Below are 57,671 nucleotides of genomic sequence, written 5' to 3' on the forward strand. Positions count from 1 at the left end.
TGGCGTTAAACGTAATCGCAAATTGGGGAAATTGACCACATTGCAATGGAAGCGAACGGTACTAAATTCAGTCACTCCGGCTAAACCAACCTGGAATGGGCACAATGCTTCTGGCTGGCGCGACGATATTTTTGCCGTCAATGGATTTGATGAGAGAATGCAGTACGGTGGGCAAGACAGGGAGTTAGGCGAGCGCTTGTTTAACCGTGGTGTGCGAGGCATCCAAATTCGCTATTCTGCAGCCTGCCTGCATTTGGAGCATGATCATCGCTATGTTACACCTGAGATGATTGCTAAAAATAAAGCTATTCGAGCGACCACAAAATCAAATAAATTAACCCGTACCGCTTATGGCATAATAAAAGACTAGGGTTTTTATCAGTTAATCGTTGAATTAAATAGCTGTTTGCTGTATAAAATGCGCCCTCTTGTTGATAGCTAAAGCTGGCACGCGTATTTGCATGCTTGTCAGAGCTAAATATTTTTAGAATTGTTTGGAGACAAATACGATGTCCAAAGTATGTATAGTGACAGGCAAGCGTCCAGCGGTAGGTAACAACCGTTCACACGCTAAAAACTCGACTCGTCGTCGTTTTTTGCCAAATCTACAAACCCACCGTTTTTGGGTTGAAAGCGAAAACCGTTTCGTTAAATTGCGTTTATCTGCTAAAGGTATGCGTATTATTGATAAGAAAGGTATTGATTCAGTATTAACTGATATCCGTGCCAATGGCGTAAAAATTTAAGGAACACAGATTATGCGTGATAAAATCAAGTTAGTGTCTTCTGCTGGTACCGGTTTTTACTACACCACAGATAAAAACAAACGTAACATGCCTGGCAAAATGGAGATCAAAAAGTTTGATCCTAAAGTACGTCAGCACGTTTTGTTTAAAGAAGCCAAAATTAAGTAATTAATACTTGTTTTGTCTCCCGAAAAACCCGGCTCATGTCGGGTTTTTTGCGTTTTACTTTCTCTCGTAAACCTGCCAAATAGACTGTTTTCTGTTGTGCATTACATGGCATAATCAGTCAATGCATTCGTTATTTTACTCTACTTCACGATGATCCGATTGACGTCCCGCGCATGGAATAATGTATTAATTATTTCGATGTTGCTGCTGATTTTGATGTTTAACCTAACTGGAAATCTGTTTTCCGGCAGTAGCGTTAAAGATGAAACTATTGATAAGCTTGTCCCCACTGACGCTATGCTCACGAGCATTGTCACCCATGACTATACTCTCGAGCGAGTAGGCAGAGGATGGCGCTTTTTAATGGCTACCAAAGAGAGTAATAACAACGACCTTGTAGCAAATAAGAACAAAGAAACGAGCGACAACGAAATAGACAATCAGATACTCACAGACAACGTCATGGCATGGCAAGAGGCCTTGCTTGAGCCTATCGGTGAGGCGACGCTGGCGGGCGCGACTCAGGTCAATGTTTGGCTAGCGGGAGAAAGCGCCCCCCGTCACTATCTGTTTTTTCAAGTCGGTGCTGACATGCTGGTGCAATACCCAACGCAAGGCGCTCAACTTTATAAAGTGACCAACAAAACATGGTCTGAGCTCTTTTTTGATAATCGCTTTTAACAAGTGCTTTTTAACCAATACCTTTTAACGGACACACCCTATGCCTGAATTACCCGAAGTTGAAGTGAGCCGCTTAGGCATTAGCCCACACTTAATTGGTCAGCATATTGAGCAGATTATTGTGCGTCATAAACAATTACGTTGGTGGGTGCCTGATGACGTGCATTTAGCTGAGGGGCACATGGTGAATGACGTGCGTCGTCGCGCTAAGTACCTATTTATTGATACCGATGCAGGTAGCATTATTTTGCATTTGGGTATGTCGGGTAAATTACGGATTGTGAACAGTGAAACACCGGTGATTAAACATGATCATGTCGATATCGTATTGACCAATGGTGTGTGTTTACGTTTCAACGACGCTCGCCGCTTTGGCGCTTGTTTATGGCAACGTGTCGGCGACCCTGAAATTGGTATGATAGCCGCTCTTGGGCCTGAGCCATTAACATCTGACTTTGATGGACAACGCTTATATGATCTTTCTCGCACCAAGAGTGTGCCAGTGAAGAACTTTATCATGGACAACAAAGTCGTGGTCGGCGTGGGGAATATCTACGCCAATGAGTCGTTATTCATTGCTGGTATAGACCCACGCAAAGCAGCTAAAAAAGTCAGCAAAAAAAGTTATTTAGCGTTAGGTGACATTATTAAGCAAGTACTCGCAAAAGCGATAGAGCAGGGCGGTACAACGTTAAAAGACTTTACCCAAGCAGATGGCAATCCAGGCTATTTTGCACAGCACCTGCGCGTATATGGGCGTAAAGGCCAAGCGTGCGAAGTCTGCGAGAGCGAAATTCAGTCAGTGACCCTAGGGCAGCGTAATACGTTTTTTTGTGAGCAGTGCCAAAAATAGATACACGATTGTGAATAAAGATTTATAGCACTAACAGGCTCAAAGCATCATTGCCACGACGTTATTGCTAGCGGGCGTCACACGCCTTTACCACCTCCAGTAACCTAGTTTTTTACGCATTTTGATACTTCGGATTAGATTGAATGGCTTATTTTTCAACTTAGGGGGATTATCCAGCATGTCTTGTGTGGCATCTACTATGCGAGCACTTGACTGACCATCAGTGTAAGGGTGAGTTTGCGCTGCGTAGTCGTCTAATTTATCCATCAACTCAGGCGGCCTAGTTAATGCGTATTCTATGCTTTCTTCAATTTTTTCAGCATCGGTAACATTAATAAAATACGGCTTAGGATGCTCATTTTTCATGGTCACCACAGGTTTGTTCAACATTAAAAACTCAACCAGCATAGATGAATTATCCCCAAGCATTAAGTCGGCCTCGAGCATTAATGGCATGGCATTATCGGTTTCGATAAAGGTTAAATTCTCATGTTGAGCGGCTTTATAGGCATCCACCGTACTTTGTGCCATTTTAGGATGAAAGGTCACTAACCAACGCCATTTAGTATCTTGAGATAAGCGCTCAATGGTTGGCAAAAGCGCTTCGGCTTGAGACATTCGAGGAGAAAAGGTGGATGAAAATAACACCACTGGGCGCTCGTCCCTTTGTGCTGTTGTGTTAGCGGCAGCGTCCTTCTTAGCAACCATTGAACGATCAAAAAACGGGTCCATTTTACAAAACCCTGTTTCGACTACTTTGAAGAACTGATGCTTTTGCTCAAGTAATTTGAATGTGCCGGTCATTGATGGCCCATGCGTACAATACAAATCAAAACAATCTCGAATAATAAACGAATAGTTCAAACCGTCTTTTTTACGAGTTTTAAAACCAATGAAGCCATGGCGGACACAGACTTTCAAGCCAGGGATAAATGACGGGATCATATTACCAGGAACAAATACGGCAATGGGGTGAAAATCAATGACGGCCTGAACATCAGGTAATTGCGTTTCATGGGGCTGAAAATAAGCTCTGTTGACGTTGTTACCTTCTACAAACCAAGCGACGGTATCGCCTCTTCTTTGAATTTCGTCCTGCAAGGGGCGCAGTATTTGAAATGCATAATTTTCGGAGATGTAAAAAAGGTAATGTTTTGCCATGGTTTCTCAATTGTATTGTTAATGACGCGCTTAGAGGATAAGCGCGCGATGGTATATTACTTTGCTGTTCTCGCTCTGTTTGATGCAACAAAAGCGAGTATAGGTTATTGCTGAAGCTTTTCTTTTAACGCCGCTTGAACCGCTGGATGGCAGAATTGATCGACTTTGCCACGGTGCAGCGCGACCTCTTTGACCAGCGTCGATGATATAAACGAGTTCTCTTCGGCAGGGGTTAAGAAAATACTTTCCAAATTGGGATTTAATCGACGGTTCATGTTGGCTAACTGAAATTCATACTCAAAATCTGATACCGCACGCAAACCGCGGATCAATACGGTAGCACCTTGGCTATCAGCAAAATCTGCGAGCAAACCTTCAAAGCCGATGACCTCAACGTTAGGCAGGTGCTCTGTCACTTCTTTAATCAGGTCAACACGCTCCTGTAAGCTGAACAAAGGTTTTTTACTGGGGTTTGCGGCAATGCCGACAATGACGTGTGCAAACATGTTGGCTGCGCGCTCAATTAAATCTGCATGGCCATTTGTGATGGGATCAAATGTGCCCGGATAGACAGCTTTTGTGTGCATGTTGTTATACCTTATCAATGTGGCCGCGTATGCCGCCTTGTTAAATGCTTACCAGCGGTAAAATGCACTTACTCGTTTAAATTGTTCGCCAAAACGATCTTCACCTACATCAAGATCAATACCCCAGAAACCGTACTGTGTCGCGTAACTATAACGCACCGTTAATTCCTTGAATGCTTGTTCCGTGTTTGAGTTCATGTCGCTATCTGCACTTCTGAATGTGATATCAATAACCTGATCAGACGCAAATTTCCAATTCATATTGACCGAATGCGTTGTCTTTTGAACCTGATCTTGGGAAGCAAAAAGATCGCCCGCCCAATGACCAAGTGATAAGCCTTCGTTGGTGTAACCTGTGGTGTAGAAGCCGGATTGGTAGAAAAGCTCGTCTAAGCGAGTGAATTCATATCGCAAAGACAGGTTGTTGGTTACCATAGGGAAATAGACCCCAAAAGCAAGGGCTTTGTCATCTGCTTCTTGCTCCTTGCTTTCAGGAGCGTGGTCAAAGGCAATCTCGCCATAAAGAGATACAGGGAAAGCGAAGGGTAAATTAATCTTACTGGAAATTGCCGTTTTCTGATCGCTTGCTAACGCTTGAGGATAAAGTTCAGGTGCTTTATCTTCACTTGAGGGGCTGAATAAATCTTGGAAAGCATCACCGACACTCAAGTTGTTATTCGCTCCAGCATATTTTAGGGTGCGGCTGTAGCCTATGGTCCACGCTTCAACAGGGGATACACTCAAGTGAAAGCCTAATAAATTGGGTTCACCACTGAACAATTCACCTTGCTGGCTAACGCCCAGCGTATCTTCAAGCTTCGAATAAAACAGCTCATATCGGATACCCCAATCTGTGATAGGGGTGGCGTTACTCACAGTAACAGACAGGCTTGGCTCGGCGTTGGTACTACTTAATAAAGCTGAATCTTGCATTGGCGATAACCAGTGTTCTCGGTAACCCGCTTCGATTTGTGCGTACTCATAACCAAAGGCGACATGGGTGTTATACAACACGGCATCTTCGCCATCAGCATACAAGGCTCCGCCTGCCACATAGGCATAAGGTGAGATAAAAGCCACGCCAGAAGCCGAGATTTGGTAGCTGGAGTCGCGTTTAATACCTCTTTGATTCGGCACAGGGCTGCTTTCATCGTCACCTGCCGATATTGATGCGCTCACATGGGTTAACGCTAACGTATCTTTAAACCGGGCTAAATAAGCGTCAACCGAGCGGTGAAGCTCAGGAAATCGTGTGGCAATAAGTTTGTTGCGGCGCATAACATCAACCGCTTTGTACGGCTTGGTAAGGGGTGCCCCAGGGGTCAGTGCCATGACTTTTTCTATCTGAGATTCAATTTCAGGTGAAATTTGTAGCGGAAGGTAGGGGGAAAGTCCTTTCGCCCATCCTTGTGACGCGACTAGCAAAAAGCCGATTATCCAATAACGTGACATGTATTATTTCATTCCAAAACGGCAGGTGACAAAAAATCGAGTGTAACAATTCAAGATTAAATTGTATTGTGCTTTGTAATGAGTATTCACCAGATCAATCAGTGATGTCGTCACAGGTTGCCTTCATTAAGCTGGCTCACCGTAGGCGGACAGCAAAACTTGCCAATTTTGCTCATTGAAATGGAAGGTTTGTTGTTTGGCTTGCTCTTTATGCAATGAGCGTAAGAGTCGGTCTAAATTAGCTTTTTTCCAATTATTGCTAGCATGTATGGCACATTTATCAAAATCGATAAGCCAAATTTTACCTGCACCATCGAGCATAACATTGTGAATGTTTAAGTCGTGATGATATACATTGTGATCATGAAATTGGCGAATGCAGGTGCCAATGGCTTGCCAAGTGGTTTGTGGTTGCGGCGCTTCACACAAATGGCTAAACATATCTTGGCTATTGGGAATACGCTTTATAATGATGTCGCCTCGGTACATCACATTGTGTCGTGTTACTTGTGCTGCGACAGGCTCAGGTACGGGCAAACCAAGACTGTGCATCTGTTCTAGAAGAGTAAACTCGCGCCATGCTCTCGTGCGTGACAGACCTCTAAAAAGATAGCTGTCTTCAATTAACTTGCCGATTAAGCCACCGCGTCGATAATGGCGCAAAACATATTCGTTATTTTTATGCCTAAAAAAATACGTTGTGCCGCGACCGGTAGCACTGCCGGTTAATTGCTGTTTCGATTGCCAGTAGTGACCATCAAAAATATGCAAATCAGGGGCTGCGAATATTTCAGCATCAAATATAATGGTGCTGCGCTCTTTAGATGTTTGCTGAATGTTTGGCATTTAACACGAGGTGGTTGCAAAATTTGGCTTAGTGTATACCTGTATCGCTGATGAATGCGAGCTTCTACACCCATGGCTCGCGCCAAATGTGTAACGATTGATTCTGAATAAATGCATAACAATTAATTTTAAATAAGTGAGTACCCATTAACTATGGAAAATGATGTGACGAAAACCAGTAAGCAAGATGAAGTTGAGTTGATTCTGGGAAATTCGAATTCCAATTTTTCGGGTGTGACTTCAACCATGTTGCAGGTCATGTCTTATCAACAAAAGTTGATTAACTTGCGTGTTATGGGTAAGCATTTTTTACCTGATCAGAGTCAAGCTATGACATTCTGGCAGGTGGTGAAGATGTGTCGTAAGCCGCTGAGAAATGGTAAGTACCGTGTTTTTCATGCTCGCCGTGTAGATGAAATGATCCAAGCTGTGCTGTTGAAATATGTATTCGGTGCCAAAATAAAAATGGTCTTCAGTTCTGCTGCTCAGCGCTTTCGTTCAGGCTCTACCTTATGGTTGACCCGCAAAATGGACGCTGTGGTGGCCATCAGTCAATCATCAGCAAAGTATCTGGCTGAGCCACCCGATGCGATTATTCCTCACGGTATTCAAATTGAAAACTTCGCCCCAGCCCCGAACAAAGAGCAAGCGTGGCAGGATTTAGGCTATGGTGGAAAATACGGTATCGGTATTTTAGGCCGTGTGCGCAAACAAAAAGGTGTTCATCTGTTCGTCGATGCGTGCATCCAAGTGCTGCCGAAATACCCGGACTACACAGCGGTTGTAGTGGGGGCTATCTCATCTAGTCATCAAGAGTTTGTTGATGAATTAAAAGCGAAAATCGATAAAGCAGGTTTGAGCGAGCGTATCATCTTTACTGGTGAACTGCCGTTTGAGCGCATACCGCCCATTTTTAGTGCTTTATCTATGGTATCTGCGTTGAGCGACAATGAAGGCTTTGGTTTAACTGTACTTGAAGCTATGAGTTGCAGCGCTGCGGTGTTAGCGACGCAAGCAGGCGCGTGGGAAGAGATCATTCGCGAAGACATAGATGGCCACGTAGTGCCTGTGAATGATTTACCCGCGGTGACAGCAAAAATGGATTCACTACTATCAGATCCAGAAAAATTGAAACAAAAAGGCTTAGCTGGCCGTGAACGGGTATTGGCTCATTACACGGTAGAGCGGGAAGCGAAAGCCTTGGTTGATTTGTTTAAAGGGTTGCAATAGCACTCGTTAATGATTGCTCATAGCAAATCCTAACGCCTGCAACGTGGCGCTAACAGCGCCACTGTTTTCCTGTAAAACTTGTTTTCCTGCTTTGCCTGCATGTTTACGTAGTGTCTCATTCCCTAACCACAGCATGACTTTTTGGCTTATTTGTTCTGGGGTATTAGCTTCGAATAACGCGCCATTGTCACTGAGCACTTGGCATATTGCTGGGTTGTTATACCGGTGCACTCCCATCAATATGGGGACTTCAAAGGCCGCAGGTTCAAGGGCGTTATGCCCGCCTCTATCTGCAATACTGCCCCCTACAAAGGCAATTGTAGCCAGAGCATACAAGGCTTGCAGTTTGCCCATTTCATCAACTAGCAAGACTTGGGTGTCTGTATCACAAGGCTTTTCGTCAGAGCTTCTCAGGCTGCATAAGCCACTTGATTTACATATCTGATAGACATCGTCAAAACGCTGGGGGTGGCGAGGTACTATGATAAGCAGTGCGTCAGGAATGTGTTGCAGAATTAATTTGTGAGCATCAAGGAGTACATCTTCTTCTGGAGCATGAGAGCTACCAGCGACAATAATCGGCCGACTTGCAATATTGAACATCTGAGAAAATTCTTTGGCCTGCTGGTGAGCTTCGGGACGAGCAGGCTGCTCAAACTTAATATTATTGGTCAGTACCAACGTTTGCTCAGGAGCATGGAGTTGCTGGTAGTTGTGGTAGTCGCGCTCTCCTTGGGCGCAAACTTTATGTAATTTATGCAGCATGGGGCTAAAAAGAGCCGATATTTTGGCATATGTGCGCATAGAGCTGTCAGTCATACGTGCATTAATCACCGACACGGGAATATTTAGACGCCAGCATTGGTCGATCATATTCGGCCAAAGCTCCACTTCAGTAATGATGACGTGAGTGGGCGCTGCTTGCTTAAGGATGCGGCGCATCATCCATGGAATATCGATTGGCAAATAGCAATGAGTGATTGAGTCGTTGAATAAGTCGGTCGCTTGCTTTGCCCCAGTCGCCGTTGTAGTAGTAATAGTGACAGGTATCTCAGGTTGAAATTGGCGAATTCTTTTAATGACATTGGCAGCGGCAACCACCTCACCTACTGACACACAATGAAAGAGCAACCCACCTGTTTTTGCCGTGCATATATTCACACCAAAGCGTTGAATTCGAGCCCAAGGCGCGGTAGGTTTTTTCGTCAAGTATTGATAACAAAAATGTAAAAACACAAAGGGTAACAAAATACACAACAGCAAGGTGTATCCCCACAGGCTGTAATTTTCTTTTGCTTTAGGAGTGAAAGTGGACTTCATCATACCGCCATCAATTAGATTCAGCGGGTATTTTAACAGTATTTCGTTGATTTTCGACTAAGCTTGAGACCATCAGAGCCCTCGCAATACATTGAATAGGATAAAAAATTTCCTGTAATAAAATACAATAACAAGTAATACTTACCCCATACCGTATCAAGAAGACAAGGAGTTGTGCTCCCAGTTGTTTTTTGTCGCACAAAAAATGGTATTTAATTAGGAGTGTTTTTTGCTGAATATCCACCGCATAGGTTTGCGCCTTATGCTCGCTCTAGTGATGCTATTTGGCGTAAATTATGCCTACGCTGAGCAATCCCAATTGCGTGTTATCGTGAATGATAACGTCAAGGTGAATTCCTTGAGCGAGAGTAGTGTGCGTTGGATTTTTTCGATGCGTCAAACTACTTGGGAAGACGGAAGTGCGATAAAAGTCTATGTTCTTCATCAGCAAGACCCTGCCCACCAAAATTTTTGCAAAGATGTCCTCAGCATGTTTCCTTATCAACTTGAACGAACGTGGAATAAGTTGGCTTATTCAGGCTTAGGAGAAAAACCCACTTTGGTCAGAGATAGCCAAGAGATGATTGATATGGTGAGTCAAGAGCCCGGCGCAATAGGATACGTGCTTTCACCATCGCTACCGCCCAACCTGCATGAATTGCACATTAGCAAGGAGGGTTAATATGAACAAATCGCGCGTAATGTATCTTCTTTGTACTTTTAGCTTTTTTCTGACGAACGTAAGTCACGCAGGGGATTTCGTTTGGCACGGATTCGGCGCCCAAGGCGTCATTCAATCCAGCGATAGTAACTATATAAATGAAAGCGGTGACGTGTCGTTTAGTCTGACCGAGGTGGGACTTAATACGTCGTATCGGATCAATCAAAAACTACGGGTCTCTGCGCAGGGCATTTATATTAACGATGGCAATCGTTTTAATGAAGGGCTGCGCTTGGATTACTTATTTTTGGATTATCAATTGCTGAGCACGCAAAGTTGGAAGGTTAATGCTCATTTAGGGCGATATAAGAACTATCACTGGTTATATTCTGCCACCCGTGATGTGCCCCATACCATGCCAACCATTGTATTGCCCCAGTCCTCTTATTTTGATGCATTTCGTGACGCATCACTTGGCAGTGATGGCATTTCACTTATCGCTCAACATCACAACAATTTAGGTGAGTGGGACATGCGTTGGAGTTACGGCAATACGTCAGTAGACCAAGAGCAAACTGAAAATTTAATGTCCGAATTTGCCACCGGTGAGTTAGAGCATGATTTTGATACGCAATTCAGTCTCTCATTTAGCCCATTTAGTTCGGGTATCGCAATGGGCGTCAGCTTGCTAAGAACAGATTTTAGCTACGACGCCGGTAGCAATGACGTATTCATTGATGGTAAAGCGAAGTTGTTTCGCCTGATGCTAAATTTAACCTACAGTGCTGAGTTTTGGGATATTAACGCCGAAGCGATGCGAGAGCGAACAGACTTTATAGGGCTGTTACCTAACGGCGGCATCAAGGATACTGCCGCTGAAGGGATATATGTACAAGGACGTCTATTTCTTACCCCTCAAGTCACCTTGCTGGCAAGAATTGACATGTTTGATGCAGATAAAGACGATCGCTCTGGTCGGCTTTTACAGCAGAATTCAGGGGGGGCGGTGCCGAATTATTTTGCCTATCGAGATCAAATTACGTTTGGCGCTTCATGGGATTTCCATGCTAACTGGCGAGTACGCGCTGAATTTCACAAAGTAAAAGGTCGTGCACGCTTAGCACCTGTGTTTATTCCCGATACGGTGACAAATGATTCTGAATATTGGGACATTTGGGCGCTGCAAGTGATTTACTGGTTTTAAGCATGCGAATCTTCGTCAGTTTACCGTGGAAAATCATGGGTCTATTGATTGGTTTTTTACTGATTGCCAGCGTGTTGTTGACCTTCATTTGGATTGATAAAAATAACCAGGATTATCTAAGTCAGCATCAGGCGCTACATGATGAAGATCTAAGTCAAATGCACCTGATCCGCGACATGTTGAGTAATCGTCTCGAGTTATGGTTTGAGTCGTTTATTCACCTGCATGAAGACATCACTGATAATCCGCAAGCGACTGCCGATTTTATTAACGAAGAATTTGATTACTTACAGTTGAATTGGCAAGTTAAGGATCTTTGGTTGCTCGACAGCGAGTACAAAGTCATATTCGCTAATCATCAACATGTGCCAGAATATGTAACGGCGAGTGCACAGCAAACACTGCAAAATCAATCATCTACGTCCAATATTTTATGTGCACAGTCATGTTTTCAGCTTATAAGCATGCCAATTTTGGCTGCCAACGGTGAGCTTCTGGTATTGACCGCTACCACCTCTTTGCTGGAAATGATGGCTGCCTTGAATCGTTCAACGCTGGCTGAACTTGCCTTAGTAGCAAATATACATTCCCTCGAGCTAGCTTCTCTTCGAGACGCACAGATACAGCCGCCCATCTCAAATATTAGACGCCAAGAACTTAGCGCATTACTCAAGCTAATTCCTGGGGGTATTACATTCGATATGGTGCTGGATAAAGGCTACCGATTGGTGGTCAATGAGCAGGCATATTTGATTAATTTACTGCCCGTTGATGAAAAGGTGACTGACCCTGCATATCTGCTTGCCGTGCACGATATCAGCGACGAGTGGGCAAGGCATGATAGTTATCAATTCGGTGTCATTATCATCTCAGCTATTACAGTGGCACTTTGTATTCTGACTTTCTTTTTAATGGCCGAGCGGCTGCGTAGACGCCTACTTATCGTTGCAAAGCGTTTACCGCTTTTAGCACAGAAGGAATACGACGAATTTAACGCCATGCAATTTCCACATAGTAGACTGTTTTTAGATGAAATAGATGAGGTCCAACGCTCTTCAAATTTATTGGGTGAACAGCTTGAGTCGATGGATGTCAAGATAGAACAAAACACCCGAGAACTTGAAAATATAGCCATGTACGACCGGCTTACGGGGCTTCCAAATCGAAATATGCTGAATTTTGTGCTGCGCAAAAAAATAGCGTCTTTAGCGCGTAACCCTGAACCTTTGGTCGTTATTCTATTGGATTTCGATAATTTTAGGAAAATTAATGACAGTTATGGTCACGGCATTGGTGATGAGTTCTTGATTATCGTCGCCCAGCGATTGCGCAGCAATCTGCGCGAATCAGACGTGATCAGCCGCTTCGGTGGTGATGAATTCGTCATTGTGCTGCAAGAGGTTGATGAGGTCAGTAATGCCATGACCTTAGCCGAAAAGCTGGTGACTAAGTTTAGAGAGCCTATTGAGATCGGCGCTCAACGTTTTTATACCTCTGTGAGTTTGGGGATCACCTCTTGTGACGAACAACATCTCACTGTGGATGACTTGGTGCGCCAAGCGGATATTGCTATGTATGCTTCAAAAGATGCTGGCGGAGACCGCTTTACACTTTTCAATGAAGGCATGAGCACGCGGGTCATGCGCCATATTGAAATTGAGCATGATATTCGAGACGCACTGCAGCAAGAACAGTTCAAGTTCGCGCTACAAGCACAAATAGACATTGGTACCGGCAAGCTGGTGGGATTCGAGGCGCTGATCCGTTGGCTGCATCCGAAAAATGGTTACATCATGCCTGATGAATTTATTCCTATTATGGAAAACTCTGAAAGCATGATCACCTTGGGTTATTGGGGTATAAAGCGTGCGTTTGCTATTTTGGCGCATCTTGAAAGCATGGGACTGAGTGGGTTTAGAGTCGCAGTAAACTTATCTGCGAGTCAGTTTTTAGATCCTAATTTAATCAATTTTATGCGCGAACAATTAGCAAAAAGCGAGCAAGGTGCAGAGCAAATTGAATTGGAGTTGACTGAGCGCACAGTGGTTGCTGACATCAGTCATACGCTGCGGATCATGTATCAGCTCAAGGAATTAGGGTTTAGTTTTTCCATTGACGATTTTGGCACAGGGTATTCGTCTCTCGCATATCTATCTCAGTTACCGGTAGATATTATTAAAATCGACCGCAGCTTTATATCCGGTATGAGTGTAAATAGCGCAGACAAGCAGATCGTGAAATCAACCATCGCTATGGTCAGAAAACTAGGTATGAAGGTTGTCGCTGAAGGAGTAGAGACAGCGGAGCAATTGAATACATTAGGCGATATGCATTGTGACATTGCCCAAGGTTATTATATTTCAAAACCCCTTTTAGAGGATGATTTGTACCAAAAGCTCCCTTCAAAAATAAAGGAAGGTGTCTGGAAGAGCTTCGATTTGTCATTTTAACGCTCATTTGCGTTTATACAGTATCAATGTAAAAAAACGATGACGTTCCCGGCAATCCTAAATCACAGGAATTGCCTTGATTATTCGCGTCAAGGCTAGATTATCCTTTATCATTCGCGCATCTTACTATTCTTTGAGGACAACTCATGAAACAAGCCTTTTATGATCGCTTAGCACAGCAAATTAGTGACACTAAAGCACAAGGCCTTTATAAAACTGAAAGGGTGATTCAGTCGCAACAAAGTGCAGATATTCAAGTGGGTGATAACCAGCAAGTGCTAAATTTTTGTGCCAATAATTACCTTGGCTTAGCGAACAACGCCGAACTAATTGATGCTGCGAAAGAAGGGTTGGATAGTCATGGATTTGGTATGGCATCGGTACGTTTTATCTGCGGAACCCAAGATATTCATAAAGCGTTGGAAGAGAAAATTAGCGCCTTTTTAGGCATGCAAGATACCATTTTGTACCCCTCATGTTTTGATGCTAATGGTGGCCTATTTGAAACAATTTTAGGGCCAGAGGATGCCATCATCTCTGACGCACTTAATCATGCCAGTATCATCGATGGTGTGCGCTTGTGTAAGGCTAAGCGTTACCGGTACGCTAACAACGACATGCAAGCGCTGTCGGCGCAACTTGAAAAAGCGAAAAATGATGGTGCGCAAACCATAGTGATCGCGACCGACGGTGTGTTTTCAATGGATGGCGTTATTGCTGATCTGGCTGGAATTTGTGATCTAGCGGATCAATATGGCGCGTTAGTTATGGTTGACGACTGTCATGCGACAGGCTTTGTCGGTGAGAACGGTCGAGGCAGTCACGAATATTGTGAGGTGATGGGTCGAGTCGATATAATCACAGGCACATTGGGCAAAGCGTTAGGCGGTGCGTCCGGCGGTTATACGTCAGGCAAAAAAGAAGTCGTTGAATGGCTGCGCCAACGCTCTCGCCCTTATCTTTTCTCTAATTCAGTTGCCCCGCCAATTGTTTCAGCGTCCCTAAAAGTATTTGATATGTTGGCAGATGGGCATGCGTTGCGTGCGCAATTAAAACGCAACAGCGCTCACTTTCGAAGCCGCATGGAGCAAGCCGGTTTCACTATGTCAGGCAAAGACCATGCAATTATTCCAGTGATGCTGGGGGATGCTAAATTAGCCAGTGAAATGGCAGATAAAATGCTCCAAAAAGGGATTTACGTCGTTGGCTTTTCCTTCCCTGTAGTGCCAAAAGGCCAAGCGCGAATTCGCACGCAAATGTCAGCTGCTCACAGTATTGGACAGATTGATCGCGCCGTTGATGCCTTTATCGAAGTGGGTAAAGAGTTAGGAGTGATTAAATGAAGTCACTCGCCAAGCTCAAGTCAGAAAAAGGCATTTGGTTGCATGATAGCGAAATGCCTACTGTTGGTCATAACGACATACTGATTAAAATTCGTAAAACCGCTATTTGCGGTACGGATATGCACATTTATAACTGGGACGAGTGGTCTCAAAACACCATACCCGTGCCTATGGTAGTGGGACATGAGTACGTGGGTGAAGTGGTTGAAATAGGTGAGGAAGTGCGCGGTTTTGCTATTGGCGATCGCGTATCTGGTGAAGGGCATATTACTTGTGGGCATTGCCGTAACTGTCGTGCTGGGCGTCGTCACTTGTGTCGCAATACCTCTGGCGTTGGCGTCAACCGAGCAGGTGCTTTTGCAGAGTATTTGTCTATTCCTGCATTCAATGCATTTAAGATCCCAGACAATATCTCTGATGACCTCGCTGCTATTTTTGACCCCTTTGGTAATGCCGTACATACCGCATTGTCGTTTGATTTAGTCGGTGAAGATGTACTAATAACAGGGGCCGGGCCCATCGGCATTATGGCTGCTGCTGTTGCGCAACATGTAGGCGCACGTCACGTCGTCATTACTGATGTAAATGAATACCGCCTAGATTTGGCTCGTAAAATGGGTGCCTCGCGCGCTGTGAACGTGGCTAAAGAGAGCCTGAAAGACGTTATGAATGATTTAGGCATGTCTGAAGGCTTCGACGTTGGGCTTGAAATGTCAGGCGTGCCAGCAGCATTTCGCGATATGCTCGATAAAATGAATCACGGCGGAAAAGTGGCCATGTTAGGTATTCCCTCAGGCGATGTGGCTGTTGATTGGAATAAAGTCATTTTTAAAGGGTTAGTGATCAAAGGCATTTATGGCCGAGAGATGTTCGAAACCTGGTACAAGATGGCGAGCCTGATTCAAGGTGGTTTAAACTTGGCGCCAATTATTACCCATCAATTTAATATCGATGAGTTTCAGCAAGGATTTGATACCATGGGCTCCGGCCAATCTGGCAAAGTCATATTAAACTGGTAAGCAAAAGGTAAAGTAATGGAGCAATTCGCACATATTTCAGTGCAGGAAACACAGCAAAAACTTGCAGCGAAAGAAGCCCGTTTAGTGGATATTCGCGATGAACAATCCTTTGTTGCAGGACACATTGAAGGCGCGGTTCATTTAACCAATGGTACCTTGGTGAATTTCACTCAAGAGACAGACTTCGATACACCTGTGATAGTGTGTTGTTACCATGGGGTCAGCAGTCAACAGGCCGCTCAGTTCCTACTTCATCAAGGATTTGAGGAAGTGTACAGCATGGATGGTGGCTTCGAAGCATGGCGCCAGAGTCTGCCTTTTGTTAGTGGTGAGTAAACTATGTCAGCGCCTTTTTTACTGGTTAGCTTTAATCAAGAACGTGCCGCTCGATTACTCATAAACTATTTGAATAGTCAGGGAATAGCCGCTCAATATTACGTCGATAAAAATGACGTAAATAGTGCTGAACATGGTGTACAACTGCTCAGCGAAGCCGACAAAGACGTTGCTAGCCATATTGCCAGCGAATTTGTTCAGTCCCCCCAAGACGAAAAATACCAGCAAGCCGCTTGGGATAGCGGCGAGACGGTTAGGCTGCGTGATAAAAATTCGGGAATTTCTGCTAGCGGTATTTGGCAACAACTGCGTGATATTCCCTTTACAACCAGTGTGTTACTCACCTGTATGATTGTGTATCTGCTAGCGATGGTAGGCTTTTTTTGGCCGTACAAGGTATTGGCGATCGAGCCACTTCCTCAGCTAATGGAAAATCATCAATGGTGGCGGTTAATCGGTCCCGCACTCATTCATTTCTCGGTACTGCATATTGTATTCAATTTGTTGTGGTGGTGGACACTCGGCGGACAAATAGAAAGGCTTTTAGGGAAAACTACGCTCATCATCTTATTCTTATCCTCAGCGTTACTATCCAATGTTGGCCAGCTATTGGTTAGTGGCGAGCATTTTGGTGGCCTGTCAGGTGTGGTTTATGCTTTGGTTGGTTGCGTGTGGTGGTTAGGGTGGCTGCGCCCATCTTGGGGGCTTATGATGCCTAAGCCTTTGGTCGGTTTCTTGTTAGTATGGTTGGTGGTGGGTTATGCAGATATATTGTGGGTTAGCATGGCAAATACTGCGCATACTGTCGGCTTAATCAGTGGCTGTGCTTTTGCTTTTATACTCAGCCGATCTGCAGTAAATAAACGAAGTATTAACAGCTAATTACACTTAACCGTAATAGATGTATTTTGTGAAAATAACATCTTTGATCATGTTCGAGCCGGTTTCTTTCTTCATTAACTTGCGCATGGTATCAAGAAAAGTGCGGCGAATATCTTCTCGGCCGGTGAGCGATTTTACCCGCTCCTCGGGCTGGCGACCTAAAATCTCAATGGCAGTGGCACGTAGCAACGGTGAGTGATGATCTGCTTGTTCTAGAGCGTCCACATCTTCAAGCATTAACTCAACAGTAATCCGCACATAACCGAGCTTACGATTACTGGTCCCAAGGTAGTTTGTTACTATGTCGGGTTCCAAGCCAAAATAGGCGAATTGCTTGCTAGGTGCTTCTTGAGCAAAAGAGAGGCTGAGCAGAGTACTAAGCAATACTAGGCAAGTACCAAATAATCTGACAATGCTCATTTCTACCTCTTGAATTTGCGTAATATTAATTTCCTTTGTGTCAATAGCTTATCAAGATTTCACAGAATCGTTAAAACTATTTATTCACTCTTTAGTCTAGCTACTTCAGTTGATATTATGGTGAGCTATGCAAAAGACTATCTCACATGCTTTCCCTTTAGGCGACGTTACTTGGAGTAATCAAGGGCGGTTGTCGATCCCTAATGCTCATTTAGAAAGTTGGCTACTAAATACAGGCTCATTAACGCAACGCCTGCAAACGCATTGTAACGACTTCAAAGTGCAGCTTGTTAGCCAGCGTCAGGAGTTAGCGACACCTGCAGAGTATATTCAGCTCGGCGTTTCTGAAATGTATCAACAAAAAGAGAACTGGCAGGTCCGAGAGGTTATTTTACATGGAGATAATCAACCGTGGGTATTTGCCCGCTCGATTATTCCTCAAGCTTTGTGTGAGGCTGACTTTTTAGAGCTCGGTGATAAACCTTTGGGGCATTTAATTTTTAATGACGATCGCTTTAAGCGTCAGCCTTTTCAATTAATGTGCTTACAACCGGACGAAGCCTTTTTACACGAATACGGTTTGCCGCCACTAACGGAGATTTGGGGGCGGCGCTCGGTGTTTTGCTACCAACAATATGCCATGATGGTTGCTGAATTGTTTTTACCTAAGGCTCCGGCATACAGAGATTCAAATTTTGACCGATAAATTATTGAGTCGCTCGGTATTACAAGGCTTCTGGCTATTAATGCGAGCGGATAAACCGGTAGGGAGTTACCTGCTACTGTGGCCGACGCTATGGGCGTTAATGATCGCGGCACAAGGATTACCACCTTGGCATATTACCGGCATTTTTATGGCTGGTGTTTTTGTTATGCGCTCAGCAGGGTGTGTCATCAACGATTATGCAGATCGCAAGGTAGATGGCAAAGTTGACCGAACCAAAGCTCGGCCGCTGGTCAGTGGTGTAGTGACTGAGAAACAAGCCTTAGGGTTATTTGCGACTTTAGTCGGGGTGGCTTTTTTACTCGTACTGGCCTTAAATTGGCAGACCATTGTTTTGTCTTTAGGGGCGCTCGCGTTAGCCAGTGTTTATCCCTTTATGAAACGCTATACCCATTTCCCCCAGGTGGTGTTGGGTGCAGCGTTTGGTTGGGCAATTCCTATGGCTTTTATGGCGGTAGCTGAGGCGGTACCCGCTATTGCTTGGTGGTTGTTTGCCATTAACGTCTTGTGGACTGTGGCTTACGATACCCAGTATGCCATGGTCGATAGAAATGACGATTTGCAAATTGGGGTGAAATCAACTGCGGTGTTGTTCGGTCAATACGATAGGTTGATCATTGGCTTGCTGCAACTAAGCGTTGTCGTGATGTTGTTAGGAATGGGCCAATACTTAGGTTTTACGCTGTCGTTTTACGTGGGAGTGTTGCTGGCCTCAGTGTTGTTTATCCATCAACAACGCTTGATTAGTGGACGTGCAAGGCAAGCCTGTTTTAGCGCGTTTCTAAACAATAATTATGTGGGCATGGCTATCGCCCTTGGCATAGCTGGACATTATTTTATGTAACTTCTTAATTGACATCACACGTACTGGAGATAGTGATATGAGTAACTTAGTGGGCACTATTTGCCATCCGGCTAAAACGTTAATGTCGCAATTTCGTTATTCAGTCAAATTTACCATTATCAGTTTTATTTTTCTGGTACCACTGATTTTAAGCTTAGCGTTGCTGCAATATGAGTATGGCGATGATATTCGTTTTATGAGCAAAGAACGCCAAGGCGTAGCGCTTGTTAGTGCACTGCAAGATGAACAACATGCATTGGCGGTGAGCCTCATTGATACTAATTCTTCGTTCACCACTTCCCTAAGCGATCATCAGGCATCTCTTAGCGCCTTGGCATCTAAGCGCGTGAATAGCGCTGCTGAACATTATCAACAAGCCTTGGAAAAGGCAGATTTGCAAGAGGCGATTAAATCTCTTGCTGGTTTATCTCAAGCGATTGCCGACGCCACTAACCTAGAGTTAGATTTGGCGTTGGATACCAGCTATTTAATTACTACCTTGGTGCGCAGCTTACCGTTAATGCAAGATCAATTGTCCATGACTGCCGCGTTAGCGTTAAAGGTGACTCAAGCCGGTAGTTTTACCCCTGATACCTACATTGGCTTGTCTAACGCAAATCAAAAACTACCCGTTATGCTAAAAGGACTTGAGCAAAGTATTCAAGTGAGTTTGCAAGCTAATCAAGAGATTGAAAAAACGGCAGGGGAGCAATGGTTATCGCTTCAGCGCAATTTAGTCGCATATCAGCGCACTGTTCAGCAGCAAATTCTTGATCCAGATAATATCAATATCGCTACCAATACGTTGCTTTTGTCGAGCACATCACTCAACCAGCAACTGAGTGACTTTGCTACTTCTCTCGTGCCGATCCTTGATGGTTTGCTGGAACACAGAATTGAGCAAGCGCAGTTTAAAAACAATGTGATTTTGAGCGTATCAGTGATTGCGGTATTGCTAGCCGTGTATTTATTTATCGGCATGTATTTGTCCGTTACTGAGAACATTAAAAACGTAGTGCAGGCGGTGCACAGTGTCGCTGATGGGGATTTAAGTTCAAGAGTCAGCGTGTCAGGCAAAGATGAAATGCGTGATATCGCCAGTGATATGAATCACATGACTGAGAACTTACAAACATTAGTCGCTCGCATCAGTGATGCGATAGATGCCCTGAGCCAATCTGCTCTAAATTTGAAAGGGATCACAGCAAAAACCAAAGTCGATGTAACGGAGCAAAAATCCGGCACCGAACTTATTTCTCACTCCATGACACAATTGACCGAAGTGGCACAAGCCGTGGATAACAACTCAGGTACTGCCACCGAATCAGCTGAGGTTGCCCACAATGAAGCGCAGCAGGGCAAGCAACTCGTTAGTCGCTTACAATCAGTGATGCGTGATATGCAAACGGAGTCTAGCCGCTCACAAGAGGCGTTAAATAGATTGGTGGAAGACAGCAAAAATATAGGTCAGGTATCCAGTGCGATTAACGGAATTGCCGAACAAACTAATTTACTGGCGCTAAACGCCGCAATCGAAGCCGCACGGGCGGGGGAGCATGGTCGAGGTTTTGCGGTCGTAGCAGATGAAGTGAGAACGTTGGCTCAACGTACGCAAGACCAAACGAATCAAATTCATGACATCATTAGCAAGCTACAACAGGCAACAAAAGACACCGAGCTGAGCATGGAGCAAAGCCGTGTTCAAATGGATGTCAGCGTTGAAGAAAGCGCTGTGGTTGAAGCATCCTTACAGCGTATCACTGAGGTGATAAGCACCATTAATGATATGAGCGGTGAAATTTCAGATTTGGCAACACAGCAGTCTGACGTAACCTGCTCTGTTGCATCGCAAGTGGCCGAGATAACGGCGATTTCTGAGTCCACTATGCGTGGAGCTCAGGAGACTGAACATTCAGCAGAAGATTTACTCGTTGTGGTCAACAGCCTTAAAAACGAGTTGGGCCAACTGCAAAAGGGCCGTTAATCGGCCTATTTTTCTTGTAAACTTTTTTCTAGCGCCTCAAGCTTAGCTTCTAATACGGCAAGCTTTTCTCTGGTGCGAATAAGTACATTGCTTTGAATCTCAAACTCTTCACGGCTGACAAAATCCAATTTGTTCAGCTGACTTTGTAAAACCTGCTTTACCTTCGACTCTGCACCTTCAGCCATGGTTTTTACACCAGGAGGAATAGCTTCGGTAATTTGTTTGGCAATATCCTCTAATTTTTTAGGATCAAGCATCGGTGGCTCCATGATAATGATGATGCCTTATTGTAGCGAATACCAAAGCGCTTAGCAGCATAAAAACGATACGCTCAGTTAATCAACTATCAGTTTTCATGCAGACAGATTTTGTTGCGGATTATTCGCCTTCACAGGGGGTTTAATATTACAATTCGCTGCCCAATACAAAAGTGAATTGCATGAAACTCAACCCCGGCCAAAACGACGCGGTAAATTACATCTCTGGCCCTTGCTTAGTGCTGGCGGGCGCTGGTAGTGGTAAAACCCGTGTTATTACCAATAAGATTGCGTATCTAGTGCGCGAATGCGATATTCCTGCGCGCTATATCGCCGCCGTTACCTTTACCAATAAAGCTTCACGAGAAATGAAAGAGCGTGTGGCGCAAACGCTTGGGCGAAAAGAAGCTCGTGGGCTAAAGGTCTCTACTTTCCATACTTTGGGCCTGAGAATTATCAAAGCTGAAGTAAAAACCCTAGGCTTAAAAGCAGGGTTTTCCTTATTTGATGATAAAGACAGTATGGCGTTGCTCAAGGATTTGACCGATGTGGAGCTGGGCGGCGACAAAGAACAACTGCAACTATTGCAAAGCTGCATTTCTAATTGGAAGAATGATTTGTTGCTGCCAGAGCAATTACTTAAACGCACGTCCTCAGCGGGGGAAGCGGAGTTTGCTGAGTTTTACCAGCGTTATCAAAATCACTTACGGGCGTACAATGCGTTAGATTTTGATGATTTGATCCTGTTACCGACTTTATTGCTCAAGCACAATGAAACAGTGCGCCAGAAATGGCAAAGCCGAATTCGTTATTTGCTGGTGGATGAATATCAGGATACCAACACCAGTCAATACGAGTTAGTGCGCTTATTGGTGGGCCAGCGTGCGCGCTTCACCGTGGTTGGGGACGATGATCAGTCGATTTATTCGTGGCGTGGGGCTAGGCCACAGAACTTGGTGTTATTGAGCAAAGATTTCCCTGATTTGAGGGTGATTAAGCTTGAGCAAAACTATCGTTCATCAGGGCGCATTTTGCATTGCGCCAATATTCTGATCCAAAACAACCCACATGTGTTCGAGAAGAAGTTATTCTCTGAATTAGGTTACGGTAGTGAGCTTCGCATCATTACTGCTAAAAATGAAGAACATGAGGCCGAGAGGGTGGTCGCTGAACTTATTGCTCACAAGTTTATGCAAGGTACAAGTTTCAAAGATTACGCCATTTTATATCGAGGGAACTTCCAATCTCGATTGTTTGAAAAAGTCCTTATGGCCAACCGTATCCCTTATAAAATAAATGGTGGCACTTCGTTTTTTGGGCGGACTGAAGTGAAAGACATCATGGCGTACTTACGCCTATTGGTGAATCAAGATGATGATAATGCCCTGTTGCGCATCATCAACACACCCACCCGCGGTATAGGACGCGTCACGTTAGAAAAGCTTGGAAATTACGCGAACGAAAATCACATTAGTATGTTTGAAGCGGCGTGTTCGCCGATGTTGAGCACCGTGATATCCGGTAAGTCTCTTGAGTCGGTAGAGCGATTCGCCCGCTGGATAGTGGAACTGTCTGATGAAATAAAACGAAGCGACAGTATTGCAGCCATCCGCCAAATGATTAAAGACATGGGTTACGAAGAGTGGCTCTATGAAAGCAGTACCAGCCCTAAAGCGGCCGAAATGGGCATGGGCAACATCAGTACTTTATTTGGCTGGGTCAGCGATATGCTTGAAGGTGGAGAGCTAGACCCACCTATGAGCCTACAAGAGGTGGTCAACAGACTCATTCTGCGCGACATGATGGAGCGCGGAGAAGACACAGAAGAAACGGATCAGGTGCAACTTATGACGTTGCACTCATCTAAAGGGTTAGAGTTTCCTTACGTATTTATGGTGGGTATGGAAGAGGGGTTGTTGCCCCATCAAAGTAGTATCGATGAGGACAATATCGAGGAAGAACGTCGTTTAGCCTACGTGGGGATCACGCGGGCTCAGAAGGAGTTGTTTTTCACCTTAGCCAAAGAGCGTCGCCAATATGGTGAAGTGATACAACCTGAGCCTAGTCGCTTTTTACACGAACTACCCGCTGATGATATTCACTGGGAAGTGAAGAAACCTAAAGTGAGCGCCGAGGCCCGTCAGCAAAAGGGCCAAACAGGCATTGCTCACCTGCGGGATATGATGAACAAAAAGTAAGCTCTAAATCGGCAGTGTTACTTGAGATGGGGCTTCTAAATAGGGTCCTTGACCCAATTGACAGCCAACTGAGCGCAGTAGGTCTACTTGCTCTTTGTCACTGATCCCTGAGACGATTAACCTAAAGCTGAGTTGTTCCGACATGGCGTATACGGATTGTATGAGTTTTAAATTTCGCTCTGATCTTGGGATAGTCTTCACAAAGCGATGATCGACTTTGACAAAATCAAACGGATAAGAATACAAGTAACTTAGCGATGCCAAGCCACTGCCAAAATTATCCAGCACCAACTTAATGCCTGATCGTTTTAAATGCTTAATCGCTGGCAGACTAAATTGGGAGCGTCGATTTAAATCGTTCTCGTCAAACTCAAAAATTAGCCGCTTAGGATCAATTCCCCTATCCCTAATATCTTGAATAAGCTGCACAGCAGCTTCGCTATGGGTTAAATAATGGATTGATAAATTAACGGCTACTTTATAATACTCGTTGTTAGCATAAGAGGTCAGTGGCTGGCTCAACATCGCGTACGCAGCTCTAAGCATGTAGTTGTCCATTTCAACCACCAGGCCACTATGTTCAGCAATTTGCCAAAAGCTGTCACGATCCATGATACCCAGTTTAGGGTGTACCCAGCGAACTCTGCATTCATCGTATAAGTGCGTACTATCTGTCATATTAAAGACTGGATGTGAGTAGACATCAAAGGCTTCATTTTTGAGTGCTTTACGAAATTCAGTTTCAATTTCTAACTCTTCAAGGAGCTTCTTGCGCATGGTTAAATCAAACACTACGTATTGACCGCGGCCTTGAGACTTTGCTTGGTACATAGCGGCGTCAGCATCTCGCACTATTTCACTCGCTGAGCGGTAACCACTTTCAAGGTATGCGATACCAATACTGGCGCCAGAGAAGATTTCTCGTCCGTCTAAAACAAATGGTGTGGCAATTGATTCGATAATACGTGTAGAGATAATCTCAACGTCTTCTGGCGAGTCGAAATTATCCAGCAAAATCACAAACTCATCGCCCCCTAAACGAGCCAGCAAATCATGGCCTCGAATACAGTGGTTGATTCGACTAGCGACCTCTATTAAGAATGAATCACCTGCGTGATGGCCTATGGTGTCGTTAATTTGTTTGAAACGGTCTAAATCAATAAACACTACCGCAAAATTATTATGTTGATAGCGCTTCTTATTGGCCAAAGCCTGACTCAATCGAGCATTAAACATGGTGCGGTTAGGTAAATCTGTTAAGGCATCGTGATGAGCATCGTGTACCAGTTTCTGCTGAATGGCTTTGCGCTCTTCGATTTGCTTCTGTAGATATTGATTGGCTTTGTTAAGCTCTTCAGTACGCTCTTTAACTTTCTCAGTAAGTTGCTGGTTATACGCTTGGATCGCGTCTGACGAGCGCTTACGCTCTAATGCAACGGCAATATGATGGGAAACAAAACGCAGCAGTTCCAGATCACGTAACGAGTAATGCTCAGTCTGGCTATAGCTTTGGATCGCAATAACACCCGATATCTCACCGTCTACCACAAGTGGAGAGCCTAGCCACGAATTGTTCTGTTCAATCATATTCTTGGCGGTGATGGCATCTATTTCATTATTTGCAGTGAGCTCTTTCACCTTAGAAGGGTTAATCAGCTCAGCGCTGCCAGAGCGAAGCACGAATTCAGTGAGACCAAAGCCGATTTCTCTTGATTCTATGACGGTGTTGATTTCATCAGAATAATAAGGAAATTCAAGACGGGTATTATCCGCGCTAATAGTGGCAATATAACAGTTGGGTGCACTGATAAGCCGAGCAATAATTTCATGCAATGAAGCGTAAAAATCCGCCATGTTGCCGTCTACCGAGGCTGACAACTCTGATATCTCGAACAGAGCATTTTGCAGCGATTCTACTTTTTGGCGCTCGTTAATTTCTTCTTGTAATTCTTCGTTAATGTTCTGAAGTTGCTTGGTGCGCTCACGAATAGTTTGCTCATTCATTTCGCGGCTTTTGACCCTGTCGACGGTATTAACGATATGCTGCGAAACAAACAGCAGAATGTCTAAATCCTCTTGGTTATAACGAATAGATTTATCGTAACTTTGCACCACCATGGCGCCAATCACTTGGTTACCACGTTTTAATGGTACGCCAATCCAATCAACAGGGCCGGAACCTATCTGTTTTACGTTGATTTGATTGAGCTGAGTCTCGCGGGTTTCTTCAGTTAAAAATAAATAGTCACCGGTGCGTAACACATAGCCTGTAAAACCTTCCATCAATTCACTTGCGGGGATTTGACGCAACGCTACTTCGTCAAACTGGTCTACAAAATACACGAAGTCGACAACTTCATCGACTTGATCATAGAACGCCACATAAAAGTTCTGGGCATTCATAAAGCGACCAATGATGTCGTGGATAGCGGGGTATAGACGTGACAACTCTCCTACTGAGCTCGCTAATTCAGAGATATCAAAAAGAGATTTTTGAATGGCTTCTGAATGCTTATATTTTTCAGTAAGTTGTTGTAATTGAGGAACTAATTCACGTAACTCTTCAATGGATAAGTTATCGGGAATATTGCTCATTTGAATATGGGTTGAGGACGCGTGCACAAACAGTCTATTTATAGTTATTTTTATGCGTTCAAAATAAACTATTCGTTACAAAAAGGCCACCCTTAAGGTGGCCTTTTTATGAACAAATTTTTACAAAAACAACTAATTACAGACCTTCTGTCATGTGTTCGATAGCTGCTTTTATCTCATCATCTGAACAATCAGCGCACGTTCCACGAGGAGGCATCGCATTAATACCGTTAATGGCATTTTGCCATACAGTATCGAAGCCTTTTTCTAGGCGAGGTGCCCAATCAGCAGCATTTTGGAATTTTGGTGCACCCAAAACACCAGAGCTATGACACGCCACACACGCAGCTCCATAAACGTCAGCGCCAGAACGAGGTCCGCCAGCAGATGCTGTTTCAGCTTTGGCGCCGGCTACATGCACTTTGCCAACCGGGGCAATACGTGATTTTATTTCATCATCAGAGTTAACCGCTGCATTAGCTGTGAAAATCGATGCTAAGCCTAAAAACATGCACAATAAAAATTTACGTTTCACTATTTTCTCCACGTCAGGGATCACCCTGCTTATCGTTGCTGCTAAATAATCTGCTGAGATTATAACGACTAATTAAGTGTGAACAACCATTTATGTAATACGTAAGGTTTTAATAGCTTGGTTTTTGGCGAATATAACTGGCGAATTTGGGGATCCCGTTAATGGTTAAATCGTAATATTTGAAAGTGATCACTGCCCCAATGGGCGGTGGTGACAAGCGTTCTTGATCAGAAAAGCCGCTGCCGATTTTAAATACGTTACCATTGCTCATTTGCACACGAATAGAGCCCATCATTCCTTGGTACTTGCCATTACCTGGTAAATGCGCCAACACTATGGCTTCAGTATCTTTATGCTTCTTAAGCTTTAACACATTGTCACTACGTGAGGGCGTATATAGCGCATCTTCGTGGTGCAGCATTAATCCTTCGCCACCACCATCAATTACTTGATCAAGCAACTGCATAAGCGCTGATTTACTATGGAGCTTTTGTTGAGGGATGACTTGCAAGTGAGGTAGGTTCGCTTGTTGCACTAATACTTCCAGCATTCGCAAACGTTCACTAAAGGCGCCTGTAAACTCGGGTAAATCAAACAACATAAATTTTACCTCTCGCCAGTCATCACCTGGCTCGTGGGTTAACACCACGGAAGCCGTTTTTTCAAAGCGTTGCCTGGCAATCCATAATTCACCATCAAAAATATGTTTAGGTATGCCGTTGGTAAACCATTGCGGGGCAAATATGGGGTTACCCGTGCGTGTGAGTAGTCTACTACCATCCCAACGAGCCCGAATGCCGTCTAGCTTTTCACTCACAAGATAGTCAGAGACGTTAACAGCATCATTGAAGCGATTGGCTAACTCGATTTCTGGCTTGGTTAAGGCAAGTACCGTAGAGCTGTGAATGCTTATTAAGAAAATTAAAATAGGGGGCGTGAACACTGACATAATGAGATCGCCTTTCAACAAAAATTAGCTTACAGCTTAGTTCATAAGTGTGAGCCATGATTTTTTGTCGCAAAGGGCCTCGGATTAAGGCTAATTACAGAGTCAAAGAGCGAGGGTTTGCCGGATATAGCACCAAAATAGGTAAACTAGTGATGGGCTCAAGTGGACTGTTGCCGGTAGGCCTATCGACTGTCATCGCGGCGCTCACTCCGAGCCCTCACTCGGAGCGAGTTATTGTGGTCTTCTAATCAGGTCAGTGATTTTCAGTTTGTTGCAAAAAGTCACTGATCAGTTTTGTGACCTTCTCCGGTTGCTCGTCAATAGACCAGTGGCCCACGTTCTCCAACCATACTAGGGATGCATTAGGAATGGTCTGTGCTAATTGAGGAGCATATTCAGGCTTTTGAAAATTATCGTGATCGCCCCACAGTATTAGCGTTTTATGGGGCAGGTGTTTGAGCTCGCCCGCAATGGCTTGAGTATACTCTTTGTTAAGCCTTCTTAAATTACGAAACATGGCCGCTTTACCTTGATCGCTACTCCATTGGCCCACATACAAGCGAACAAGTTCTTCGGTCATTACACTTTGGTCATAGACGCCCTTAGGCAAGAAATCTTTTAGAATACTCACTAACTCGTCGGTAGTGGTTTTTTCCTCCACGCCGGGCTCTAAAAGAGGGGTAAATTCCGGGATAGGCCAGGAATCGAAACACACACTGTCTATTAGTACGATCGCATCCACCTTCTCTGGATGTTTGACGGCCATCAGCTGAGCTACACCACCGCCGATGTCGTGGCCGGCGATATTGGCACGTGAAATCCCCAGCGCCCCCATAAATTTACTCATGATCCTGCTCTGAGCATTTATAGAAACATCAGTGTCTTGTGGCATGTCTGACTCACCGTAATTGAGCAAATCGGGTGCTATTACTCGATACTGGGAGGAAAGTTGTGGCATAACGTTTCGCCACAGCGTCCTGTTCGTCGGTATACCATGGAATAACAACAATGGAGTACCTTCTCCCATTTCTTCATATGCTATTTGATGTCCTTCAACGGTAACGTATTTTGTTGTGCTCATATTAGCTTCTCCTTTTAGTCAAAATTCGAGATGGCACTTCCTCTTTCTAAATCTTCGTTCCTTTTCACCAACTGAGCTAACTAACGCAGCGTTATTCCGCATAAAGCCAACTTAGAATGAAGTGCTTGAAACTTACCTAAACAGACAAAGCAAATTCCATCCCAATAAGCTCGGATGAATGTTTGTCTGTAACAGGTCGCCGCTGTTAATTATTGTTAAACCTTGGGAGGGCTTGCCGTAGCTGGTTGGAGGTGGTACCCAAAAGAACGTGATTATTTCACTCAATAGTGGAAAGGCTGCGCGTGGGGAAGGTGAGCGGTAAAGACGATCGAGAAATTAAGAACATTAAAGAGAAATAATTACATTGCTCTATATCATTTCGCTGATCCCTGTGACAGACCAGCTTCTTTAAAGTATGAAAGGTTGATGAGCGTTCCGTCTTGGTACGACCAAAAACAAAAAAGCCTCAACGGACGACGTTGAACTAATGAAAAAGCGCGACGATGCAAAACGCGCAAGAAAAGACGTAAAAGTATAAAAGCGCGAAAGTGTAAAGGGGCATAGCGGTGTGGATGTAACATTCCATCCATGGTGTTTGTTACCAGCCCTGCCATCCTTGCCAGCCCGTTCTGCCAGATGCTGCTGCGCAGCTAAAGAGACTGGCTTTACCCCAGTCGCGGTACCCGCGTTTTGAGACTATCTAAAAACAAAAAAGCCCCAACGGACAACGTTGAACTAATGATAAAGCGCGACGATGCAAAACGCGCAAGAAAAGACGTAAAAGTATAAAAACGTGAAAGTGTAGAGGAGCATAGCGATGTGGATGTAACATCCCATCCATGGTGTTTGTTGCCAGCCCTGCCATCCATGGCAGCTCGTTCAGCCAGATGCTTCTGCGCAGCTAAAGAGACTGGCTTCACCCCAGTCGCGGTACCCGCGTTTTGAGACTATCTAAAAACAAAAAAGCCTCAACGGACGACGTTGAGGCTTTTTCGTTTTTAATAATGGTGCCCAGACGCGGAATCGAACCACGGACACGAGGATTTTCAATCCTCTGCTCTACCAACTGAGCTATCTGGGCAAATCTGTTAACGTTGCTGGCTTGTGCCTGCTTCGTTGTGGGTGCGTATTAAACGGATTCTCGGCATTCAAGTCAACTACTTTATGCGATTTATTTTCGCTTTATTGACTGTTTGCTTGAAAAATGTGCACCACTGGTTGAGTTGTGCACAATTTTATCGAAAATCCACATATATGGTTATGATTTTGGCGGAACGTAACCTTCAATATCAGGCTCTTTTCCTTCGAACAAATACGCCTGCATTTGTGTTTCAAGGAAATTACGTGCAGTGGGCTCCATCATATTTAACTTTTTCTCGTTAATTAGCATAGTTTGTTTCTTTTGCCACTCAGCCCATGCTTCTTTGGAAATATTGTCGAATATCTTTTTACCGAGTTCACCTGGGTAAAGTTGAAAGTCTAAACCGTCAGCTTCTTTGTTTAAGTGCTGGCAAAATACCGTTCTGCTCATGCTAATTCTCACCTTGTGTATGAAAAGCCAGCTAATACCGACCTTGTTTCGCGCATTCTAGCAAATTCAACGCTGCGTGCTAAGCAATGTATCGCGTTGATTCAACATGCTCTTTAAAGTTGGGTCTGACATACCGTGAGTAATTTTTTGGTGGGGGCCGCTAAGCCAACATTGGGTTGATTGAGTAAGTCATACCAGATTTGCTGCTTCTCATTAATTTGTAATGATGTGGGTTGTGCAAGCTGCAAAATAACTGGCTGAATATCCAAATGAAAGTGGCTGAATGTATGGCGAAAAGGCTCTAGCGTAACGCGTGTATAATCGCTTAGTCCTAGTTGCTGAGCCGTCTTGTCTAGTGCTTCTAAGGTGTCGGCTTCATAAAATCCCCACAAACCACCCCACAAGCCTGTGGGGGGTCTTTGATAAATCAATACCTGAGACTGCCACATAGGTATGAGCATGACAGTAGTGCGCACTGGGATGTCTTTTTTAGGCTTTTTGCCGGGTAATTCACTTTGGCGACCTTGGGCGAAAGCCAAACAGCTTTGTTGTAAAGGGCAGTTATCGCATTTTGGTTTACTGCGAGTGCAAATAGTGGCACCCATGTCCATCATCGCTTGTGTGTAATCACCGGTACGTGAGCTTGGGGTAAGCGAATCGGCGTATTGCCATAGCGCTTGCTCAACGTCTTTTTTACCCGGCCAACCATCAACTGCAAAATAGCGAGCTAACACCCGCTTCACGTTGCCATCTAATATGCTGTGATGTTGCCCGCAGGCTAATGACAGAACTGCCCCAGCAGTAGAGCGACCAATACCTGGCAAAGCGACTACATCGTTTATGTCTGGCGGAAAAACTCCACCATACTCATCTCGAATAACTTGTGCTGCTTTTTGTAAATTTCTGGCGCGAGCGTAGTAACCTAAACCCGTCCAGTGGTGCAATACTTCATCTTGCGGGGCATTGGCCAAGCTTAAAATATCAGGAAAGCGCAGCATGAATTTTTGATAATAGGGAATAACCGTTTTGACTTGGGTTTGTTGAAGCATAATTTCTGACACCCAAACAGAGTAAGGGGTTTTCCCTTGCTGCCAGGGTAAGTCTTTGCGACCATGGCTATCAAACCAAGTCAATATTCGGTTTGCAAAAGATGATGTTAGCTGAGACTGAGATTGCACGGGTTGATATACTGCTTATGCACTTTTAAGTTATGCCTTGATCATACCTCAATTACAGATAAATGGTTCATTTGAAATGACAACAACTCTTCCCCCAGTGGCATCCCCAGTGACTCTTGAACAACCAGTGATTTTTTATCCCGGCACCTTGTGTGATGAGCGAGTATTTATGCCTTGCTGGCGGGCCATTGATATTCCTAAACGCGCGTTCGTACCGCTGCAATGGGCTGAATCTTTGGATCAAATGTTGGCGCTGAGTCGCGACCGTTTAGATTATTTTGATGAACCGGTACATTTGGTTGGTTTTTCCATGGGCGGTTACGTCGCCGCATTAACGGCCTTAGAGCAACCTAACAGAGTCGCCTCACTGACATTGATTGGCAGTTACCCAGGCCAATTTAATCAGCAGGAACGCCAAGCACGCAACAGCATCATTCAGGCAATAAAGAATAAAAAATATCAGGGCATGAGTGACAGCCGCTTGAAGCAATTCGTATTCTCCATAGATAATACCCAAGTTGTAGACATCATTAAGTCAATGGAAAGCGATTTAGGACCTGCTGTTTTGGCCGCACAAATGGCGGCGTTGAGTGAGCGTGAAGATTTAACAGCCCGTCTAGCAAACGCCAATTTTACGCTACATTTGTTAGTGGGTGAACAAGATAAAATAGCGCCACCTAGCAAGATAACAGCTTTGGACGAGGGTTTAAGCGACAGTCGCCTGCATATTTTTGACGACGCCGCACATATGTTGCCTTTAGAGCAGCCTGCAGCGCTGGCCCAGTATTTTGCTGAAAATTTCAGCTAAATTACCCTTATAGCCTTGCAATACCTGTAGTGGGCGGCATAATGCGCGGCTGCTAAGTACAGCGAGATACGAGAAGAATCATGAGCCAATTTAAATCCAAAGAAGAAGCAGCCGAATCCGGCGTTTATATCCGTAAAATCCAGAGCTTTGTTAAGCGCGAAGGTCGTTTAACCAAGGGCCAAGAAAAGGCAATTGAAAGCAATTGGGAAACCATGGGCTTAGAGCATAAATCTGGTTTGCTCGATATGAACGAAGTGTTTGGTCGCACGGCACCAGTGGTGTTAGAAATTGGTTTTGGTATGGGCAAGTCATTGGTCACTATGGCAAAAAATGAGCCCGACAAGGATTTTATCGGCATTGAAGTGCATCGCCCCGGTATTGGTGCATGTTTGGCTGACGCCCAAGAGCAAGGTGTCACCAATTTGCGTGTTTATGAACATGATGCTGTTGAAGTCTTGGCTGATTGTATTGCTGATGGCAGCTTAAGCCGCATGCAGTTGTTCTTTCCAGATCCTTGGCACAAAAAGCGTCACCACAAACGTCGTATTGTTCAGCCTGAGTTTGTTGAAAAATTACGCGGTAAATTAGCGATTGGCGGTGTCTTTCACATGGCGACAGACTGGGAAAACTACGCAGAGCATATGCTAGAAATCATGGCCGTCGCGCCGGGTTATAAGAACTTGTCTTCTACCAGTGATTATGTGCCACGCCCAGAGCAACGGCCGTTGACTAAGTTTGAACAGCGCGGCCATCGTTTAGGTCATGGTGTGTGGGATTTGATGTTCGAGAGAGTCGTATAATGTTAAGTGCAGCGAGTCAAGTATTATTGCGCAGTGAAGAGCTACTCGAGCAAGGAAAATGGTTGCTTGTAAATCCCACTGATGGCCATGTTTTTTCAGCGCTTTCGAATCCAGAGGTTTATGGTTTTCATCAGTTTTTTGATATTTATGAGCAAAGTATTGCATCGGCGAAAGCGCAAGGGCGCGACACTCAACACCAATTTGTAGCTGCATATGATACTGATGCCTCGTTTGATGGTGCGGTATTGTATTTACCTAAAGCGAAAGCCCATGGGCAAATGTTGCTCGCGAATATTGTGGCGTGTTTGAAACCTGGCGGTACTTTGTTGGTGGTGGGTGAGAATAAAGGTGGTATCAAAAGTGCGGCTAAGCTTTTAACCCCATACTCAGGTAATGTGAATAAAATTGACTCTGCCCGTCACTGCGCCATGTTTGCCGCTGTGGTTGATAAACCTGTTGCGTCATTTGATATCACAAAATGGCAAGATGTCTCAGAACACCAAGTCGCTGATATTAGCTTTAAAGTGTGCTCATTGCCGGGGGTATTCAGTCATGGTGAATTGGATACAGGTACGCAATTATTGCTTGATAACATCGACAGGGTGGTGTCAGGTCGTATTTTAGATTTTGCTTGCGGTGCGGGTATTATCGGTTGCTTCGCGGGCCTTAAAAATCCACAAGCTCAGGTCGTGATGAGTGACGTGAGTGCATTAGCAATATATTGCTCGCAGAAAAGTGCTGAGTTAAATGGTGTAAAAGCACAGGTTATTCCCTCAAACGGGCTTGGTGCATTAACGGGTAAATTTGCCCAAGTCTTTACCAATCCACCGTTTCACACGGGGATTAAAACAGATTACTCGGTTACGGAGGGTTTTATGCAGCAGCTTAAAAACCACTTACAAGACCGCGGCAGTCTGATTTTGGTGGCCAATAAGTTTTTGCGCTACGCGGATGAACTCGATAAACAGTTCAAATCCGTTCAGACGTTAACAGAAACGACTAAATTTAGTGTTTATTGTTGTCGTCGTTGATTGCAGTTATATTAATGCGTTAATAGAGCAAGCATGTGTCTTTGAGTCCACGTTAATCAGTATCGCTATGATTTTCCGATAGGGCAGTGAATCGAGAAACCAATGGGGTATAGTGTTGATGAAAGTATTATTCGTTGTATCTGAGGTTGAAGATCTGGTTAAAACGGGTGGGCTGGCAGATGTCGCTAAAGCGCTCCCCATTGCATTAAGCGAAATGGGCCACGAAGTGTGTATTGTTATGCCTTACTATAAAATGTTGGCAGAGCAACACCCCGGTGAAGACTGCGCTGAGCCTCAGGCACTTTTTGCCAGCCGCAAACCTTACGATTTTACGATTAAACGTCTACAGATTGGCAATGTGCCTGTTTACGCAATAGATTACCCAGCTTACTTTGCACGTGATGGGTTATATTCTGATAGCTATCACGCTTATCCTGATAATGCTAAGCGTTTTGCTTTTTTTGCCCAAGGCGCATTACAAGTCGCTAAAGCGTTAGATTTCCAGCCAGATATTGTGCATTGCAACGATTGGCATACGGCGCTAACGCCTTATTTTATGAGCATTGATGACAGTGGTTTCTTTGATCGAAGTCGCAGCATCTTTACTATCCACAATGGCGCATATCAGGGCACACATCGTTTTTCAGATATTCCTTTTTTGCAGCCGCATTATTTACTTCATTCGCAATTAGACGGTGATGCGTTGAATTTTGTACGCATGGGTATTCGCTATGCGCATAAAATTAATGCGGTGAGTCCAAATTATGCTCAAGAATTGTTAACACCTTTGGGCTCGCATCATTTGTACCATGAGTTTCAGCAGCGCCGGAATGATCTAAGCGGTATTCTAAATGGTTGTGACTACACCCAGTGGGATCCCATCAATGACCCGCACATTATTCAAACCTATACCGCTGATGATATGAGCGGTAAAGAGAAGTGCAAAATTGATTTACAGCGAGAAGCACAAATACCGCAAGATTTGGGCATACCGCTGGTGGGCATGGTCTGTCGATTAACTGAACAAAAAGGGTTTGGCTACATACTACCTATGCTTGAGCAACTCATGCAGCATAATGTTCAGTTGGTGATTATTGGCACTGGCGACCCGCAAATAAGTCATACATTGCGCAGTGTTGCACAGCGACACCCAGAAAAGCTCGCGTTTATCGAAGCATTCAGTGTACAAAAAGCCCATATGCTCGAGGCGGGCAGTGACTTTTTCTTAATGCCATCATTATTCGAGCCTTGCGGCCTAAATCAAATGTATAGCCTTGCCTTTGGTACCTTGCCAATTGTACGTGGGGTTGGAGGTTTAAAGGATACTGTTACTGACCTTGCAGATAACCCAGAGCAAGCAACTGGCTTCGTGTTCGAGCATCCAGACAGCGACGCCTTGCTTGCCTGTATTCAACGCGCGCTATTGTTCTACCGTGAATATCCAGAGCGTTTTAAAGCTACGCAAATGCGTGCCATGCATAGCCGATTTACTTGGCAGCAAGCTGCCCAGCAGTATTTAGCTTTATACCATGAAGCAATTGGCGGTTAATGCTGAGTGAGGCGCACGAGAGATATGTTCTTTAGAGTCATTTGGGGCTTGGCTGTAGGTATGCTGTTTGCCGTAAAATTGCAGGCAATGCCCGAACAATGTTTGCAATCGAGTGGGCGGGACGAGGCTTGCCCGCACCTGATCTACAAGAAATCACCTGTCGATATAAAAAAACTAAGCGTGAAATCCGGTGACATGGTTTGTTTATGTTTATCAGATCTGCCTGATGTGCGAGGGGCATCGGAAAAAGAACTACGCAGTCCAGAATTACAGGTAACCCTAAGCCGATTTGCAAATGATTGGGGTTTGTCTGAATCAGAATTGTTACTTCTGATACGAAAATAGAAACGCAGTGGGAGTAATAAAGTCCCCTCTAATAAGATTAACTGTTTCATTTTTCACTGGTTTAGCTCAATATGTTGCATAGACTCTGCTAAGGTTTCATTTTTAAAATATGCATGCTAAAAGTAATTTTTTGTCTATTAAAAGCCTAATTATTTGGGTTGTAATGGCGATTACCTCGTTAGCATTGCTTTTGGCAACCTGCATCAATTTATACGGTCAAATCAGCAGCTACCGTCTTCAACTCATCAACAACGTCAACATCTTTTCCGAGCTCATCAGCCGTAATGCGGTTGCCACAATCGAAGATGAGCTCAATTTCAATGAAGAGCGTAATCTCAGCACACTCAGCGCATCGGATATATTGGAAAATGTGCATATTTATCGCTTTGTGGAAGACGGCAAATTAGAATTTTTCGCCAGCTACAACAAAGACGGTGTCGCCCCTGTAAATGCCAAATTCGATCGTATTGAAGCATTATCTCAAGCGGCTATTGATGGCAGTACCGTTGAGGTGATACGTGAAATTAATCGCGATGATGGTCAGTTATTAGGTTATACCTATGTGCGCGCTTCAGCTGATGGCCTTGAGAGATTAATTTCTCGCTCAGTGGGTATAGCGGTGGGCGTGCTGCTTTTGTCATTACTACTGTGCTTCTTGCTCACCTTAAAGTTGCAGAACACGATCACCGCGCCGATCCGCAATTTAGCACACTTGGTGCAACGCATTTCTCGTCACAAAGATTATTCAGGCCGAGCTCAGCCGAGCAACATCAAAGAACTGGATATTCTCAGCGATGCATTTAATGCCATGATGCAGCGCACTCAAGAGCATCTGCAGCGGCAAAATGAGGCTGAAGAAGAGCACAGACGACTCAACAGTAGCCTCGAAGAAAAGGTCACTCAGCGTACGCTTGCTTTAAAAGAAGCAAACAACGAACTCATTCAAACCTTAGAGAAATTGCATCAATTTCAGCGTCAAATGGTGCAGAACGAGAAAATGGCTTCCCTTGGAGATATGGTGGCGGGGGTTGCTCACGAGGTAAACACACCTATTGGTCTTGGTGTGACTGCGTCAACGATGATGCTCGACCGCTTAGCGGGCATGCAGAAAGACTTTGAGAATAAAACGCTAAAAGCCAGTTCGTTATCCAAGTTTATCTCAGAAGGCCAAGAAAACCTCAATATCATCTATCGCAACTTAAATCGAGCGGCGGAGCTGATATCTAGCTTTAAGCAAGTTGCGGTAGACCAATCATCAGAGGTCGACAGGGTTTTCTCATTTTCAAAACTGATGGATGAAATTTTGTTATCCATGCGCCCAAAACTGAAAAGCATGAAGCACGTCATTCATGTCGAATGTCCTGAAAATTTATATATTGAGTCTAAAGCGGGCCCAATTAACCAGATTATGATCAACTTGATTATGAATTCCATTATTCACGGCTTTGAGAACAAAGACCAAGGCGAAATTAACATCAAAATCAGTTTGATTGCCGAGAAAAAAATCAGCGTAGTATTTTCAGATGATGGTGCGGGTATCCCCGAGTATTTACGTAAGCGTATTTTTGATCCCTTTGTCACCACCAAGCGTGGACAGGGCGGGAGTGGCTTAGGTATGCATCTGGTGTACAACTTAGTCACTCAAGCGCTAAATGGTTCAATAGCCTTAACCAGCGAAGAAGGGCAGGGGGTCGAGTTCACCATCTTGTTTCCGGTCAAAAAAGCCACCCAAACGTTGGCGCACAAAAACTAATCAGCTATTTTGTGTTTGCAATTTTCATTTATATCCCCACATACTTTGCGTAGTGGAAAATATCTTCAATACAACGGATGTAGTCATTTTTCGGCATATTATTTGTCGTGTTTGGCGGGTTGTTTGCATTAGCTAAAATTTAATCTAGATAAAACCCTGATTTTTAGATATTTTCTGATAAACTTTTATCCATATTTTTAACATGGTGTGAATACGATGCTGACGCCCAATATTTTGATTGTAGAAGATGAAGTTGTTACTAGAACAACCCTCAAGAGCCTGTTTGAAGCAGAAGGCTATAATGTGTTTGAAGCCGAAAACGGTAGCGAAATGCATGAGTTTTTTGAAAATCACGCAATAAATTTAGTGATCATGGACATTAACTTACCGGGTAAAAATGGTTTGATTTTGGCCCGTGAAGTACGTGATCGTAAAAATATCGGTCTAATCTTTTTAACCGGTCGCGATAACGATGTTGACCGTATATTAGGTCTTGAAATCGGCGCAGATGATTATTTAACTAAACCGTTTAATCCGCGTGAGTTGACCATCAGAGCCAGAAACTTATTAACGCGTACATTGAACAACGCAGAAGACGACGACTTGCCAAGTCGAGTTAGTTTTAACGGTTGGACACTAGATGGCGACAGCCGTAGTTTGATTTCTCCTAGTAAGAAGGAATTCAGACTACCACGCAGTGAATTCCGTGCGTTGCATTTATTCTTAAGCAACCCGGGCAAAATTTTAACTCGTGAACAGCTGATTATGGAAATGACAGGTCGTGAATTACGCCCGAATGACCGTACTGTTGATGTCACTATTCGTCGTATCCGTAAGCATTTCGAATCAGAAGTAAATGCTGACGAATTGATCGTGACTATTCACGGTGAAGGTTACCGTTTCTGCGGTACCGTTGACGTATAAGTCACAACAGCTCAAACACAAAAAAAAGCGGCTTAAGCCGCTTTTTTTATGTCTGTTACATGAGTATCTAGTCCGGTTTTTTAAGCCTTTCTGACTCAGGCTTAATTTCATCTTTGCGCTCGTATTCGCCTTCAATGATATCGTCGTTCGAGGATTGGCGACTGTCGAAGCCTTGTCTCGACTGCCCCGCAAAACCACCTTGTGCTTGATTAACCACTTGTACTGATAATTTTGCCAGCAACCCCTTAGCAATCAACGGTCGGGTCATAGGTAGGCAGAATAAAAAACCCAACGCGTCAGTGACAAAACCAGGCGTAACAAGCATGACACCTGCAATGACGAGTAATAAACCTTCGGCGACTTCTTGGCCCGGGATCGTGCCCTGTTGCATTTTTTGTTGTGCATGAATTAATGTACTGACGCCCTGTTGGCGAACCAAATACGAGCCTATCATAGCGGTGGCGACTACGATTGCGACTGTGTTCCAGCCGCCAATTTGCTCGCCTACACTGATCAAGAGTGATATCTCAACGATAGGCAGCAAAACAAACAATAAGAATAATTTACCCAAAACTGTCTCTTTAATTACTTTATGAATGAATATAATGGCGTCGAAAGGCCGATAACCAAGGGTAACAGTGTTACAAAGTATGGCAACTGCTCTTTGTTGAAGGTCTTAATGGTAAGCTTTGGAAGATGATGACATTTTTGAAAGACATCTATTACTAATTAGGTCTATATTGGCCTACCGTAGGGTCACTTAATATTGTATTAAGTATGTTACCTTATTTTATTTTTTAACTGTTGAACTGCAAAAAAGAAGTCGTTTTAAATGAAGTTAATAGCATCGTTTTCCATTTTTATGCTCATGTCCATTTGGTCATTCGCCAGCTTAGGCCAAAGCAATTCCTTCGATTCTTTGTTTAGCAATGAACCTGAGTTTCTAAAGGTGGATCAAGCTTTCGTGTTTGATTATGTGCAAAATGGTGACCAACTAGTCGTCACTTGGGACATTGCCGATGACTACTACCTTTATCAGCAACAATTCAAAGCCGTTTCGAAAAACGCCTCGTTAGGTGAGCCTATTTTTCCTACAGGAAAAATGAAAGAGGATGAATTTTTTGATGAGCCTCAAGAAGTTTATTACCACAAGGTCTCAGTCACCTATCCTATCCTACAGTCACAAGATGATTCTGCGGTTAAAATTCGCTACCAAGGCTGTGCAGAAGCGGGACTGTGTTACCCCCCAACAACGCAGGTCGTTTATCTAAATTCAGTCAATGCCAGTGATGATCTTTCTAATACCGACGAAGCTAGTGTTGAAAGTAGCGGCTCTGTCTCACAACAATTTGAGCTGGCAGATTTACTCACGGGCGACCAGAGCCTGATATGGGTGTTATTAATATTTCTAGCGTTAGGAGTGGGCCTTGCGTTTACGCCGTGTGTCTTCCCTATGTATCCGATCTTATCTGGCATAGTCATAGGTCAAGGGAAGAGTATCAGTACATCGCGAGCGTTCGTTCTATCCTTTGTTTACGTGCAAGGTATGGCGTTGACGTACTCTTTACTGGGGTTAGTTGTTGCATCGGCGGGCGTGCAGTTTCAAGCGGCGTTGCAGCATCCCATTATATTAGGTGCGTTGATCGTCGTTTTTGCACTGCTGGCGTTGGTGATGTTCGGTGCTTGGGAATTTCAGCTACCCTCAAGCTGGCAAGAAAAGCTCAATGGCGTGAGTAACCAACAGAAAAGTGGAAGTTACTTAGGCGTGCTTTTGATGGGGGCAATATCAGGGCTGGTTGCATCCCCGTGTACCACCGCGCCGTTAACCGGAATATTATTGTACATAGCGCAAACGGGCGATTTATTGCTGGGCTTCAGTGCACTTTATGCACTAAGTTTGGGCATGGGAATACCATTGATATTGTTTGGCATAACAGGCGGTAAATTACTGCCTAAAGCAGGTGCATGGATGAACATTATCAAAGTCACTTTTGGCTTCATGATGCTGGCCGTCGCGTTAATGTTTGTAGAGCGTTTAGTTAGCCATGTGGTCACTGATATTATGTGGGCGATACTAGGCTTAGTAACCTTTAGCTATTTCTACGTGATGAATCAAGCCAGTTCAGTGACCTTTAGTAAGGGTGTTCGCGCGCTAGTTATTTTTATCGGTTTGTTTGCGTCTGCCATGTATGGCTATCAGACTATTTTTGGCCAAACATCGTCTGTTGCCGGGCATACAGAACAAAGCCATCCTCGGTTTGAAGTGGTTAAAAACCTTGATGATTTTGAGCAAAAATTAGCTGCTGCCAACGCGCAAGGTAAAACCGTGATGGTCGATTTATACGCGGACTGGTGTGTTGCCTGTAAAGAGTTCGAAAAATACACCTTTCCTGATACGCAAGTGGTAGACGCGCTTAGTAACACTGTGTGGATGCAAATTGATTTAACCGATAACACGGCGACTAACATTGCATTTCAAGAGCATTTTTCGATTTTAGGCTTGCCGACTATCTTGTTCTTTGATCTGCAAGGTAAAGAGATTAGCGGCTCTCGGGTCACCGGATTTATGCAAGCGCCAGCGTTTGCCGCCCATGCAAAAAATATCTTATAACTCAGGTAGAGCCCACCAAATTCAAGGCATTAGAAGGATGAATCACATGTTAGCCCGCCGTTTTAATCGTTATGTCGTTAGTATGTTGTTGTCCTTGATGTGTTTCGCGTCGAGCGCTGCTACTGCCGTTGTAGAACGCGTTATTACTCTAGAAAATGACATGCAAGCCACCCATACTCAGGCGCGAGGTGAGGCAATTGCGAGTGTGTTACTCATTCATGGCTGGGCAGGCAACATGAATGAAGTGGGCGATATGTATAAGCGCTTAGCGGCGCAGCTGGCAGAGCAGCATATTGCCTCCCTTAGAATCAATATACGCGGCGAAAGTGAACGCGAAAAAAGCGGATATCGACTCACCAGTACTTTTTCGTCTCGGGTAACCGATGCTGAAACGGGGTTGATGTTTTTACGTCAGCAATATCCTGAAACTCCCACTGGTGTGGTCGGTTTTAGTCTTGGGGGGTCGACTACCATAAGGCTTATGGGACTGCACCCTACAGATATTGACAGTGTCGTGCTGTGGTCAAGCGCGGGAGACCCAGCGCTGGTAGGGCAAAGCATCCTATCCCCTGCACAAATGCGTGAAGTGCTTGATAACGGTGAAGTGAAAGTGCCTACATGGGAAACGCTAACCGTCACCAAAACGCATGTTTTGGGTATGATGGGGCACGACATTTACCAGAATATTAACGCTTATAGCGGGCCCCTGTTGTCCATTCGAGGCAGCGAGGACTACGTTAAACCTATTGAGAAAACCTTACTCCCATTAACCTCATCAGTACTTGCTGAGGCCCGTGTCATTCAAGGGGCGGATCATATATTCGATTCGTTTAACCCCGAAAGCCAATACGATGAGCGGGTGATAAAGCAGACGTTGGACTGGTTAATCGATACGCTCTAAGGCGTTATTCCACGCGGCAATGGCTAAGTACCATCTGCGCAATGTAATAACGCATTAGGGAAGGGGGCTATATAAGCTAGCGTTTATCGTGTACCGAATATTTTGTCTCCGGCATCACCTAAGCCTGGTAAAATGTAACCGTGCTCGTTGAGTTTGTCATCTACGGCTGCGGTATAAATGTCTACATCCGGGTGTTTGCTCACAACCGCTTCTATGCCTTCTGGTGCCGCGACCAAGAATAAGCCCATTATGTATTGGCAACCTTTTTCTTTCAGTAAATCGATGGTCGCGATTAACGTACCGCCGGTGGCGAGCATAGGGTCAACTATTAGCGCAGTGCGCTCTTCCACATCTTTTACCACTTTGTCGAAATAAGCCACCGGCTGCAGCGTTTCTTCATCACGATACAAACCTACCACGCTGACCTTTGCATTTGGGATAAGCTGCATAACACCGTCTAACATGCCAAGACCGGCACGCAAAATAGGGACTATGGTGATTTTCTTGCCTTTGATCTTTTTGACTTTAATCGGCTCATCGTTCCAGCCGTTAATCTCAACAGTCTCGGTTTCTAACTCTCGGGTCGCTTCGTAGGTCAGCAGGTTACCCACTTCACTGGCAAGCTCTCTAAAATTTTTGCTGCTGATGCCAGCCTCGCGCATCAAACCTAACTTATGTTGCACTAAGGGGTGATTGATTTCTTTGACTGACACAAGGTACCTCGAATGTAGAATAGATTTATTTGATCAGTTTACTGACAAATAGCTCACTGTGCCTAAGTAAATCAGGATAAAAATGTAAAAAAGACTGTCTTAACTCACTGTCATTTTCGCTGATGTAGTCCATGGCTTGTTGAGCAAACTTAGTTGGACGACTGAAGCGTTTTTCAATGGTTTGCATAGCGCGCAAACAGGCGCTGAGGTTTTCATAGTCTGCTAACCATTGATGACTGATAAGCCCAGCCCTGACTCGGGTGAAATGAGGGCTGACCTCATAATTAAGCTGCTCTAAGTCTCGATAAAATTGCTTAAACAAGGTGTGTATAGGTAATTTAGGCGCCGAAAATTGTTGCCAATGCTGGATCAACAAGTGGTCAAAATACACATCAAGTGCAATGCCTGCATAGCGTCGTATCGGTTTAGGGAAATCTCGTTTTAAAGCCACTACCCGGGGATGAGAGTCAGTGAAAGTGTCAATTTGGCGATGCAAGCGCACACCAAGTTGTATATTTAGGGGGAAGTCAGCCAAGGCACTGCCTTTTACAAAATCCCCCAAAAAATTACCAACCAAACTGGTTTGAGTGTGTTTAGCAAGATGTAAATGTGCAATGTAGTTCATGCTTGTATTTGAACGCGATACCGACTTGGGGTCAAATGGCTTATCAGTATACCTAGCATTGAGATTAAATACGTAAACTTGGGGGCAATCTTCGCTGATAAGACCAGTATTTTGCTGCTAATTTGTAAGTTAGCTCTATAATGGCCTCAATTGAGTGCGATGAGTTGAAAATTTAAGCGAAATTAGTCGCTAATCGGATACTTATTTGCTAATAATGAAAGATAATTATCATTTTAACGAAGATAGCGGCGTATTCTTGAAAGTTTTATTAATTAATGGACCCAACCTCAATATGTTGGGCAAACGTGAACCCGAAGTTTATGGCTCACGTAGCCTACAAGATATTGTTAACACCTTAAATGTGCAAGCAAAAGGCATGGGGATCGTGTTAGATCATGTGCAATCAAATGCTGAGCACGAGTTAATCGATGCTATTCACAGCGCTTATCAAAAAGTCGACTTTATAATGATCAATCCTGGTGCCTTTACGCATACCAGCGTTGCCTTACGCGATGCTTTACTCAGTGTATCGATTCCTTTCATCGAAGTGCATTTATCCAATGTTCATGCTCGCGAACCTTTTCGCCATCACTCGTACTTATCAGACGTAGCAGTGGGGGTGATATGTGGTTTGGGTGAACAGGGTTATGCGTTTGCACTCAATGCAGCTCAACAACATGTAAATAACCAAACGAATTAGTTGCCGTGGTCGGTGTGCTACCGGTCGCTTATGTATACAAATCAAAAAGAGATAACATCATGGATATACGCAAAATTAAGAAACTCATCGAGTTAGTAGAAGAATCAGGTATTTCTGAGTTAGAAATTACTGAAGGTGAAGAATCTGTACGAATCCATCGTAGCGGCCAGCCGGCAGCGCAAGTACAGTACTCTGCCCCTATCCAACAAGCTGCACCTGTAGCAGCTGCTCCCGTCGTTGAAGCAGCACCTGCAGCCGTTGCTGAAACCAGTGGTCACCGTGTTAAGTCACCAATGGTCGGTACTTTCTACCGTTCATCTTCTCCAGGTTCAAAACCTTTTGCTGAAGTGGGCCAAAGCGTCAAAGTAGGCGACACTTTATGTATCATCGAAGCCATGAAAATGATGAATCAAATTGAGTCGGACAAAGCTGGCGTTATCAAAGAAATCCTAATCGACAACCAAGAGCCGGTTGAATTCGATCAGCCCCTATTCATCATTGAATAAGCAGGTTACTGAAAATGCTTGATAAAGTACTGATTGCCAATCGCGGTGAAATTGCGCTTCGCATCTTGCGTGCCTGTAAAGAGTTGGGCATCAAGACAGTCGCAGTGCACTCCACCGCAGATGAAAGTTTAAAGCACGTGCTTTTGGCTGACGAAACCATTTGTATCGGTAAGCCATCTGCAACCGAAAGTTACTTAAACATTCCGCGTATTATCGCAGCGGCAGAAGTCACTAACTCAGTGGCTATTCACCCTGGTTACGGCTTTTTAGCAGAGAATGCTGATTTTGCCGAAGCGGTTGAACGTAGCGGGTTTATTTTCATTGGACCAAAAGCTGAAACCATAAATTTGATGGGCGACAAGGTGTCGGCAATCAAATCGATGAAGGCGGCCGGTGTACCTTGTGTACCGGGTTCTGATGGGCCATTAAATGATGATGAAGCGCGCAATAAAAAGTTAGCCCAAGGCATCGGTTATCCGATTATTGTCAAAGCCGCTGGTGGCGGTGGCGGCCGTGGTATGCGCGTTGTTCGCAGTGAAGAAGAGCTAATCGGTGCTATTGCAGCAACGAAAGGTGAAGCAGCCGCCGCGTTCAACAACGATGTGGTTTACATGGAGAAGTTCCTTGAAAACCCTCGCCACGTCGAAATTCAAATTTTGGCTGATGGTCAAGGTAGCGCAATTCATTTAGGTGAGCGTGACTGCTCTATGCAGCGTCGTCACCAAAAAGTGGTTGAAGAAGCGCCAGCGCCAGGCATTACTGAAGAAATGCGCGCCAAAATTGGTGCCCGTTGTTGCCAAGCATGTATCGATATCGGATACCGCGGAGCAGGTACGTTTGAATTCTTGTTCGAAAATGGTGAGTTTTATTTCATTGAAATGAACACCAGAATTCAGGTTGAGCATCCAGTATCAGAAATGATCACGGGTGTCGATTTGATCAAAGAGCAATTACGTATCGCGGACGGCCAAAAGCTAACGATTTCTCAAGAGCAGATCCAAGTGCGTGGGCATGCGATTGAATGTCGTATTAATGCCGAAGATCCAGACACGTTTATACCAAGCCCAGGTAAAATTAATATGTTTCACCCACCTGGTGGCTTAGGTGTACGTTGGGATTCGCATATTTATGCGGGTTATTCCGTACCGCCTAACTATGACTCTATGATTGGTAAGTTGATTACATACGGTGAAACCCGTGAAGTGGCGATTGCTAGAATGCGCCACGCATTAGGCGAGCTGGTCATTGAAGGTATAAAAACCAATATTCCATTACAACAGCGTATTATGGCCGATGAAGCCTTTGCCGCTGGTGGTGCGAATATTCACTATCTTGAGAAGAAACTAGGCCTTGGTGGTCACTAGTTTAGGTCTTTCGAGATAAATCGAAAAAGAGTGCTTATGCACTCTTTTTTTTGATCTGTATATGGTTAACCTGGTGCGTCAGCCGTTTCTTTAGCTTGAATACGGTTTAGCCTCCAAAGTGAATACCAACCTATTGCAATGCCTGATACAACATTAGCGACGGCGATACCAAAAAAGGCATAATCGATTTGCGCAAATGTGGCGCCAAGCCAAGATAAAGGGACATAAAATAACGCAGAGCGAACCACGTAAAACCCCAGCCCCACTTTAGCCTTGCCAATAGAGTTAAAGGCAGCAGCAGCTACAATTACGATACCGTAACCCCAAACACTCAAGGGAATGATGCGCAGATAACTCAACGCCTGGGCTGATACTTTGCCGTCGTCCGTAAAAGCACCGACAATAAACGGCCCGGTAAACCATAAAAACGCACTCAACATCAACGCCCATACAATACATACCCAATAGCTAATCTTGAGTCCATCAATAATGCGTTGAACTTTGCCCGCGCCCCAATTTTGCCCCGCCAATGGGCCAATAGCAGAAGACAAGGCAAGCATGGGTATCACCGCAAAAAACTCGATTCGTGTTGCCACGCCGAATGCAGCAACTGATTTCTCGCCAAACCACGCCACAATAGCGGTGACAATGGCGATCGATAAAGGATTGACCATATTACCCGCGGCGGCAGGCACAGCAATAGAGAGCAAGTAGCGCCACGAAGCCACTAGTTGCTCTTTGGAGGCAAGCTGAAAACTCAGTAGTTTTTCACGCATAATCAGTATGGCTAGTGATGCGAATAGAGTCAGTACTTGGGCCAGTAAAGTGCCGTAAGCTGCCCCTTCAATATTAAAGGCCGGAATAACGCCCCAACCAAAAATTAAGATAGGTGTGGCCACAATATTGACCAGCGCAGAGCCAATCATCATTAAGCTTGGCCAGAATGCATCCCCTACCGAACGGATCAAAGCGTTTGCAATCATGGGCACAACTAAGAATGGCACAGAGATAAACCAGATACGCATATAGCGCGCACCTAACTCCAACACTTGCCCTGTTGCACCTAATAAACTCAGTAACGGTTTCACGTATGTATAACCAAGAATAGCCACAAACATAACCACCAATATACCGAGTAATAAACTATCAGTTGACAAACGCTTGGCCTGTTCTTTGTCATTTGAGCCCACGGCGCGGGAGACCGCTGATGCCGCTCCAACCCCCAAGCCGATGGCTAAACTTGATATGCTCATAGTGACGGGAAAGCTGAATGACAAAGCGGCAAGGTATTCGGTACCTAATTGGCTAACAAAATAGGTATCGATTAACGACACTGACAGCACCGCGATAATGCCAAAAATCATGGGTAAGGTGAGTTTCACTAATACCTGATGAACAGGTGGGACAGTTAAGTCGCGAGATGTAGGCAAGATAGCTCCCAAAAAATAAACACAGACAATAACAAGAACGCATTTATCTGCGCAAAAGTTCAACGTGATCGGCGAACGCGTTAGTTTACGCTAATTAACTAATGTTATACTGGCTTCTTTGCCATTAGATAAGACCTGCCATGCCTTGGATCCAACTCATCATCGACACTAAAGCCAAATACGCTGAGCAAGTGGGTGACATGCTAAGCGCCAACGGTGCCCAAGCAGTTACCTTTGTTGACGCAAAAGACACCCCTATGTACGAGCCCAAGCCAGGAGAGGTAATGTTATGGCCGGAAACGCAAGTCGTGGGCTTATACGAAGCGGATTATGATATGGACGGTGTCGTCGCCAGAATGAGTAAATCAAAGGTGCTAGGGGCAGATTTTCCTCACAAGCTTGACCAACTAGAAGACAAAGATTGGGAGCGAGAATGGATGGACAACTTTCATCCTATGCGGTTCGGTCAGCGCCTGTGGATTTGCCCAAGTTGGCGCGACGTGCCCGACCCAAGCGCGGTCAATGTTATGCTTGATCCGGGCCTCGCATTCGGCACGGGTACGCACCCAACAACCGCCTTGTGTTTACGTTGGTTAGATGCGCTAGAGTTAAGCGATAAATTAGTGGTCGATTTTGGCTGCGGCTCCGGAATACTGGGAATAGCGGCAATAAAATTAGGGGCCAAGCGGGTGGTAGGCATCGATATTGACCCTCAAGCCCTACTGTCGAGCCAAACCAATGCCGATCGTAATCACATAGGCGACAAAATAGAGCTGTATTTGCCCGAGCATCAACCTGAATTAAAGGCTGATGTCGTGCTGGCGAATATACTCGCAGGACCACTTCGGGATTTACGTGAAGTGATCACTGCGTATTGTAAATCTGGTGGCAAATTGGTTTTATCTGGCATCTTGGCCGAACAGGCTCAAGGGATCAACGATTTATACAGTCAAGACTTTCACATGGAGCCGATTGAAATTGACGGTGAATGGGCGAGGGTATCAGGTAAGCGCAAATAGCGAAGCCTGCGGCTAAAAGGTTGTCACGAATTACCGGCGTAAATATCAAGTTTAATGCCGGTTTCTTCCCCTCTTTCCACTTTGTTTAAAATGCCTGGCCCTAACGCTCCTGAGGTATTATTCACATTCATGGCCTCCCCACATATCGAGCAAGCTACATGTGCTGTGCCAGCTTCGCCACAAGTCGTATGAAAATAATGAACAGGAGGGCCATCCCGATCTCCCTCCCACTTGTCTCCCCAGTGGACAATCGCCAGCATGATAGGGTAGAGGTCAAGGCCCTTCTCGGTAAGCTTATATTCAAAGTGTTGTCTGTTTTCATCATATAAGTCTTTATACAGTACCCCTGAATCGACTAAACGATTGAGGCGGTCAGATAGGCGATGCTTGGTTATCCCTAATGATTTCTGCAATTCGGAAAACTTAGTGACTTTCCAAAAGATATCTCTGAGGATAAGCAGTGTCCAGCGATCGCCGAATATCGCAGCTGAACGCGCGATAGAGCAAGATTGCTCGTTTATTTGGCTCCATTTCATAACGTAAATTCTTTTTCTTATTTTAATGACTGTGTTAATTCACAACATAGGTTGAAACGTTTGGCAAAAGAGGTGTTTGCACATCAGGTTTATTTATCATTCCGGATAAAAGCGGGCTGCAATTATTCCAAATACATGTCGGTAACCCATGGACTAATTGACCGGAAAACACAGAAAAATCATTCTTTTTAACTTCAACGAGTTAACAGATTAACAGTAATTCCACTGACGAGAATGAAAATAATTGAAAAATTCCTTACTAAAATTTATCTAATTTAGACGCCATAAATATAACCGCTCTTTTTTCGGTAATTATTTTCAACGCATTGTCGCGACTGCGCTGGGCGTCTTTTTTGCCTCAATAAAATCGCTCAAATGCACATACTGAAATTACATAATGAGTTTGAAAATATATTTATGAAAGCGCTTTCATAAGTATATCTCTTTTGCTACTGTAAATGTATTGTTTCTTTGTTGTTAAATTTTTGCTTGGGACTTAGCTACTCAAATAACGCTTTAATGCAATCAGAAATGAAAGCGCTTTCATTTTATTTGTTGCCGCACTATAAGCTGATTTACCTTTGCTTATAAAACACAGAAATAAAAAGAAGAAACAAAAAGCAGTGATAAGAGAATTACGGGTTTGGGTTTTGTTGTGTGTTATCTGAGTGCGCTATTAGGCGTTCCTAGAGTTCGACCGACCTAATAGAAATACAGTCCAAAACAACGCCTTTTAAGGCTAAAACACAAGACACGTCCAGGAGAAACACATGAACAAAACCGTTAAACAGATCGTATTAGCGAGTAGCATCCTGCTAGCCGCCCCGCAAGCAATGGCCAATATGCTAACGGGAGGAGACTTCGCCAACAATTGCAGTATTGCAGACTGGGACCAGTTCGGGAATGTAGGCATTAGCGGAGCGCCAGGCAATTGTGCAGCGACTTTAAGCGTTGACGATGTCATCGATTTTGAGACTGAATTGTCCCAAGGCCTATCCTTAAGCAGTGGAATAGACTACACGCTAAATGTAGATTTTAGTGTGGATACAACGATGAGTGACCCAATCTTGGATGATTGGTTCTCCATCAGCTTGCTTAATCAAGATTTTGAATTCATTGAGCTCTTCTCTACGGATATCTTATCGGCGCAAAGCTTCAGTGAATCCTTAACAATTGCCGCTTCTGATCTTGCCAGCTACGCAAATCAAGACTGGTCATTATCGTTTTATATGTTTGATGGTTTTGAAGCGGACAGCAATCAATCCACTGCATCCATTACATTTGCATCCTTAGATGCCGTAGTAACGGACGTGCCTGCGCCAGCGGGCTTTGCATTATTGCTTTTGGGCTTTGCAGGCTTGTTCACGCGTAAAGCGCTTGCTCGTTCCAACGGATGGCCTAGCCAAAAAGCGGCCGTGTCTTGGACTAACGTGAACGGTGGGATAAACCAATGAAAATTAGAAACGATATGGGCGGGGCACTGGGTGCCCTTTTGTTCTTTGCGTCTTGTACGGCATCCGCCCAGTGGAGCTCATTAGACAATACCATCAGTGTGTCTCAATCCAGCGCACGTTATATGCGCGCTGAAGGCGCATACGTAGTGCAGGTTAAAGCAACGAACAGTAGTGCACAAACTATCAGTGGTCCTTTTAGGGTACTCATTGAAAACGCCAGCTTGAACGTAAAAGACGCTGACGGACAAACAGACAATGGTGTGCCTTATTTCAATTTTCTGTTAGACGAAATAGCACCCGGTGCGACGGTATCGGTCAATGTAAGATTCGAATATGCGCGGCGCACCAGGCTCACATTCGAACTATCTATTCAAAGTAATGCCACGTTAGATGCTGATGGTGACGGCGTCAACGATGACGATGACGATGATTTATGCCCAACCACGCCTGAAGGAATAGCAGTTGATGAGACAGGCTGCCCATTAATCGACAGTAACTCGGGTTGGACGCTAGTTTGGCGTGATGAATTTAGTGGCAACGTGATTGATGACACCAAGTGGACTCACGAAGTGAATTGCGATGGGGGTGGTAACAACGAGAAGCAGTGTTACACAGACAGCAGCGACAATGCCTATCTTGAAAATGGCGTTCTAAAAATCGTTGCTAAACCTGAGTCTGGCCAAGCACTACCGTATAGCTCGGCGCGCCTGATCAGCAAAGAAAAAGGTGATTGGACCTATGGCCGTTTTGAAATTCGCGCCAAAGCGCCATCAGGGCAAGGCGCATGGCCAGCGATTTGGATGTTACCTACCGACAACGTCTATGGCGGTTGGCCACATTCAGGTGAAATTGACATATTTGAAGCGGTTAATCTAGGAGTGCCCCTTGATGACGGCCAGGGTTCTGTTGAAACAAATGTGCATGGCACACTGCATTATGGCAAAAGTTGGCCTAATAATTCTTATACAGGGCAAAGCTATACCCTGCCGGATGGGGAAAACCCAGCGGATGATTTTCATGTGTACGCAGTTGAATGGCAAGAAGGCGAAATACGTTGGTATGTAGATGACGTATTGTACCAAACTCAATTGAAATCAGAGGTGAGCTATAACTCTGACGGTCAAGCAGATGGCTTAACGCATAAAGGCTGGTTTACCGAACAAGACGGCGAAATCCTATTAAACAACGCTCCGTTTGATGAGCGCTTCCACTTGTTGCTTAATTTCGCAGTAGGCGGGAGCTGGCCTGAAGCAGTGAATCAAGGCGGCATAAATGCCAGTGCTTTTGATGGGCAAAACAGCTTCGATGTGGATTACGTGCGTGTGTTTGAGTGTTCGGTTTCGCCTAGTACGGGGGAAGGTTGTGCAACGGTAACAGACAACTACTTAGCGCCTAAATCTGAAGGGGGCACACTGATTAATGGTGCTGCCCCTGCGCCGACTGTGCCATCTGACGGCGTGGCAAGAGACCTAGTGATTTTCGAGGATGAAATGACCGCTGCTTGGCCTGCGTGGGACTGTTGTGGCGGTACTAACCCAAATGTTGTATTCGATGATGATAGTCAATCACAGGTTATTGAATTTACCGTGGGCGGCGCGCCAACCGTGTTGGGGTTTAATACCAATGAGGCGAGCAATCCGAGTCCATTTGATGCCTCACCTCTATATGAGACTGGCGTACTTGAGTTTGATTTAAAGCTTGTCACACCGCCAAACAATAGTGCTGCTGGCTGGAATGTGAAGGTAGAGCAGGGCAGTGCCGCCAGCGCAGCGCAAGTGAGTATCGCCACGCCAACTGAAACTTGGCAACATTATTCAATCCCGCTAAAAAACCTAAGTGACGCGGGTTTAAATTTGAACGGTATAGATATAGTGATGCTGTTTCCTGATTGGGGCCAAGGTGGAGGAGCAGTCTTCCGCGTTGATAATATCAGTATTTTGCAAACACCAAGTGATGATGCGAACAACGGTGAAGTGGAAAGCAACTTACCTACATTTAATTTCGAACCAAATGGCTTAGGCGCCGCGCTGAACTGGAATGTGTTTGAAAATAGCGATAACCCACCACTGGAATTTGTACCTAACCCAGATACGTCAGGCATAAATAACTCATCAACCGTGGCTAAAATTACCGCGCGCGTTGCTGGTGCGCCTTGGGTAGGTACAGAGATCCAGCATGGCCAAATTAGCCCGTTCACGTTAGATGAAAGCAATAGCATCGTTAAAATGATGGTGTACAAGAGTGTTGTCAGCGACGTAGGCGTGAAGTTCGCAATTGCCAGCGGCGGCGCCCAAGGCGAAATAAAAGTGGCTAATACTAAGGTCAATGAATGGGAAGAACTCACCTTTGATTTCAGTGCTTATATTGGCTTAGTAGAAACCATCGATATCGATCAAGTGATCGTTTTCCCCGACTTTGATTTTTCTACTCGTGCACAAGACAACACAGTCTACTTCGACAACATCCGTTTCTTTGGTAGCACGGGCGACGACGGAAGTGATGGCGGCGACAACGGCAGTGGTGGCGGTGATGGCGGGCAAAATCCTACGCCCGATGGTGACTTGGTCGCTAATGGTGACTTCACTAGTGGCACTGACGGCTGGATAGGCGCAGTGAATGTTATCTCTGACAATGGCAATAATGTATTTATGGCTGATGTTGCGGTTGCAGGTAACCCTTGGGACGTAAATCTCAGTCAAGTAATGACCTTGGTACCAGATGAAACTTACGAGCTAACTTTCAAAGCGAAAGCATCTGTGGCGCGTAACATTATCGCTGGTTTAGGGCTAAATCAAGATCCTTGGACGAATACTGTGCAAACCGTCGCTTTAACGACCACTTGGCAAACATTTACCTACACCTTAACCACCACGGGGTTTGGTGATGACAATAGTCGGGTGTTTTTCGACTTAGGTGCCCAAGTGGGTGCGGTTTACATCGATGATGTCAGTGTGGTGTTAAAAAATGAAAGTGGTGGGGGTGATAATGGCGGTGGTTCGAGCAACCTTGCAACATTCGATTTTGAATCAACAGGATTTGGCGCTGGTTTAAGCTGGAACGTATTTGAGAATGACGATAATGCCCCCCTTGAGTTCGTTGCTAACCCCGATACCTCTGGTATTAACGATTCAAGTACCGTGGCGAAAATCACCGCAAAAGTTGCAGGTGCGCCATGGGTAGGCACAGAAATACAGCACGGGCAAATGACCCCATTCACTTTAGATGCAAGCAACAGCATCGTTAAAATGATGGTGTACAAGACTGTTGTCAGTGATGTGGGTGTTAAGTTCGCGATTGCTAATGGCGGCGCCCAAGGCGAGATAAAAGTCGCCAATACGAAAATAAACCAATGGGAAGAGCTCACCTTTGATTTTACTGGTTATATAGGATTATTTGAAACCATAGATATCGACCAAATCATTATCTTCCCTGATTTTGATTTCGATACCCGTGCGCAAAACAACATTGTGTATTTCGATAATATTCGCTTCACCAATGGTGACGATGTGAGTGCGCCTGAAGGCTGGAATTTAGTCTGGAGTGACGAGTTCAGTGGTACATCCATAGATCAAAGTAAGTGGACCCACGAAGTGAATTGCGACGGTGGCGGCAACAATGAGAAGCAATGCTATACCGCAAACAGCGACAACTCTTTTGTAGAAAATGGCCTGCTAAACATAGTGGCCAAGGCCGAGTCTAACCAAGCATTGCCATACAGTTCAGCTCGTTTAATCTCTAAAAACCAAGGTGACTGGACATACGGCCGCTTTGAAATTCGCGCTAAGGCTCCATCTGGCCAAGGGGCATGGCCTGCTATTTGGATGCTACCTACCGACAATATTTACGGTGGTTGGCCGCACTCGGGTGAAATCGATATTTTCGAGGCGGTTAATTTAGGCGTGCCATTAAATGACGGTACAGACAATGTTGAATCGAATGTCCACGGCACGCTTCACTATGGTCAAAGTTGGCCAAATAATGATAACTCAGGCCAAAGCTACTTGTTGCCAAATGGCGCAAACCCGGCGGATGATTTCCATATTTATGCCTTAGAATGGGAAGAGGGCGAAATGCGTTGGTACGTGGATGGCGTGCTGTACGAAACACAGCGTAAATCAACACTTAGCTATAACAGCAACGGTGATGCGAATGGTTTAGCTTACCGAGGTTGGTACACCGAGCAAAGTGGCGAAACGTTATGGAACAACGCCCCTTTTGACGAGCGTTTTCATTTATTGCTCAACTTTGCAGTCGGTGGTGCTTGGCCAGAAGTGGTCAACCAAGGCGGAGTGGATGCCTCAGCATTTGATGGTACCAATCGCTTCGTTGTTGATTATGTGCGGGTTTACGAATGTGCTAATTCGCCTAGCAACGGCCTAGGCTGTGCCACTGTGAATGATGGTTACGCTGAGTCAGTTGAAAATGGCGGAACATTAATAACCGGCGCTGCGCCCATTCCTGTCCCTGAGTCTGACGGCATCGCCCGGGACTTGCTGATCTTCGCTGATGTTATTAACCCTCAGTGGCCAGCATGGGACTGTTGCGGAGGTTCAACCCCGAGTGTTGTTTTTGATGATGCAGCCCAATCACAAGTGATTGAATTTACGGTGGGTGCGACGCCAACAGTACTTGGTTTTAACACGAACTTTGCTGATGCCCCTAGCCCATTTGATGCATCGCCCATTGAAGCAAATGGCACCTTGGAGTTTGACCTCAAATTAGTCACTCCAAGTGCTAATACATCTGCCTCGTGGAACCTAAAAGTAGAGCAGGGCGGCGCGACCACTGAGGCAGTTGTGACCCTAGCGACACCCACAGCTCTGTGGCAGCACTACTCTATTGACATTGCAGCGCTAAAACAGGCTGGCCTTGGCCTGAACGGGATCGATGTAGTGATGATATTCCCTGATTGGGGGCAAGGAGAAGGGGCAGTCTTCCGTGTCGACAACATGCAATTTTTGCAAGGCGAAGACGATGGTACAGGCGGAGGTGACGACGGAGACGGTGGCGATAACGGCAACGGTGGCGGCACTGACCCAATCGTGGGTGATGAGATCGTCGCAAACGGCTCTTTTGAAAACGGCAGCGAAGGCTGGATTGGTGATGTAAGCGTGGTGGAAGATACGACTTCTGCTGATGGCAATCATGTGTTTCAAGCCGATATTGCGATGGCTGGCAACCCATGGGATGTCAACCTAAGTCAGGTAATGACCTTGACTTCAGGCGCTACTTACACGGTGACTTTCAAAGCCAAAGCGTCAAAAGTACGCGATATGTTAGTCGGACTTGGCTTAAACCACGATCCTTGGACCAATGTCACTGAAACCGTTGGGCTGACCACTGATTGGCAGAGCTATACCTACACGTTAACCACTAATGGTTTCGGTGATGACAATAGCAGAGTGTTCTTCGACCTTGGTGCTGACACTGGCGTAGTGCAAATCGATGACGTTAGTGTGGTGCAAGTCGCGCCAGCAGGTGGTGGCGACGGTGAACCAGTTACTGAGCAAGCGTTCGTGTTGATTTCGTCGACTCAAGCAACCGATATCGACTTTGTGCCAAGCACAGTCGGTGAGTGGAGCACAGGTACCACGATTCAGAGCGACGTGATGTTTGATGGCTTGCTTGGCTGGGAATTAACCTCTAGCTCAAATTCACCAGAGCAAGGCAACTGGGGCACAGTGCTCGCCTTTCAAAACGGTATTAACGGCGACTTTAGTTTGTTCAATCGTATTGAGTTGAAGTTGGCTACCACAGGCAATTTTGCTGGTGGCTATAAAGTTGCTATATCGGCCAATGGCGTGAGTAAAGAAATCGCGCTACCGGTCAATGAATCAATAAGTACCTGGCAGAATTTGGCCCTTAATACTGCTGACATTCCACTGAATATGTCGAAGGTCGATTGGATTGCCGTATATGGCATTGGTGGTCAAGCGGGTGTTTCACAGATTTATGTGACTGACTTTTCGTTGATAAAAAATACAGCGCTTGAGTTTGATACGAATACTGAGAACGACTTCGTGTTCATCTCATCGGATGCAGCTGTGAGCAGTGACTTGATTGTCGATAATGATAATTTTAGCGACGTAGGTAATGTCATATTTGGTGAGTGGAGCACAGGCACCGCGATATCAAATACCCAATACGCTGGTCTAAACGGACTTCGTTTGGCTGCTGGTGGGTCTTGGGGCGCAGTATTGGCTTTGCAAGGCGATATTTCTGATGGCGTGAATATCGATAACTACGACGTTGATTTCAGTCAATACACTAACTTGCGCTTTAAAGCAGCGTCACAAGGTGCGTTTGAGCGATATGCCGTGTCTATCGTGTCTAAAATCGGTGATGGTGAATCAGTCCAAGAAGTAGGGTTTGCGCTATCAAGCCAAGCTGATTGGAACAATATCGATATTGACCTTGGCATGTATGGAGTGGATTTAGCTAATATTAGCCAAATTGCGGTCTTTGGTGTGTATCAAGGAGGCTCAGCGAGCCAAAGCTTGTACATTACCGACCTTGTGATGTACGACACAGGTAAAGTCGCTACCAATAGCAAAGACAGCTCGGATGACAAGTTTGTATTCTTCTCATCAACGGGCGAAACCAGCGATATGGTGTTTGACGGTGACAACTCTGCTCATAACGGCAATATGACTATAAGCGAGTGGTCTACCGGGACGAGCTTTACCCCTGACGTGATGTATAACGGGCTAAGCGCATTTCAGTTAGTGCGCGGCTCGGGCAGTTGGGGCGCGGTACTGGCCTTAATGGGGGATACTTACGGTGATGTGCAGCAGTACAGCATTGATGTTGCGCAGTATCAGACGCTCAACTTCAAAATTGCTGCCCAAGGTGGATTCTCTGAGTACACCTTAGACTTTATCGTGGATGGGGCTGAACATAAAATCCCACTTACGGTGAACGGCAACTGGAATGATGTGACCATTAACTTAGCGGATGTACCGTTAAACCTGTCTAAGCTGACCCAAATCGCCATTTTCGGGGTTGGCGGAGGTCAAGGTAACAGCATTTACATTACTGACATGAACCTTAGCAAGTAGCAAAAGCAACTGGACCACAGGTTAAATGTGCTTAACCTGTGGTTTGGCCGCAAGCATAAAACCTAAACCATACGATATCGACGTGGTTTAAGTTTTTTTATGCCTGATGTAAGCCAAAACGGTCAAAGTTTGACTCATCGGATGATTAACCATAGTATTTCATCGAACCTAATTAAAGCAAAGGAGTGCATGGGTGCTCCTACCGTTGTATCAAAAGGAATTACGTTTGAAATACTCAAAAATCGCCATCGCTGTATCCGCAACTGTATTACTTAATGGTTGTTTGGAAGTCGAAGATAAGAACAATTC

The 57,671-nt window shown here is 44.8% G+C and carries 51 protein-coding genes and 1 tRNA gene (2 of these 52 cut by a window edge); 33 read left to right on the forward strand and 19 right to left on the reverse strand.

Annotated elements, in window-relative coordinates:
* From AC0VYA_RS00250 to mutM, 5 genes are all read left to right on the forward strand, one after another.
* On the forward strand, positions 1-370 hold the end of the coding sequence (locus AC0VYA_RS00250; RefSeq protein ID WP_011572993.1) for a glycosyltransferase family 2 protein. 443 nt of this gene lie to the left of the window's left edge; only the last 370 of its 813 coding nucleotides appear in the window; its start codon lies off the left edge, out of view; the stop codon is at positions 368-370.
* 139 nt (positions 371-509) lie between these two features.
* The gene (rpmB, locus tag AC0VYA_RS00255; RefSeq protein ID WP_006993455.1) at positions 510-746 is read left to right on the forward strand and encodes a 50S ribosomal protein L28; all 237 of its coding nucleotides are present in this window, start codon (positions 510-512) and stop codon (positions 744-746) included.
* A 12-nt stretch (positions 747-758) separates the two neighbouring features.
* Positions 759-914, forward strand: coding sequence for a 50S ribosomal protein L33 (gene rpmG, locus AC0VYA_RS00260; RefSeq protein WP_006993456.1), 156 nt, complete (start codon positions 759-761; stop codon positions 912-914).
* 150 nt (positions 915-1,064) lie between these two features.
* Positions 1,065-1,595, forward strand: coding sequence for a hypothetical protein (locus AC0VYA_RS00265; RefSeq protein ID WP_473477263.1), 531 nt, complete (start codon positions 1,065-1,067; stop codon positions 1,593-1,595).
* A gap of 40 nt (positions 1,596-1,635) precedes the next feature.
* Positions 1,636-2,448: a bifunctional DNA-formamidopyrimidine glycosylase/DNA-(apurinic or apyrimidinic site) lyase gene (mutM, locus tag AC0VYA_RS00270; protein ID WP_475489689.1), complete on the forward strand. Its 813-nt coding sequence runs from the start codon at positions 1,636-1,638 to the stop codon at positions 2,446-2,448.
* An 87-nt stretch (positions 2,449-2,535) separates the two neighbouring features.
* Here mutM and AC0VYA_RS00275 read toward each other — a convergent pair whose 3' ends face one another.
* The 4 genes from AC0VYA_RS00275 to AC0VYA_RS00290 all read right to left on the reverse strand — a co-directional run bounded on the left by AC0VYA_RS00275 (position 2,536) and on the right by AC0VYA_RS00290 (position 6,494).
* The gene (locus tag AC0VYA_RS00275; protein WP_475489690.1) at positions 2,536-3,609 is read right to left on the reverse strand and encodes a CDP-glycerol glycerophosphotransferase family protein; all 1,074 of its coding nucleotides are present in this window, start codon (positions 3,607-3,609) and stop codon (positions 2,536-2,538) included.
* 104 nt (positions 3,610-3,713) lie between these two features.
* Positions 3,714-4,196, reverse strand: a complete 483-nt coding sequence (gene coaD, locus AC0VYA_RS00280) for a pantetheine-phosphate adenylyltransferase (RefSeq protein WP_006993460.1) — start codon at positions 4,194-4,196, stop codon at positions 3,714-3,716.
* A 48-nt stretch (positions 4,197-4,244) separates the two neighbouring features.
* Entirely contained in the window at positions 4,245-5,648 is a 1,404-nt protein-coding gene (locus AC0VYA_RS00285; protein ID WP_475489691.1) for a capsule assembly Wzi family protein, read from the reverse strand.
* A gap of 126 nt (positions 5,649-5,774) precedes the next feature.
* Entirely contained in the window at positions 5,775-6,494 is a 720-nt protein-coding gene (locus tag AC0VYA_RS00290) for a 3-deoxy-D-manno-octulosonic acid kinase (RefSeq protein ID WP_011572998.1), read from the reverse strand.
* Between the two features lie 153 nt (positions 6,495-6,647).
* Between AC0VYA_RS00290 and AC0VYA_RS00295 the strand changes: the two genes are divergently transcribed.
* Positions 6,648-7,724, forward strand: coding sequence for a glycosyltransferase family 4 protein (locus AC0VYA_RS00295; RefSeq protein ID WP_475489692.1), 1,077 nt, complete (start codon positions 6,648-6,650; stop codon positions 7,722-7,724).
* 6 nt (positions 7,725-7,730) lie between these two features.
* Here AC0VYA_RS00295 and AC0VYA_RS00300 read toward each other — a convergent pair whose 3' ends face one another.
* Positions 7,731-9,047, reverse strand: coding sequence for a 3-deoxy-D-manno-octulosonic acid transferase (locus AC0VYA_RS00300; protein ID WP_475489693.1), 1,317 nt, complete (start codon positions 9,045-9,047; stop codon positions 7,731-7,733).
* Positions 9,048-9,273: 226 nt separating this feature from the next.
* On the opposite strand from AC0VYA_RS00300, the gene AC0VYA_RS00305 reads away from it, so the two are divergent.
* The 7 genes from AC0VYA_RS00305 (at position 9,274) to glpG (ending at position 16,939) form a co-directional block, all read left to right on the forward strand.
* Positions 9,274-9,726 carry a hypothetical protein gene (locus AC0VYA_RS00305; RefSeq protein WP_473477275.1) on the forward strand — a complete coding sequence of 151 codons (453 nt, stop codon included), beginning with the start codon at positions 9,274-9,276 and terminating at the stop codon, positions 9,724-9,726.
* A gap of 1 nt (position 9,727) precedes the next feature.
* The gene (locus AC0VYA_RS00310) at positions 9,728-10,909 is read left to right on the forward strand and encodes a TonB-dependent receptor (RefSeq protein ID WP_475489694.1); all 1,182 of its coding nucleotides are present in this window, start codon (positions 9,728-9,730) and stop codon (positions 10,907-10,909) included.
* A gap of 35 nt (positions 10,910-10,944) precedes the next feature.
* The gene (locus AC0VYA_RS00315) at positions 10,945-13,359 is read left to right on the forward strand and encodes a putative bifunctional diguanylate cyclase/phosphodiesterase (protein WP_475489695.1); all 2,415 of its coding nucleotides are present in this window, start codon (positions 10,945-10,947) and stop codon (positions 13,357-13,359) included.
* Between the two features lie 146 nt (positions 13,360-13,505).
* Positions 13,506-14,702 (forward strand): glycine C-acetyltransferase, encoded by a 1,197-nt coding sequence (locus AC0VYA_RS00320; protein ID WP_475489696.1) that lies wholly within the window; start codon positions 13,506-13,508, stop codon positions 14,700-14,702.
* A complete protein-coding gene (tdh, locus tag AC0VYA_RS00325; protein ID WP_011573005.1) occupies positions 14,699-15,721 on the forward strand; it encodes an L-threonine 3-dehydrogenase in 1,023 nt (340 codons plus the stop codon). Before AC0VYA_RS00320 ends, tdh begins: the two co-directional genes overlap by 4 nt.
* Positions 15,722-15,736: 15 nt before the next feature.
* On the forward strand, positions 15,737-16,057 hold the full coding sequence (gene glpE, locus AC0VYA_RS00330) for a thiosulfate sulfurtransferase GlpE (RefSeq protein WP_011573006.1): 321 nt from the start codon (positions 15,737-15,739) through the stop codon (positions 16,055-16,057).
* A gap of 3 nt (positions 16,058-16,060) precedes the next feature.
* Complete coding sequence (gene glpG, locus AC0VYA_RS00335) at positions 16,061-16,939, forward strand: rhomboid family intramembrane serine protease GlpG (RefSeq protein WP_475489697.1); 879 nt, start codon at positions 16,061-16,063, stop codon at positions 16,937-16,939.
* A gap of 6 nt (positions 16,940-16,945) precedes the next feature.
* Here the strand turns inward: glpG and AC0VYA_RS00340 are convergent, their stop codons facing one another.
* Complete coding sequence (locus AC0VYA_RS00340) at positions 16,946-17,359, reverse strand: flagellar basal body-associated protein FliL (protein WP_475489698.1); 414 nt, start codon at positions 17,357-17,359, stop codon at positions 16,946-16,948.
* Positions 17,360-17,486: 127 nt separating this feature from the next.
* On the opposite strand from AC0VYA_RS00340, the gene AC0VYA_RS00345 reads away from it, so the two are divergent.
* From AC0VYA_RS00345 to AC0VYA_RS00355, 3 genes are read left to right on the forward strand one after another with little or no spacing between them, the layout of a single operon-like run.
* Positions 17,487-18,065 carry a chorismate--pyruvate lyase family protein gene (locus tag AC0VYA_RS00345; protein ID WP_475489699.1) on the forward strand — a complete coding sequence of 193 codons (579 nt, stop codon included), beginning with the start codon at positions 17,487-17,489 and terminating at the stop codon, positions 18,063-18,065.
* Positions 18,066-18,105: 40 nt separating this feature from the next.
* The gene (gene ubiA, locus AC0VYA_RS00350; protein WP_475491008.1) at positions 18,106-18,927 is read left to right on the forward strand and encodes a 4-hydroxybenzoate octaprenyltransferase; all 822 of its coding nucleotides are present in this window, start codon (positions 18,106-18,108) and stop codon (positions 18,925-18,927) included.
* 37 nt (positions 18,928-18,964) lie between these two features.
* Positions 18,965-20,911 (forward strand): methyl-accepting chemotaxis protein, encoded by a 1,947-nt coding sequence (locus AC0VYA_RS00355; protein ID WP_475489700.1) that lies wholly within the window; start codon positions 18,965-18,967, stop codon positions 20,909-20,911.
* A 5-nt stretch (positions 20,912-20,916) separates the two neighbouring features.
* On the opposite strand, the gene ubiK is transcribed toward AC0VYA_RS00355, so the two are convergent.
* Positions 20,917-21,168 (reverse strand): ubiquinone biosynthesis accessory factor UbiK, encoded by a 252-nt coding sequence (gene ubiK, locus AC0VYA_RS00360; protein ID WP_011573012.1) that lies wholly within the window; start codon positions 21,166-21,168, stop codon positions 20,917-20,919.
* Between the two features lie 182 nt (positions 21,169-21,350).
* On the opposite strand from ubiK, the gene rep reads away from it, so the two are divergent.
* A complete protein-coding gene (gene rep / locus AC0VYA_RS00365) occupies positions 21,351-23,366 on the forward strand; it encodes a DNA helicase Rep (RefSeq protein ID WP_475489701.1) in 2,016 nt (671 codons plus the stop codon).
* 3 nt (positions 23,367-23,369) lie between these two features.
* Here rep and AC0VYA_RS00370 read toward each other — a convergent pair whose 3' ends face one another.
* From AC0VYA_RS00370 to mutY, 7 genes are all read right to left on the reverse strand, one after another.
* On the reverse strand, positions 23,370-25,961 hold the full coding sequence (locus tag AC0VYA_RS00370) for an EAL domain-containing protein (RefSeq protein WP_011573014.1): 2,592 nt from the start codon (positions 25,959-25,961) through the stop codon (positions 23,370-23,372).
* Between the two features lie 136 nt (positions 25,962-26,097).
* Positions 26,098-26,496 carry a c-type cytochrome gene (locus AC0VYA_RS00375; protein WP_033185088.1) on the reverse strand — a complete coding sequence of 133 codons (399 nt, stop codon included), beginning with the start codon at positions 26,494-26,496 and terminating at the stop codon, positions 26,098-26,100.
* A 109-nt stretch (positions 26,497-26,605) separates the two neighbouring features.
* Positions 26,606-27,445 carry a DNA ligase gene (locus AC0VYA_RS00380; protein ID WP_475489702.1) on the reverse strand — a complete coding sequence of 280 codons (840 nt, stop codon included), beginning with the start codon at positions 27,443-27,445 and terminating at the stop codon, positions 26,606-26,608.
* 253 nt (positions 27,446-27,698) lie between these two features.
* Positions 27,699-28,526, reverse strand: coding sequence for an alpha/beta fold hydrolase (locus AC0VYA_RS00385; protein ID WP_473477289.1), 828 nt, complete (start codon positions 28,524-28,526; stop codon positions 27,699-27,701).
* Positions 28,527-29,531: 1,005 nt separating this feature from the next.
* Positions 29,532-29,607 (reverse strand) — tRNA-Phe (locus AC0VYA_RS00390).
* Positions 29,608-29,784: 177 nt separating this feature from the next.
* Positions 29,785-30,057 (reverse strand): oxidative damage protection protein, encoded by a 273-nt coding sequence (locus AC0VYA_RS00395; protein WP_033185091.1) that lies wholly within the window; start codon positions 30,055-30,057, stop codon positions 29,785-29,787.
* Between the two features lie 113 nt (positions 30,058-30,170).
* Positions 30,171-31,235 carry an A/G-specific adenine glycosylase gene (gene mutY, locus AC0VYA_RS00400; RefSeq protein ID WP_475489703.1) on the reverse strand — a complete coding sequence of 355 codons (1,065 nt, stop codon included), beginning with the start codon at positions 31,233-31,235 and terminating at the stop codon, positions 30,171-30,173.
* A 76-nt stretch (positions 31,236-31,311) separates the two neighbouring features.
* Here mutY and AC0VYA_RS00405 point away from each other — a divergent pair, with 76 nt between their 5' ends.
* The 7 genes from AC0VYA_RS00405 to arcA all read left to right on the forward strand — a co-directional run bounded on the left by AC0VYA_RS00405 (position 31,312) and on the right by arcA (position 38,445).
* Positions 31,312-32,043 (forward strand): alpha/beta fold hydrolase, encoded by a 732-nt coding sequence (locus AC0VYA_RS00405; protein WP_473477316.1) that lies wholly within the window; start codon positions 31,312-31,314, stop codon positions 32,041-32,043.
* A gap of 80 nt (positions 32,044-32,123) precedes the next feature.
* Entirely contained in the window at positions 32,124-32,843 is a 720-nt protein-coding gene (gene trmB, locus AC0VYA_RS00410) for a tRNA (guanosine(46)-N7)-methyltransferase TrmB (protein WP_475489704.1), read from the forward strand.
* On the forward strand, positions 32,843-33,874 hold the full coding sequence (locus AC0VYA_RS00415; protein ID WP_475489705.1) for a methyltransferase: 1,032 nt from the start codon (positions 32,843-32,845) through the stop codon (positions 33,872-33,874). The genes trmB and AC0VYA_RS00415 overlap by 1 nt, the downstream gene beginning before the upstream one ends.
* 118 nt (positions 33,875-33,992) lie before the next feature.
* Positions 33,993-35,423 (forward strand): glycogen synthase GlgA, encoded by a 1,431-nt coding sequence (glgA, locus tag AC0VYA_RS00420; protein ID WP_475489706.1) that lies wholly within the window; start codon positions 33,993-33,995, stop codon positions 35,421-35,423.
* 24 nt (positions 35,424-35,447) lie between these two features.
* Positions 35,448-35,768: a hypothetical protein gene (locus AC0VYA_RS00425; protein ID WP_475489707.1), complete on the forward strand. Its 321-nt coding sequence runs from the start codon at positions 35,448-35,450 to the stop codon at positions 35,766-35,768.
* 109 nt (positions 35,769-35,877) lie between these two features.
* Entirely contained in the window at positions 35,878-37,521 is a 1,644-nt protein-coding gene (locus AC0VYA_RS00430) for an ATP-binding protein (protein ID WP_473477325.1), read from the forward strand.
* A gap of 216 nt (positions 37,522-37,737) precedes the next feature.
* On the forward strand, positions 37,738-38,445 hold the full coding sequence (gene arcA, locus AC0VYA_RS00435; RefSeq protein WP_006993490.1) for a two-component system response regulator ArcA: 708 nt from the start codon (positions 37,738-37,740) through the stop codon (positions 38,443-38,445).
* A gap of 67 nt (positions 38,446-38,512) precedes the next feature.
* Here arcA and AC0VYA_RS00440 read toward each other — a convergent pair whose 3' ends face one another.
* Entirely contained in the window at positions 38,513-39,016 is a 504-nt protein-coding gene (locus tag AC0VYA_RS00440; RefSeq protein WP_473477327.1) for an FxsA family protein, read from the reverse strand.
* Between the two features lie 261 nt (positions 39,017-39,277).
* Here AC0VYA_RS00440 and AC0VYA_RS00445 point away from each other — a divergent pair, with 261 nt between their 5' ends.
* Positions 39,278-41,056 (forward strand): protein-disulfide reductase DsbD, encoded by a 1,779-nt coding sequence (locus tag AC0VYA_RS00445; protein ID WP_475489708.1) that lies wholly within the window; start codon positions 39,278-39,280, stop codon positions 41,054-41,056.
* Between the two features lie 46 nt (positions 41,057-41,102).
* The gene (locus tag AC0VYA_RS00450; protein WP_475489709.1) at positions 41,103-41,957 is read left to right on the forward strand and encodes an alpha/beta hydrolase; all 855 of its coding nucleotides are present in this window, start codon (positions 41,103-41,105) and stop codon (positions 41,955-41,957) included.
* Positions 41,958-42,040: 83 nt separating this feature from the next.
* On the opposite strand, the gene upp is transcribed toward AC0VYA_RS00450, so the two are convergent.
* Both upp and AC0VYA_RS00460 read right to left on the reverse strand, forming a co-directional pair.
* Positions 42,041-42,670, reverse strand: coding sequence for a uracil phosphoribosyltransferase (upp, locus tag AC0VYA_RS00455; RefSeq protein WP_475489710.1), 630 nt, complete (start codon positions 42,668-42,670; stop codon positions 42,041-42,043).
* 25 nt (positions 42,671-42,695) lie between these two features.
* Positions 42,696-43,295, reverse strand: a complete 600-nt coding sequence (locus AC0VYA_RS00460; protein ID WP_475489711.1) for an acyl carrier protein phosphodiesterase — start codon at positions 43,293-43,295, stop codon at positions 42,696-42,698.
* A gap of 214 nt (positions 43,296-43,509) precedes the next feature.
* Between AC0VYA_RS00460 and aroQ the strand changes: the two genes are divergently transcribed.
* The 3 genes from aroQ to accC are packed head-to-tail and all read left to right on the forward strand — an operon-like array spanning position 43,510 to position 45,865.
* Positions 43,510-43,995: a type II 3-dehydroquinate dehydratase gene (gene aroQ / locus AC0VYA_RS00465; protein ID WP_475489712.1), complete on the forward strand. Its 486-nt coding sequence runs from the start codon at positions 43,510-43,512 to the stop codon at positions 43,993-43,995.
* Positions 43,996-44,054: 59 nt separating this feature from the next.
* Positions 44,055-44,501: an acetyl-CoA carboxylase biotin carboxyl carrier protein gene (gene accB / locus AC0VYA_RS00470; protein ID WP_011573030.1), complete on the forward strand. Its 447-nt coding sequence runs from the start codon at positions 44,055-44,057 to the stop codon at positions 44,499-44,501.
* Between the two features lie 14 nt (positions 44,502-44,515).
* Positions 44,516-45,865: an acetyl-CoA carboxylase biotin carboxylase subunit gene (gene accC, locus AC0VYA_RS00475; RefSeq protein ID WP_011573031.1), complete on the forward strand. Its 1,350-nt coding sequence runs from the start codon at positions 44,516-44,518 to the stop codon at positions 45,863-45,865.
* A 65-nt stretch (positions 45,866-45,930) separates the two neighbouring features.
* Here accC and AC0VYA_RS00480 read toward each other — a convergent pair whose 3' ends face one another.
* Positions 45,931-47,295, reverse strand: a complete 1,365-nt coding sequence (locus AC0VYA_RS00480; RefSeq protein WP_475489713.1) for an MATE family efflux transporter — start codon at positions 47,293-47,295, stop codon at positions 45,931-45,933.
* 140 nt (positions 47,296-47,435) lie between these two features.
* Here AC0VYA_RS00480 and prmA point away from each other — a divergent pair, with 140 nt between their 5' ends.
* On the forward strand, positions 47,436-48,314 hold the full coding sequence (gene prmA, locus AC0VYA_RS00485) for a 50S ribosomal protein L11 methyltransferase (RefSeq protein ID WP_473477338.1): 879 nt from the start codon (positions 47,436-47,438) through the stop codon (positions 48,312-48,314).
* Between the two features lie 23 nt (positions 48,315-48,337).
* Here prmA and AC0VYA_RS00490 read toward each other — a convergent pair whose 3' ends face one another.
* Positions 48,338-48,850: a winged helix-turn-helix transcriptional regulator gene (locus AC0VYA_RS00490; protein ID WP_475489714.1), complete on the reverse strand. Its 513-nt coding sequence runs from the start codon at positions 48,848-48,850 to the stop codon at positions 48,338-48,340.
* 770 nt (positions 48,851-49,620) lie between these two features.
* On the opposite strand from AC0VYA_RS00490, the gene AC0VYA_RS00495 reads away from it, so the two are divergent.
* The 3 genes from AC0VYA_RS00495 to AC0VYA_RS00505 form a co-directional block, all read left to right on the forward strand.
* The gene (locus AC0VYA_RS00495; protein WP_475489715.1) at positions 49,621-50,304 is read left to right on the forward strand and encodes a PEP-CTERM sorting domain-containing protein; all 684 of its coding nucleotides are present in this window, start codon (positions 49,621-49,623) and stop codon (positions 50,302-50,304) included.
* Positions 50,301-57,362, forward strand: coding sequence for a family 16 glycosylhydrolase (locus AC0VYA_RS00500; protein WP_475489716.1), 7,062 nt, complete (start codon positions 50,301-50,303; stop codon positions 57,360-57,362). Before AC0VYA_RS00495 ends, AC0VYA_RS00500 begins: the two co-directional genes overlap by 4 nt.
* Positions 57,363-57,588: 226 nt before the next feature.
* Positions 57,589-57,671, forward strand: partial view of a hypothetical protein gene (locus tag AC0VYA_RS00505; RefSeq protein ID WP_475489717.1) — the beginning only. It continues 1,906 nt past the right edge of the window; only the first 83 of its 1,989 coding nucleotides appear in the window; the start codon lies at positions 57,589-57,591; its stop codon lies beyond the right edge, outside the window.

It is taken from the genome of Paraglaciecola sp. QJM3NY_14 (assembly GCF_056173245.1).

Bases quoted from the DNA above. Each gene is read 5' to 3' on its own strand.
- AC0VYA_RS00295 (WP_475489692.1), top strand. From the start codon at position 6,648: ATGGAAAATGATGTGACGAAAACCAGTAAGCAAGATGAAGTTGAGTTG.
- AC0VYA_RS00370 (WP_011573014.1), bottom strand. From the start codon at position 25,961: ATGAGCAATATTCCCGATAACTTATCCATTGAAGAGTTACGTGAATTA.
- AC0VYA_RS00355 (WP_475489700.1), top strand. From the start codon at position 18,965: ATGAGTAACTTAGTGGGCACTATTTGCCATCCGGCTAAAACGTTAATG.
- AC0VYA_RS00490 (WP_475489714.1), bottom strand. From the start codon at position 48,850: ATGAAATGGAGCCAAATAAACGAGCAATCTTGCTCTATCGCGCGTTCA.
- AC0VYA_RS00445 (WP_475489708.1), top strand. From the start codon at position 39,278: ATGAAGTTAATAGCATCGTTTTCCATTTTTATGCTCATGTCCATTTGG.
- AC0VYA_RS00290 (WP_011572998.1), bottom strand. From the start codon at position 6,494: ATGCCAAACATTCAGCAAACATCTAAAGAGCGCAGCACCATTATATTT.
- AC0VYA_RS00495 (WP_475489715.1), top strand. From the start codon at position 49,621: ATGAACAAAACCGTTAAACAGATCGTATTAGCGAGTAGCATCCTGCTA.
- accB (WP_011573030.1), top strand. From the start codon at position 44,055: ATGGATATACGCAAAATTAAGAAACTCATCGAGTTAGTAGAAGAATCA.
- arcA (WP_006993490.1), top strand. From the start codon at position 37,738: ATGCTGACGCCCAATATTTTGATTGTAGAAGATGAAGTTGTTACTAGA.
- rep (WP_475489701.1), top strand. From the start codon at position 21,351: ATGAAACTCAACCCCGGCCAAAACGACGCGGTAAATTACATCTCTGGC.
- AC0VYA_RS00300 (WP_475489693.1), bottom strand. From the start codon at position 9,047: ATGATGAAGTCCACTTTCACTCCTAAAGCAAAAGAAAATTACAGCCTG.
- mutM (WP_475489689.1), top strand. From the start codon at position 1,636: ATGCCTGAATTACCCGAAGTTGAAGTGAGCCGCTTAGGCATTAGCCCA.
- glgA (WP_475489706.1), top strand. From the start codon at position 33,993: ATGAAAGTATTATTCGTTGTATCTGAGGTTGAAGATCTGGTTAAAACG.
- prmA (WP_473477338.1), top strand. From the start codon at position 47,436: ATGCCTTGGATCCAACTCATCATCGACACTAAAGCCAAATACGCTGAG.
- coaD (WP_006993460.1), bottom strand. From the start codon at position 4,196: ATGCACACAAAAGCTGTCTATCCGGGCACATTTGATCCCATCACAAAT.
- AC0VYA_RS00405 (WP_473477316.1), top strand. From the start codon at position 31,312: ATGACAACAACTCTTCCCCCAGTGGCATCCCCAGTGACTCTTGAACAA.
- AC0VYA_RS00320 (WP_475489696.1), top strand. From the start codon at position 13,506: ATGAAACAAGCCTTTTATGATCGCTTAGCACAGCAAATTAGTGACACT.
- AC0VYA_RS00460 (WP_475489711.1), bottom strand. From the start codon at position 43,295: ATGAACTACATTGCACATTTACATCTTGCTAAACACACTCAAACCAGT.
- AC0VYA_RS00285 (WP_475489691.1), bottom strand. From the start codon at position 5,648: ATGTCACGTTATTGGATAATCGGCTTTTTGCTAGTCGCGTCACAAGGA.
- AC0VYA_RS00345 (WP_475489699.1), top strand. From the start codon at position 17,487: ATGCAAAAGACTATCTCACATGCTTTCCCTTTAGGCGACGTTACTTGG.
- glpE (WP_011573006.1), top strand. From the start codon at position 15,737: ATGGAGCAATTCGCACATATTTCAGTGCAGGAAACACAGCAAAAACTT.
- AC0VYA_RS00430 (WP_473477325.1), top strand. From the start codon at position 35,878: ATGCATGCTAAAAGTAATTTTTTGTCTATTAAAAGCCTAATTATTTGG.
- AC0VYA_RS00380 (WP_475489702.1), bottom strand. From the start codon at position 27,445: ATGTCAGTGTTCACGCCCCCTATTTTAATTTTCTTAATAAGCATTCAC.
- AC0VYA_RS00265 (WP_473477263.1), top strand. From the start codon at position 1,065: ATGATCCGATTGACGTCCCGCGCATGGAATAATGTATTAATTATTTCG.
- AC0VYA_RS00415 (WP_475489705.1), top strand. From the start codon at position 32,843: ATGTTAAGTGCAGCGAGTCAAGTATTATTGCGCAGTGAAGAGCTACTC.
- AC0VYA_RS00340 (WP_475489698.1), bottom strand. From the start codon at position 17,359: ATGAGCATTGTCAGATTATTTGGTACTTGCCTAGTATTGCTTAGTACT.
- tdh (WP_011573005.1), top strand. From the start codon at position 14,699: ATGAAGTCACTCGCCAAGCTCAAGTCAGAAAAAGGCATTTGGTTGCAT.
- ubiK (WP_011573012.1), bottom strand. From the start codon at position 21,168: ATGCTTGATCCTAAAAAATTAGAGGATATTGCCAAACAAATTACCGAA.
- ubiA (WP_475491008.1), top strand. From the start codon at position 18,106: ATGCGAGCGGATAAACCGGTAGGGAGTTACCTGCTACTGTGGCCGACG.
- AC0VYA_RS00395 (WP_033185091.1), bottom strand. From the start codon at position 30,057: ATGAGCAGAACGGTATTTTGCCAGCACTTAAACAAAGAAGCTGACGGT.
- rpmB (WP_006993455.1), top strand. From the start codon at position 510: ATGTCCAAAGTATGTATAGTGACAGGCAAGCGTCCAGCGGTAGGTAAC.
- aroQ (WP_475489712.1), top strand. From the start codon at position 43,510: ATGAAAGATAATTATCATTTTAACGAAGATAGCGGCGTATTCTTGAAA.
- AC0VYA_RS00425 (WP_475489707.1), top strand. From the start codon at position 35,448: ATGTTCTTTAGAGTCATTTGGGGCTTGGCTGTAGGTATGCTGTTTGCC.
- AC0VYA_RS00275 (WP_475489690.1), bottom strand. From the start codon at position 3,609: ATGGCAAAACATTACCTTTTTTACATCTCCGAAAATTATGCATTTCAA.
- accC (WP_011573031.1), top strand. From the start codon at position 44,516: ATGCTTGATAAAGTACTGATTGCCAATCGCGGTGAAATTGCGCTTCGC.
- AC0VYA_RS00500 (WP_475489716.1), top strand. From the start codon at position 50,301: ATGAAAATTAGAAACGATATGGGCGGGGCACTGGGTGCCCTTTTGTTC.
- AC0VYA_RS00315 (WP_475489695.1), top strand. From the start codon at position 10,945: ATGGGTCTATTGATTGGTTTTTTACTGATTGCCAGCGTGTTGTTGACC.
- rpmG (WP_006993456.1), top strand. From the start codon at position 759: ATGCGTGATAAAATCAAGTTAGTGTCTTCTGCTGGTACCGGTTTTTAC.
- glpG (WP_475489697.1), top strand. From the start codon at position 16,061: ATGTCAGCGCCTTTTTTACTGGTTAGCTTTAATCAAGAACGTGCCGCT.
- trmB (WP_475489704.1), top strand. From the start codon at position 32,124: ATGAGCCAATTTAAATCCAAAGAAGAAGCAGCCGAATCCGGCGTTTAT.
- AC0VYA_RS00385 (WP_473477289.1), bottom strand. From the start codon at position 28,526: ATGAGCACAACAAAATACGTTACCGTTGAAGGACATCAAATAGCATAT.
- AC0VYA_RS00450 (WP_475489709.1), top strand. From the start codon at position 41,103: ATGTTAGCCCGCCGTTTTAATCGTTATGTCGTTAGTATGTTGTTGTCC.
- AC0VYA_RS00310 (WP_475489694.1), top strand. From the start codon at position 9,728: ATGAACAAATCGCGCGTAATGTATCTTCTTTGTACTTTTAGCTTTTTT.